This window comes from Parasulfuritortus cantonensis, assembly GCF_004337445.1.
Lineage (GTDB): Bacteria > Pseudomonadota > Gammaproteobacteria > Burkholderiales > Thiobacillaceae > Parasulfuritortus > Parasulfuritortus cantonensis.
The window spans coordinates 1-55,809 of sequence record NZ_SJZB01000051.1 but is presented as its reverse complement, the minus strand read 5'-3'; the positions used below and the strand labels follow the sequence as shown (position 1 = coordinate 55,809).

Below are 55,809 nucleotides of genomic sequence, written 5' to 3'. Positions count from 1 at the left end.
CTTCAGCCGTTCGACCGGGGTACCGCCGAGCAGGTGCTCGTCGAAGATCGCCGCGACGTCGTCCTTGGTGACGTTGCCGTACATGATCCCTTCCGGGTAGACCAGCACGTTGGTGCCGGTGCTGCACGGCCCCAGGCAGCCGGTCGCGGTGATGGCGACGGTGTCGAAGCACTGGCGCTGCTGGAACTGGAAGTAGAACTCGTCGAGCACGTCGCGGCAGCCCTTTTCCGCGCAGGAGCCGCGCGGGTGGCCGGGCGGGCGCGTTTGCGAGCAGACGAACACGTGTTTCTGCGGTCTCGGCATGGCCTATCTCCTCAGGCACCCACCGGCATGGCCGAGTGGGTGTAGCAGTTCTTCGGGCAGACCCGGCCGCAGGCGCCGCAGCCGATGCAGTCCATGGCGTTCTTGATGGTCATGACGCTCATCTGGTCCTCGTCCATGTCCTCGTCCATGTCCTCCTCGTCGCGGTCCTCCAGGGACAGCACGTCGCGCGGGCAGACCTTGTAGCAGCGGCCGCAGCCGATGCAGGTCTTCTGGTTGAGGGAAACCACGAATTCGGGGGTCCAGGGCGAGCCGCCCCGGGTCAGTGCGGTGTAGGCGTCCATGTCTCGATTAACCTTTCTGCGCGGCCGCCAGGCGGGCGTTGGCGTCGGCCCAGGCCTTGCAGGCGTCGTAAGTGGATTGGGCGATGCCCGGGATTTCCTGGTAGCCGGCCGGCAGCCGGTCCTCGACCAGGTCGTGCAGCTGCGAGGCCCATTCGCTGGCCTGGCGCTTGAGTTTCTTGACCTCCTTGTCGAGGTCCTTGAGTTCGTCCTCGGTCATGTCGCGCCTCCTTACAGCCCGGCCACTTCGGAATACTTGCCGATGATCTCGACCGCGACCGAAAGCAGCTTGTCGGCCTCGTCCTTCATCTTCGACAGGCTGTCGAAGCTGAAGCGGTGCACGTCGCGCACGGTGCGGTCCATCACCACCAGCTTGCCGACCGTGATCAGGGCGCGCCCGAAGCCCTCGTGGGTGATGTTGACCAGGGGCACCGCCATGTGGCCGCATTCCTTCTCGATCATCACGGCGATGGCGTTGTAGAAGCACTTCACGCGCGACAGGGTCTCCTCGTCCGGGTCGCCGATGACCGGGATCTGGCGGCGCTGTTCCTTGGTCATGATGAACGGGGCCAGGACCTTGTCGTCGGTCCAGCCGTCGTAGGTGCCGTAGCTGTCGATGGCGCGCATCTGCTTGGCCATCTCCTTGATGAAATCGGTGGTCAGGATCGGGTCGAGTTCGACGGTTTCCGTCATGGTTGTTCTCCGGAGGTAATGGAAATCTTCGGGGTGCCGGCAAAGCGGCGGGCAAGGAGCAGGCCGGCGGCGAGGCCGAGGCCGGCACCGGCGGCAGCGCCGGCGTCGCCCAGGCCGGCCGCCGCGGCGGCCGCGGTGACCGCCAGGGTCACCGGCAGCAGGTAGGCCCAGAGCCCGACCTTGAGCAGGTCGGCCTCGGCCACCGCGACGGTGACCTCCTGGCCGGGCCGCAGGTCGCCGCAGGCGAGCGGCACGGGCTGATGGCGACGGCTGAAGAAGCGGCCCAGGCCGGAGATGCCGCAGCTCTCCTGGCTGGCGCAGGCACCGCAGCCGTTGTGTTCGGTGGCCTCGACGAAGCTGACGCCGTCGGCCTGGCGGAGGACGCGGACGCGGGTCTCGATCACGGCCGCAACCCGTCGAGGCGGAAGCCGGTAGCCCGGAGCAGGCGCAGGGCGAACCGGGGCAGCGCGATCCCGGCCTCGTCGGGCGCCCGGCCCCGGACATCGGCGGCCCAGTGCCGGCGGCGCAATTCGCGCGCGGCCAGGCTCATCATTCCGACCATCCTTCGGCGTCCATGGCCTCGAAGCGGTCGGCGGCGGCGGTCTTCAGACGCTTGGCCATCCAGACCGGCGGATCGCTCAGCATGGCCTGGTTGAGGCCGCACAGCAACTCGTCGACCGGCGTGCCCTCGGGCACCTTCATGGGTTGCACGCCGGCGGCCAGGAGCTGCTTGATGGCGGAGCCGCCGACGGCGTTGCAGTAGACCGCGGCGCAGTCGCCCAGGAGGGCGATCTTGGCCGCCAGCTTGCCTTCGTGGCCGTCCATGGCGACGTCGCTGTCGTGGAACTGCACCGCCTCGATCAGGCGGGCGTCGTTTTCGGACAGCTCGTAGATCACGAAGGCCTCGGCGGCGCCGAAGTGCTGGTCGACCGTCTTGCGGTCGGCGCTGGCGAAGGCGATCTTCACGCTCATGGCCGGTGCCGCCTCAGTGGAGTGGACGAGTTTCAGGTGCCGCATGGCCTTCCTCCGCCGGTTCGGCGTAGATGGAACGGTAGGGCTCGATCTCGTGGTGGCCGTGCTCGACCAGGGTGTTGGCGAGGTCGAACAGGGTCTGCCGGGTGCCCCGGTAGCCGACCCACTGCTTCTGGTAGCCGCCCATCAGGTCGTACTGCGGGAAGCCGGCCCGGATCAGGGGCAGGCCGAGGCGCTGCGCGGTTTCGGCGGCGTGGGAGTTGCACAGGATGAGGTCGGCGCCGTGTTCCTTGATCGACTTCTCCAGGTCCTGGAGGTCGCCCAGCTTGACCTCGGCGGTCGGCACCGCCTCGAGGATCGCCGACTTGGACGGCGCCACCGCGGCGGTCACCTCGCAGCCCATGCCGGCGACCAGGTCGGCCAAGCCGTACAGCAGGTCCGGGTCGGCGGCGATGGCGACGCGGGCGAAGCCGAGCATGAAATGGGTATCCACCATGGCGTCCTGCAGTTGGGCGCGCTGGCGTTCGATCTTCTCCGGCACCGGCTGGCCGCTGATCTCGGCCAGGGCGGCGACGAAGGCGTCGACGTTGTCCAGGCCCATCAGGCTGGCGAAGCGCCAGTCCGGCACGCCGGTGCGTTCCTTGAGCAGGTCGGCGGCGGGGCAGAGGGCGTGGCCGAGCACCAGGGTGGCGACCGATTCGCCCATCGCCTCGATGTCGCTCACGGTGGTGCCGCCCACGGTCAGCGGGCTGAAATCGGCGTCGGTGAGGTGGCCGTCCAGGGAACCGGACACGTCCGGCAGCAGCACCGCGCGCAGGCCGAAGGCCTCGACCAGGTCGAGGACGTGCTCCAGATCGCCCGGGGTCAGGTGCGCGCCGGCCAGGACGTTGACCTGCTTCTTGCGCTTGCCGACCCGGCTGGTGTCGGCGGGAACGACGTATTCGACGATGGCCTTGACCGCCAGGGCGAAGCCGGACTCCAGGCAGCCCGTGAAATCGGGGGTGTTCACCGGCACCACCGGGATGCCGTCGTATTCGGGGTACTGGCTGCGGAATTCCTTCACCAGGCGCTGGATGTCGGTGCCCTCGGTCTCCGACAGGCCGGTGGTGGGCAGGCCGATCAGGGCCGGCGCGTTCTTCTCGGCGATGGTCTTGAGGCCGACGATGACGTTCTCGTCCGCGCCCATGACGGTCGAGCCCTGGTCCATGGCGGTGGTCTGGAGCGGGATCGGCTCCCGGAAGTGGCGCACGAAGAACACCTTGGCGAAGGCCGTGCAGCCCTGCGAGCCGTGCATCATGGGGATGGCCCGGTGGATGCCCAGGAAGGCCAGCGAGGCGCCGACCGGCTGGCTCACCTTGAGCGGGTTGACCGCGAGTGCTTTGCTGCGCTTGATGATCTCGGCCATGGCGGGGTCCATAACGGGATGACGATGATGTGGGAACCATCGCAAACGCCATGCCACGGCAAATAGCCTTGTATTTCAGTCCATTGAGGCGGTACCGGGTTGTAGCAAAACCGACAACGGCGGCCGACGGGGCGACAACCCGACGGCGGCCAGGGTCACTTGACGGAGCCGGATATTTAACTAACGTTAAGTAAACGCACCGAACCGACTACCATGAGCCTAGCCAATCCGCGCAAAGCCACCCGCGACGAGATACTCAGGGTTTCCATGCCGATGTTCGCCCAACGCGGCTACGACGGCGTCACCATGCGCGAGATCGCCGCCGCCGTGGGCATCCAGGCGGCCGCCCTCTACTACCATTTCCCGGACAAGCAGAGCCTGTACATGGCCGTGATGGAACACGCCTTCAGCGACCGGCTGAAGCGTTTTCTCGCCAGCGTGGTCGAAGACCTGACCCGCGACCCGGAACTGCTCCTGCTCCTGCAGCGCGAGCGCATCGACGGCGATGCGGCCCGCCGCAAGCTGCTCGTCGAGCAACTGTTCGCCCCGCCCATGCAGGCCCTGACCCGCCTCCTGCGGGACCTGGCACCGGACCGGGACGCCAACCTGCTGGCCCTGTCGCTCACCGGGATGGCGATGTTCCACCTCGAGACCCAGGTGATGGCCCGTTTCCTGCCCGGCTGGAAGCCGGAACACGCGGAGCCGGAGCACATCGCCCGGCATCTCGACGAACTGCTGGAGACGATGTTCGGAGCCGAATCATGACCACGCCCTGCGCCCACTCCGTTCCGGTCCGGCACCTGCGCGCGGCCGCCCTGCTCCTCGCCGCCCTGGCCGGCTGCTCGCTGGCCCCGCCCTACCAGCGCCCGGCCGCGCCGGTGGCGGAGACTTTCGACAGCCGCGGCTCGGCGGCGACGCCGGCCGCCCTGGCCGCCGGCCAACTGGAATGGCCGCGCTTCTTCGCCGACCCGGGCCTGCAGCGCCTGCTCCACCTGGCCATGGCCAACAACCGCGACCTGCGCGCCGCCATGCAGCGCATCGAGGAGGCGCGTGCCCTGTACGGCATCCGCCGGGCCGACCAGTTGCCCAACATCGGCGCCGGCCTGTCCGCGGCGCGCGCGCACCTGCCCGGCGAGATGTCCCTCACCGGCGCCGACATGAACGTCACCTCGTATACCGCCGGCCTCACGCTGAGCACCTGGGAACTGGACTTCTGGGGCCGCGTGCGCGACCTCAAGGCGGCCGCCCTGGAGTCCTACCTGGCCAGCGTCGAGGCCCGGCGCGCGGTACGCACCAGCCTGGTGGCGCAGATCGCCAACACCTACCTGCTGGCGCGCGACCTCGACGAGCGCCTGGTCGACGGCCACCGCACCCTGGCCACGCGCGAGGAGTCCTGGCGCATCATGAAGCGGCGCTACGAGGTCGGCTCGACCTCCCGGCTCGACGCCAGCCAGGCCGAGATACTGCGCGACCAGGCGCGTGCCGAACTGGCCACCCTGGAACAACAGAAGGAGCGCGCCGACAACGCCCTGGTCCTCCTGGTCGGCGCCCCGCTGGCCAAGGAATCGGTGCCCCTGGCGGCGGTCGAGCCCGGCTTCGTGCCCGACATCGTGCCCGGCCTGCCTTCCGAGGTGCTGCTCGACCGCCCCGACGTGCTCGCCGCCGAACACCGGCTCAAGGCCGCCAACGCCAACATCGGCGCCGCCCGGGCCGCCTTCTTCCCGCGCATCGCCCTGCTCGGCGGCCTGGGCAGCGCGAGCAGCGAACTGGACGGCCTGTTCGGCGCCGACACCCGGGCCTGGCTGTTCGTGCCCAGCCTGTCCCTGCCCCTGTTCGACGGCGGCCGCCTGCGCGCCAACCTGAGCCTGGCCGAGGCGCGCGAGAACCTGGCGGTGGCCGACTACGAGCGCACCGTCCAGGGCGCCTTCCGGGAGGTCGCCGACGCCCTCGCCGACCGCCGCTGGCTGGCGCGCCAGGTCGACGTGCAGCGCGCCATCGTCGCCACCCAGGGCGAACGCCTGCGCCTGGCCCGCCTGCGCTACGACGCCGGCGCCACCTCGTTCCTGGAGGTGCTCGACGCCGAACGCGCCCAGTTCGCCGCCGAACAGGCCCTGGTCCAGGCCCGGCGCGCCCTCCTGGCCAGCACCGTGAATCTGTACGCCGCCCTCGGCGGCGGCCCCGACGACACCGGCGCGCCGGTCACCCAACCCGTCTCCGACAAGGACGCAAGATCATGAACAACACGGTCAAGACCTGGCTCGTGCGCGGCCTCCTGGTCGCGCTGCTCGGCGCCCTCGCCGGCTTCGCCTGGCTGAAGTACCGCGGCAACGGCGCCGACGCCGGCCTGGCCAGCGGCAACGGCCGCATCGAGGCGACCGAGATCGACATCGCCAGCAAGTTCCCCGGCCGGGTCAAGGAGATACGGGTCGGCGAAGGCGACTTCGTCAAGGCCGGCGAAGTGGTGGCGGCCATGGACACGGAGTCGCTCGACGCCCAGTTGAACCAGGCCGAGGCCCAGCTCCGCCAGGCCGAGAGCAGCGTCGCCATCGCCCAGAGCCAGCTCGGCCAGCGCCGGGCCGAGAAGGCCGCCATGCTGGCCGTGCTGGCCCAGCGCCAGGCCGAGCTGGAGGTGGCGCACAAGCGCCAGGCGCGCTCGTCCACCCTGGCCAAGGAAGGCGCCAGCTCGCAGCAGGAGGCCGACGACGACAACGCCCGGGTCGAGAGCGCGACCGCGGCGGTGAGCGCCGCGCGCGCCCAGGTGGCCGCCACCGAGGCGGCCATCACCACGGCAGAGGCGCAGGTGACCGGGGCCGGCTCGACGGTGGCCGCCGCACGCGCCAGCGTCGCCCGCATCCGCGCCGACCTCGACGACGCCACGCTGAAGGCGCCGCGCGACGGCCGCGTCCAGTACCGGGTCGTCCAGCCCGGCGAGGTGATCGGTGCCGGCGGCCGGGTCCTCAACATGGTCGACCTGTCCGACGTCTACATGACCTTCTTCCTGCCCACCGCCGCGGCCGGCAAGCTGGCCCTGGGCGACGAGGTGCACCTGGTGCTCGACGCCGCGCCGCAGTACGTCGTCCCGGCCCGGGTGTCCTACGTCGCCGACGTCGCCCAGTTCACGCCCAAGACGGTGGAGACCGCCGTGGAGCGGGAAAAGCTGATGTTCCGGGTCAAGGCCCGGATCGACCCGGCGCTCCTCAAGCAGCACATCATGCGGGTCAAGACCGGCCTGCCCGGCATGGCCTACGTGCGCGTCGACAAGACCGTGCCCTGGCCTGACCGCCTGGCGCTGAAGCCCTTGCCGCAATGACCTCGCCCGAGCCCGCCACCGCGTCGGCAGTCCGCCTGCAGGGGGTCGGCCTGCGCTACGGCAGGACCCGGGCCCTGGACGCCATCGACCTGGACCTGCCGGCCGGCCGCATGGTCGGCCTGATCGGTCCGGACGGGGTCGGCAAGTCGAGCCTGTTCTCGCTGGTGGCCGGGGCCCGGGCCATCCAGGCGGGCCGCATCGAGGTGCTCGGCGGCGACATGGCCGACGCCCGCCACCGGCGCGCGGTCTGCCCGCGCGTGGCCTACATGCCGCAGGGCCTGGGCAAGAACCTGTACCCCACCCTGTCGGTATTCGAGAACGTCGAGTTCTTCGCCCGCCTGTTCGGCCAGGACCGGGCCGAACGCCGGCGCCGCATCGACGACCTGCTGCGCGCCACCGGCCTGGCCCCCTTCGCCGGGCGCCCGGCCGGCAAGCTGTCGGGCGGCATGAAGCAGAAGCTGGGGCTGTGCTGCGCCCTGATCCACGACCCCGACCTGCTCATCCTGGACGAGCCCACGACCGGGGTCGACCCGCTCTCCCGGCGCCAGTTCTGGGAGCTGATCGACCGTATCCGGGCGCGCCGGCCGGGCATGAGCGTGCTGGTCGCCACCGCCTACATGGAGGAGGCGGCCCGCTTCGACTGGCTGGTGGCCATGAACAGCGGCCACGTCCTGGCCACCGGCACGCCGGACGAGCTGCTGGCCCGGACCGGGACCGGCAGCCTGGAAGCCGCCTTCATCTCGCTCCTGCCGGAGGCGGAACGGGCCGGCTACCGGCCGGTCGAGATCCTCCCGCGCGGCAAGGACGGCGACGGCGAGGCGGCCATCGAGGCGCGCGCCCTGACCATGCGCTTCGGCGATTTCGTCGCCGTCGACCGGGTCAGCTTCCGCATCGGCCGGGGCGAGATATTCGGCTTCCTCGGCTCCAACGGCTGCGGCAAGACCACCACCATGAAGATGCTCACCGGCCTGCTCGCGGCCAGCGAGGGCGAAGCCTGGCTGTTCGGCAAGCCGGTCGACGCCCGGGACATCGAGACCCGGCGCCGGGTCGGCTACATGAGCCAGTCGTTCTCCCTCTACAGCGAGCTCAGCGTGCGCCAGAACCTCGAGTTGCACGCCCGCCTGTTCCGCCTGGAGCCGGCCCGCATCCCGGCCCGGGTGGCCGAGATGGCGCAGAAATTCGACCTCGACCACGTCATGGACGAACTGCCCGACGCCCTGCCCCTGGGCGTACGCCAGCGCCTGTCCCTGGCGGTGGCGATGATCCACGGCCCGGAGATGCTGATCCTGGACGAGCCGACCTCCGGGGTCGACCCGGTCGCGCGCGATGCCTTCTGGCGCATCCTGATCGGCCTGTCGCGCCAGGACAAGGTCACCATCTTCATCTCCACCCACTTCATGAACGAGGCCGAACGCTGCGACCGCATCTCGCTCATGCACGCCGGCCGGGTGCTGGTCAGCGACACTCCGGCCGCCATCGTCGCCGGGCGCGCCGCCGACTCGCTGGAGGCGGCCTTCATCAGCCACCTGGAGGAAGTCGCCGGCGCCGACGCCGCGCCCGCCGAGGACGCGGCCCTGCCCGAGGAAACGGCGGCCGGCGCCACGAGCGCGCCGCACGGCGGCTTCAGCCTGCGCCGCATGTTCAGCTACATGCACCGCGAGGCGCTGGAACTCAGCCGCGACCCGATCCGCCTGGCGCTGTCCCTGGTGGGCAGCGTGATCCTGATGATCGTGATGGGCTACGGCATCAACCTGGACGTCGAGAACCTGAGCTTCGCGGTGCTCGACCGCGACCAGACCACCCTGAGCCGGGACTACGTGCTCAACCTGGAAGGTTCGCGCTATTTCGTCGAGCGGCCGGCCATCCGCGACTACGCCGACCTGGACCGGCGCATGCGCGCGGGCGAGATCAGCCTGGCGGTCGAGATCCCGCCCGGCTTCGCGCGCGACGTCGCGCGCGGCGACCAGGTCTCGGTCGGCGCCTGGGTCGACGGCGCCATGCCGACCCGGGCCGAGACCCTGCGCGGCTACGTCCAGGGCATCCACAACCAGTGGCTGCAGACGCGCGGGCGCGAACTGTACGGTGCCGCCGCCCTGGCCGGCCTGGTCAACATCGACGTGCGCTACCGCTACAACCCGGACGTCAAGAGCCTGCCGGCCATGGTGCCGGCCGTGATCCCCCTGCTCCTGATGCTGATCCCGGCCATGCTCACCGCCCTGGCGGTGGTGCGCGAGAAGGAGCTCGGCTCCATCGTCAACCTGTACGTCACGCCGGTGACCCGGACCGAATTCCTGATCGGCAAGCAGCTGCCCTACATCGGCATGGCCATGGTCAACTTCCTGCTCCTGGTCGCCCTCGCCCTGTGGGTGTTCCGGGTCCCGATCACCGGCAGCTTCCTCACCCTGACCGTATCGGCCCTCCTCTACGTCAGCAGCGCGACCGCCATCGGCCTGCTGGTGTCGGCCTTCACGCGCAGCCAGGTGGCCGCCATGTTCGCCGCCGCCGTGCTCACCATCCTGCCGGCGGTGCAGTTCTCCGGGCTGCTCAACCCGGTGTCCTCGCTGGAAGGCGTCGGCCGCTGGATTGGCGAGATCTACCCGACCACCTACTTCACGGTCATCTCCCGCGGCGCCTTCTCCAAGGCGCTCGGCTTCGCCGACCTGCAGTCCGCCATCGTCCCGCTCGCCATCGCCGCGCCCGTCCTCATCGCCCTCGGCGTGGCGCTGCTCCGCAAGCAGGAGCGCTGACATGCGCCTGGCCAACATTGGCAATCTGGGCATCAAGGAGCTGCGCAGCCTGGTACGCGACCCGATCATGCTGGTGCTGATCGGCTACTCCTTCACGGTCGCCATCTACACGGCCGCCACGGTCATGCCGGAGACCCTGCAGAAGGCGCCCATCGCCATCGTCGACGAGGACCGCTCGCCGCTCTCGGAACGTCTCGTCGACGGCTTCGCCCTGCCCTACTTCCAGCCCCCGCACCTGATCGACCAGGCCGAGATGGACGCGCGCATGGATTCGGGCCTGGACACCTTCGCGCTCGACATCCCGCCCGACTTCCAGCGCGACGTCCTGGCGCACCGGCAGCCCACCGTCCAGCTCAACGTCGACGCCACGCGCATGTCCCAGGCCTTCGCCGGCGCCGGCGACATCCAGGCCATCATCCTCACCGAGGTCGGCAAGTTCGCCGGCGGCCATCAGCTGCAGACGCCGACTTCGCCGGTGAATCTCGACCTGCGCTCGCGCTTCAACCCCGAGTTGAACCGGGTCTGGTTCGGCTCGGTGATGGAGGTGATCAACCAGGTCACCCTGCTGTCCATCATCCTGGCCGGCGCCGCGCTGATCCGGGAACGCGAGCACGGCACGGTCGAACACCTGCTGGTGATGCCGGTGACGCCGTTCGAGATCATGATGGCCAAGGTCTGGTCCATGGGCCTGGTGGTGCTGGCCGCCTCGGCGTTCGCCCTGGTGGTGGTGGTCGAGGGCATCCTGCGGGTACCGGTGCAGGGCTCGGTGCTGCTGTTCCTGGCGGGCACCGCGATGCAGCTGTTCGCCACCACGGCGTTGGGCATCTACCTCGGCACGGTGGCCCGCTCCATGCCCCAGTTCGGCCTGCTGCTGATGCTGATCCTGCTGCCCCTGCAGGTGCTCTCGGGCAGCTTCACGCCGCGCGAGAGCATGCCGGCCGGCGTCCAGGACATCATGCTGGCGGCGCCCAACACCCACTACGTCATGCTCGCCCAGGCCATCCTGTACCGCGGCGCCGGATTCGCCGTGGTGTGGCCGCAGTTCGCCGCCCTGGCCGTCATCGGCAGCGTCCTGTTCGGCCTGTCCCTGGCCCGGTTCCGGAAAACCCTGGCGACCATGGCATGAAGGCGAACCCGCTCGCGCGCCTCCGGCCCGCCGGCCTGGCGGCCCTCGCGCTCCTGCTCCTGGCCGGCTGCGCCACCTACGGCGACATCGCCAACCGGCCCGGCGCCGTCGCCGGGGCGGCGCGCTACACCCTGGGCAGCCATCCGACCGGCGGCCGCTCGGACGACGTCACCCTGCTGCTCGCCTTCTCGGGCGGCGGCACCCGCGCCGCCGCGCTCGCCTACGGGGTATTGGAGGAGTTGCGCGACACCGTGGTGCGCATCGACGGCCGGCCGCACCGCCTGCTCGACGAGGTCGACGTCATCAGCGCGGTCTCCGGCGGCAGCTTCACGGCCGCCTACTACGGCCTGCGCGGCGATGCCATGTTCGCCGACTTCGAACCGGCCTTCCTGCGCCGCGACATCGGCGGCGAGCTGGTGCACAGCGTCTTCAACCCGGCGACCTGGTTCTCCAAGCGGGCGCGCACGGAGACGGCGGTCGAGTTCTACGAGGACAGCGTGTTCAAGGGCGCCACCTTCGGCGACCTGCAGCGCCAGCCCGGGCCGCTGATCGTCATCAACGCCTCCGACCTCGGCGGCGGCGTGCGCTTCTCCTTCCTGCAGGAGTATTTCGACCTCCTCTGTTCCGACCTGTCCGCCTTCCCGGTCGCCCGGGCGGTGACCGCCTCGTCCGCCGTACCGGTACTGTTCAATCCGGTGGTGCTGGAGAACTACCCGGGCTGCCGGCCGTCCGGCGAAGGCTGGCTGGACGCCGCCGAGCAGGCCGCGCAACGGTCGCCCCAGATGGCCCAGGTGGTGGACGGCCTGAAGAGCTACCAGGACAAGGACCGGCGCCGCTACATCCACCTGGTCGACGGCGGCATCACCGACAACCTCGGCCTGCGCGCCCTGTACGACTTCACCGAGATCGCCGGCGGCGCCCAGGCGCTGCTGTTCAGGCTCGGCCGCCAGCCGGCGGCCCGGGTGGTGGTGATCTCGGTCAACGCCGCCACCGACACCGCCTCCGCCCTGGAGCAGAGCAACCAAACGCCGAGCATCGAGCAGACCGTCGCGGCGGTCACCGACGTCCAGCTGCACCTCTACAACGCCGCCACCCTGGAACTGGTCCAGGACGGTCTCCGGCGCTGGTCGGCGGCGCTCTCGACGCCGCAACGCCCGGTCAGCGCCTACCTGGTCGACGTCGGCTTCGACAGCATCGCCACACCGGCCCGGCGGCAGTTCTTCAACGACATCCCGACCAGCTTCACCCTGACCGCGGAGCAGGTCGATGCCCTCATCGCGGCCGGGCGCGAACTGCTGCGCGGCAACGCCGAATACCGGCGCTTCCTGGCCGACCTGGACGGCCCCCGGCCACCGCCCTGACCGGCAAGGAATGGCGACCGTGACGCGCGCACCCGGACTCCTGGCCCTGCTGCTCCTGGCCACCGCCGCGCCTTTGGCCGCCGCCGCCGAAGCGGAGCCGGCCGGCACCCTCAGCGTGGTGCTGGAAAACGATCTCTTCTACGACGTCGACCGCCACTACACCAACGGCGTCGGCTTCGTCTGGGTCCCCGACCGGCGCGTGGCGACCCCGGATTGGGCGGTCCGCCTGGCGCACCTGCTGCCCTGGTTCCCGGAACAGGGCACGGTGCGGCACGGCTACGCCTTCGGCCAGAGCATGTTCACTCCGGGCGACATCACGGTCGCCGACCCGAGCCGGCGCGACCGCCCCTACGCCGGCTGGCTGTACGGCACCTTCGGCCTGGGCACGGCGAACCGCGGCCGCCTCGACCTGTGCGCGCTGAGCGTCGGCATGGTCGGCCCGGCCTCGCTCGCCGAGCAGAGCCAGACCCTGGTGCACAAGCTGATCGGCGCCGACGAACCGCAGGGCTGGGACACCCAGATCGGCAACGAGCCGGGCTTCGTCCTCACCTACCTGCGCAGCCAGCGCGCCCTGGCGGCCACCCCGGCGGCCGGTCTGCACCTGGACCTGACGCCGCAATTCGGGGCCGCGCTGGGCAACGTGTTCACCTACGCCGACGCCGGCCTGACCGTGCGCTTGGGCAAGCGCCTGCCGGACGACTTCGGGCCGCCGCGCATCCAGCCCGGCCTGCTCGGCTCGGGCGAATTCGTGCCGGCGCCGGGCTTCAGCTGGTACCTGTTCGCCGGCCTCGAGGGCCGGGCGGTGGCGCGCAACATCTTCCTCGACGGCAACAGCTTCCGGCACAGCCGGCGCGTCGACCGCAAGACCCTGGTCGGCGACCTGCAATACGGCATCGTCCTGGATTGGGACGCTGTCCGCCTCACCTACACCCACGTCCACCGGACGCGGGAATTCCGCAGCCAGGATGGCCATGACCAATTCGGTGCCTTCAGCCTCTCGGTCAAGCTCTGAGGGGATCTTCGCCGCCCGCCCGCACGTGCTCGAGCCGGCCCGCTCGATACGGCGCGCCCTCATCCGCCGGCTCGCCCTGGCCGCGGTGGTCCTGGCCACGGTGCTGGGCGCCGGGGCGTTCGTCAACGAAAGCCGGCAACTCGACAGCCGCTTCGCCGAGACGCTGCGCTTCGGCGCCGAACTGCTGCGCCTGGAGGTCGACCGCCAGGTCGGGGCCGGGGTCGGCAGCGCCGCCGCGCCACCGGTGCAGGCCGCCATCGACGCCCTCCTGCACGACCCGCCGCGCAGCGACATGGGCCGCTTCGTGTTCGCCGCCTTTTTCGACGCCAGCCGGCGCGAAGTCGCCCGCGGCATCGACCGCAGCCAGCCGGACGCCGTGGCCCTGGCCGCCGCCTATGCCCGCCAGGGTTTCCGCTTTCCCGGCCATGGCCTGGTCCTGGGCGGCACGCTCGGGCTCGGCCAGCGCCCCGCCCTGCCCTTCGCCATGGCCGTCGCCGACGGGCAGGGCCGCACCGTCGGCTACATCAACGGCATCTTCGTCCTGTCGCCGGCGGCCGAGGCGGAGCTGTTCCGCTCGGCCCGCCGCGCCGCGCTCGTGGCCGTGGTGCTGGTGCTGGTCACCGCGCTCTTCATCTACCCGATCCTCCGCGGCCTGGTCGGGCGCCTGGGCGAACTGTCGCTCGGCCTGCTGGCCGCCAACGTCGACACCGTCAAGGTGCTCGGCAGCGCCATCGCCAAGCGCGACAGCGACACCGAGGCGCACAACTACCGGGTCACCCTGTACGCCGTGCTCCTGGCCGAGGCGGCGGGCCTGGACGACCGCGCCATCCGCGGCCTGATCAAGGGCGCCTTCCTGCACGACGTCGGCAAGATCGGCATCCGCGACGCCATCCTGCTCAAGCCGGGCCCGCTCGACCCGGGCGAGTTCGCCGCCATGCAGGAGCACGTCCACCATGGCCTCGACATCCTGCGCGGCGCGCCCTGGCTGGCCGACGCCGCCGTGGTGGTCGGCGGCCACCACGAGCGCTACGACGGCAGCGGCTACCCCCTCGGCCTCAAGGGCGACGCCATCCCGCTCGTGGCCCGGGTGTTCAGCGTCGCCGACGTCTTCGACGCCCTCACCTCGGTGCGCCCGTACAAGCCCGCCTACGACCTCGACAGCGCGCTGGCCACGCTGCGGCACGGCGCCGGCCGGGCCTTCGAGCCCGCCCTGGTGACCCTGTTCGCGCACCTGGTGCCGCCGCTGTACGCGGTCATCGGCCACGACGAGGCGGCCAGCCGGGAACTCCTGGAAAAGGTCGCGCGGCGCTACTACCGCGCCAACCTGCGCGAGATCGTCGCCGAGGTGGCCGCCGCGACGGCGCGCGCTCAGGCGGAGGCAGCGACCATGTCGAGCGCCACCGCCTCGGCCAACTCGATGCCATCCACCGCGGCCGACAGGATGCCGCCGGCGTAGCCGGCCCCCTCGCCGCCCGGGTACAGGCCGCGGGTGTTCAGGCTCTGCAGGCTCTGGCGCTCGCGGGTGACCCGCACCGGCGACGAGGTGCGCGTCTCCACGCCGGTGAGCAGGGCATCGGCCATGTCGAAGCCCCTGATCTGTTTGCCGAAGGCGACCAGGGCCTCGCGGATGGCGGCGACCGCGTAGTCGGGCAGACAGGTGGCCAGGTCGGTCGGGTGCACGCCCGGGGTGTAGGACGGCGTCACGCTGCCCAGGTCGGTGGACGGCCGGCCGGCCAGGAAGTCGCCGACCTTCTGGGCCGGGGCCGCGTAGGTGCCGCCGCCGGCCTTGAAGGCAGCCTCCTCCAGGCGGCGCTGGAACTCGATGCCGGCGAGCGGATGGCCCGGGTAGTCGTCGGGCGTGATGCCCACCACCAGGGCGGCATTCGCATTGCGCTCGTTGCGCGAGTACTGGCTCATGCCGTTGGTGACGACGCGGCCTTCCTCGGAGGTGGCGGCCACCACGGTGCCGCCCGGGCACATGCAGAACGAGTAGACGGCGCGGCCGTTGCCGCAATGGTGGACCAGCTTGTAGTCGGCCGCGCCCAGGGCCGGGTGGCCGGCGAACTTGCCGAACCGGGCCTGGTCGATGAGCGACTGCGGATGCTCGACCCGGAAGCCGATGGAGAACGGCTTGGCCTCCATATGGACGCCGCGCTCGTACAGCTTGTAGAAGGTGTCGCGCGCGCTGTGGCCGACCGCGAGGACGACGTGGCGGGTCGCGATGCGTTCGGCCGGACGGTCGTCATGGGCCGCCAGCCGCACGCCGGTGACCTGGCCGTTGCCCTCCGCGTCGCGCGCGATCTCGAAGTCGTCGACCCGGGCCTGGAAGCGTACCTCGCCGCCCAGGGCGATGATCTTGGCGCGCATACGTTCGACCATGCCGACCAGCTTGAAGGTGCCGATGTGCGGCTTGCTGACCCAAACGATCTCGCCCGGCGCGCCGGCCTCGACGAACTCGGTGAGGACCTTGCGGCCGCGGTAGCCGGGGTCCTTGATCTGGCTGTGCAGCTTGCCGTCCGAGAAGGTGCCGGCACCGCCCTCGCCGAACTGGACGTTGGACTCGGGGTTCAGCTTGCCCTTGCGCCACAGGCCCCAGGTATCCTGGGTCCGCTCGCGCACCGCCTTGCCGCGTTCAAGGATGATGGGGCGGAAACCCATCTGGGCCAGGATCAGGCCGGCGAACAGGCCGCACGGGCCCATGCCGATGACCACCGGGCGTTCCGCCAGCCCGTCCGGCGCCCGGGCGACGTAGCGGTAGCGCATGTCCGGCGTCACCGAGACGTGACGGTCGTCGCGCAGGCGCTGCAAGACCGCCTTCTCGTCCTTCAACTCGCAATCGACGGTGTAGACGAAATGGATGTCGGCCTTCTTGCGCGCGTCGTAGCCGCGCCGGAACACCGTGTAGGCGAGCAGGTCGGCATCGCGCAGGGCCAGCTTCTTCAGGATCGCCGCCTTCAGGTCGGCGTCCGGGTGGTCCAGGGGGAGCTTGATTTCGGTGAGACGCAGCATGGCGCGCATTCTATCGCGGCACCCCGGCCGGGCGCAGGGCTATGTGTCCGCCGCGCCGGGAGCCGACGCCGGCAGGCGCCCGCGGCGCTCCCGGCGCGTCATAGCATCAGGCTATCGGAGCGATAGAAATGTTTTCGATGAAAACGCGTGTTTTCAAGTAGTTGTACTTCTTGTCCGACTATTTTTGTCGGGTTATCCTGGGGCCGTGATCAAAGGCATACCCGCGGCGACGCGGTGACGCAAAGCTTCCGGTCTGGTACGCCAGATAGCGGGGTTGCCACCCAGCCTGAGATCTCGGCCATCCGCCGGGACTCGCGCGCCCACCGGGCGCCACTCCAGCGTGACGGTCTTTCCAATACCTCGTTAGCAAAGGAAAGATCATGCGTTACATCCAGCCCCTCATCCTGAGCCTCTCGCTCGGCTTCCTCACCCTTGAATTCGTGCCCTGGTACGGCGAGGTGCTGGCCGGCCTCTACGCGCCGCTCACCGAGGCGCTGACCCGGGCCTGACGGCGGCCCGCGCCGCCGCTACTTGGCCGCGCCGTCGCCGGCCGCCGCCGGCTCGCCGCCGCGCCGGGTCCAGCCCTGGCGGGCCAGGCATTCGTTGGTCAGGCCCTCGACCTTGGCGTTCCAGGCCGGATCGGGGCTGGCGTTCTGGTTCGGGTAGATGGGCGCCTGCTGCTGCCAGCACTGCTGGACGTTGCCGTACATGTAGCACTGCGAATAGACGGCGTTGGCGAGCGGGGCCTCCGCCGGCGGGGTGGTCTGGAGGACCATCATCCGGCAGGAATAGAAGTCGTAGTCGAAGGCACTCAGGGGTTTGTCCGGGTTGTACCAGCCGGGACCGGGCACGCTTTGGCAGGCGGCCAGAACGACGGGCAACAGGAATACCGGGCTGAACCTAGACATGCTGAACGCTCCCTTGGTGGATTGCGACGACGGGTTGGATTTTATAACCCCTGCCTGCGCTACAGGCAATCCGCTTTCCTACTCAGCCCGGCCCGGCGGCTCAGGTGCGCAGCCGCGGCGAACCCCGCAACAGGGCCGCGAAGGCGTCCCCGTCGAGCGGCCGGCTGTGCAGATAGCCCTGCGAATAGTCGCAGCCGCGCGCCATCAGGAAGGCGAGCTGGTCGCCCGTCTCCACCCCCTCGGCGAGTACCTTCAGGTTCAGGTTGCGCGCCATGGCGATGATGGTGGCGGCGATCTCGCTGGCGCCGACGTCGTTCGGGATGTCGCGCATGAAGCTCTGGTCGATCTTCAGGACGTTGATCGGGAAGCGGCGCAGGTAGGCCAGGGAGGAGTAGCCGGTACCGAAGTCGTCGATGGCCAGTTTGATGCCGAGCGACTTCAACGCCAACAGGGTGCTGCGCGCCGCCTCCGGCTGCTCCATGACCGCCCCTTCGGTGATCTCCAGCTCCAGTTGCCGGGGCGGCATGCCGGTCTCCTCCAGGATGGCGCGGACCAGCTGGACCAGGCCCTTGTTGCGGAACTGGCGCGGCGACAGGTTGACCGCCAGGGTGAAGGGCGACAGGCTGGGGTCGTTCCGCCAGGCCTGGAATTGCGCGCAGGCGGTCCGCAAGACCCACTCGCCGAGCGGCACGATGAGGCCGGTCTCCTCGGCCAGGGGAATGAAGCGCGCCGGCGAGATGAGCCCGCCGACGCGGTGGCGCCAGCGCACCAGCGCCTCGACCCCGACGATGGCGCCGTCGGCGACCGCGACCTGCGGCTGGTAGTGGAGCTCGAACTCGCCGCGCTCGATGGCCTGGCGCAGCTCGCCCTCCAGGGTGAGGCGCTCGCGCGCCGAGCGGGTCAACTCGGCGCTGTAGTAGCGGAAGGTGTTCCGGCCCTCGGCCTTGGAGTGGTACATCGCCGTGTCGGCGTTGCGCAGCAGGGTGGCGGCGTCGCCGCCGTCCTCCGGGTAGGCGCTGATGCCGATGCTGGCGCCGACCACGAGGTCGTGGCCATCCAGGCGATGCGGCTTGATCAGGGCGGCGAGTATCTTGCGCGCCACGTCGCTGGCGTAGTCGACGTCGGCGATGCCTTCCAGCAGGACCACGAACTCGTCCCCGCCCAGGCGGGCGACGCTGTCCTCGGCGCGGACGCTGGCGCTCAGCACCTGCGCCACCAGGCAGAGCAGCTTGTCGCCGATCGGGTGGCCCAGGCTGTCGTTGACGTGCTTGAACTGGTCCAGGTCGATGAACAGCAGGGCGAGCCGTGCGCTCTCCCGCTTGGCGCGCTGGATGGCATGCTCGAGGCGGTCGTTGAACAGCATCCGGTTGGGCAGCTCGGTGAGCGGGTCGTGGTGGGCCAGGAAGTTGAGCTTGGCCTCGGTCTGCTTCACCGCGCTGATGTCCGAGAACACGCCGACGTAGTTGATCGGCCGCCCGGCCTGGTCGCGCACCGTGTTGATGGTCAGCCACTCCGGGTAGATCTCGCCGCTCTTGCGCCGGTTCCAGATCTCGCCCTGCCAGAGCCCCTTGTCCCGGATCTCCTGCCACATGGTGCGGTAGAAGTCCGCCTCGTGGCGGCTCGACTTGAGCTGGCGCGGGTTGCCGCCCAGGACCTCGGCTTCGCTGTAGCCGGTGATGTCGGTGAAGGCCTGGTTGACCGCGATGACCTTGCCGTCGAGCGCCGTGATCATCACCCCCTCGGTGGTGCTCTCGAACACCTTGGCGGCCTGGCGCAGCTTTTCCTCGGCACGGATGCGCTCGGTCACGTCCCGGAAGATGCCGACCACGCCGATCACCTGGCCGCGCGGGTCGCGCAACGGCTCCTTGCTGGTCTCCAGCCAGCGCGTCTCGCCCTCGAGGTCGATCGGTTCGATGATGTTCAGCTTGGCCGTCTCGCTGGCCATCACCTGGGCGTCGTCGGCCTGGTACAGCGCGGCATAGGCGCGCCAGTGGAACTGGTAGTCGTCGCAGCCGACCAGTTCGGCGGGGTCGTCCAGGCCGGCGAGCCGGGCGAACGCCCGGTTGGCGCCCAGGAAACGGGATTGCCGGTCCTTCCAGAAAACGTAATGGGGGACCGTGTCGATCACCACCTTGAGCATCTGGGTCGCCTCGAACAGGCGCGCTTCGCCCTGGCGGCGCTCGCTGATGTCCAGGAAGGTCACCACGGAGCCGATCACCTGGCCGTCCTGGCGCAGCGGATAGGACCAGTATTCGACCGGAAAGGCGCTGCCGTCGCGGCGCCAGAACACCTCGTCGTCGATGTGCACGCCCGCGTCGTGCCGGTAGGCCTGGTAGACGCGGCAGGCCTCGGGCGGATACGGGCGGCCGTCGGCATGGTGATGATGGATGAGCTGGTGGATGGGGTGGCCGACGACCTGGCCGGGGTCGTCGTAGCCGAGCATGGCCAGGCCGGCCTTGTTGACGAAGGTGCAGACGCCGGCCTGGTCGACCCCGTACATGCCCTCGGCCATGGAGTCCAGGAGCAGGCGGATCCGCTCGCGCTCGTTCTCGAGGGCACGCTGGGTGCGCCGGCTGTCGGTGACGTTGTCGAAGACGATCACGACATGCTCGGGCTGCGGACAATAGACGGAAACGCTGAACCAGCGGTCGAGCCCGGGCACGTAGGTCTCGAACTTCTCCGGTTGGCCGCTCTGGGCGACCCGGTCGTAGGCCGCGAACAGCTCCGGGTTGCTGTCCAGGAAGCCCGGAATCACCTGGCTCACCTTGTGGCCGACCACGTCGCGCAGGCCGGTCAGGTTTTCGAAAGCCGGATTGACGACCAGGAAGCGATAGTCAACCGCGCGACCGTTGTCGTAGAGCAGGCGGCAATAGGCATAACCGTGCAGCATGTTCTCGAACAGGTTGCGGTAGTTCGCCTCGCTCGCCAGCAGGGCCTCCTGCGCCAGGCGCTGATCGGTCACGTCGCGGGCGCAGACGATGGCGCCGGCAACCGGACCGGCGTCCTGCCGATAGGGGGTGTAGATGACGTTCATGTAGCGCCGCCCGAGGACCGGGAAGGCGAACCAGTCCGCGTAGTGCACTTCCGCACCCGCGAAGCAGCGGTCCAGGCGCGGCTTGATGACCGCCTCGAACACCCCCGGCTCGAACAGGTCGGTGACGTGGTGGCCCTCGATGGCCGCGCGCGCGCGGCCGTGGGCGGCCAGATAGGCGTCGTTGACCCACAGGTAGACGTAATCGCAGCCGACCACGGCGATGTGGTCGGGGATACCGGCGACCAGGCGCCGATGGAGGTCAGCCGGCTGCATGCCCCGGACTCGGGCCGCAGCCGATCCCCCGGCACTGCCGGTGCGGCTGCGCCACGGCGTGGTGGCGGATGGACTGCACGGCCAAACGATACGGATGCATGGGCGGCCCCCGGGGACGAATCGACGCAGCCGGCCCGGAAGGCCGGCTGCGTCAGGCACTGCCCCGGATATCGGACGCCGGGCGGCAAACTTGAGCGCGCCGCCGGCGCCGGGGGCTCAGGGCGCCGACATCGCCTGGCCGGGCGCCTCGCTGGTCCGCCAGGGCGCCGGCTTGCGCACGGCCGCCCAGACCGGGCTTTCCATGGTCAGGGCGAGCTGGCGTGCCAGTTCGGCCATGCCTTGGTAGCCGGCGTAGGCGAATTCGCGCTCCTGGTTGATGTCGAGGAAGGGGATGCGCGCCTTGAGCGCAGTGTACATGTTGCGGCCGCCGGCGATCAGGATGTCGGCACCGTATTCCCGCACGATGCCGATCAGGGCCTTGGGGCTGCCGTCGGTGATCATCTTGGTCTTCTCGCCCATGATCTCGCGGATGCGCTCCTTGTCCTCCTCGGTGGACTTGTTGGTCCCCGTGGCCACCACTTCCATGCCCAGGTCCTGCAGGGCGGAGACGATGGACCAGGACTTCACGCCGCCGGTGTAGAGGAGCACGCGCTTGCCCTTGAGGCGGGCGCGCCAGGGTTCCAGGGCGGCATGCGCCTTGGCCTCCTCGCGGGCGATCATGGCCTCGGTGCGGGCCGCGAGGTCGGGGTCGCCGATCAGGCGGGCCAGTTCGCGGAAGGCGTTGGAGGTGTCGGTGACGCCGTAGAAGCTGCCCTCGAAGTAGGGCACGCCGTAGTTGGTCTGCAGCTTGCGGGCGACGTTGAGCAGGGCCTTGGCGCACACCACCATGTTGGCCTCGGCCCGGTGCATGGTCTGGATGTCGCGGAAGCGGGCGTCGCCCGACAGGTTGCCCAGGATGCGCAGGCCCAGTTCGTCGAACAGCGGCGCGACGTGCCAGAACTCGCCGGCGATGTTGTACTCGCCGACCAGGCAGACGTCGTGGGTCTTGATGCCGGCCGGGTGGGGCGGCGCCGGGTCCGGCTCCCGGGTACCGATGACGTACTTGAACATGGCCTCGCCGGCCAGCCGGTTGCCCAGGTTCTTGGTGCCGTAGAAACCGGCCGCGTCGACCGGCACCACCGGCACCCCGACCCGCTCGGCGGCCGCCTTGCAGACCGCCTCGACGTCGTCGCCGGTGAGGGCGGGGACGCAGGTGTTGTAGACGAACACGGCGGCCGGCGCATATTCCTCGGCGGCCTGCTTGATGGCGTGGAAGAGGCGCTTTTCGCCCCGGCCCATGATCACGTCCTGCTCGGTCAGGTCGGTGGTCATGCCGATCTTGTACAGGGTCTGGCCCGAGGACCGGGTGCCGCGGTTGTCCCAGGAGGAACCGGCACAGGCGATCGGCCCGTGCACCACGTGGGCGACGTCGGCGATCGGCAGCAGGGCGATCTGGGCGCCGTCGAACGCGCAGCCCCCGGCGGTGGCGCCGGGCTTGGTCTTGGCGCAGCCGGACTTCTCCTTGGCGTTGTGGCTGCAGGCAGGTTCGTTGAGCAGTTCGGCGATCTGTTTGGTGGTTTGCATGGTGGTCACCCGGTGATTACGCCCATGACACTCTGCAAGCCCCGTGCCAACTGCTATGCCATTGTTTTGACTGGATTTCGCTCCGCCATTGTTTTGTCGCTTTCGCGACAAGGGCTCAAACGGTATAGGGCGCCATGACCCAGCCGCGCAGCAGGCCGGCGTCCTTCTCGGCCAGGTAGCCGTAGCCGGAATCGATGTCCTCGACCGCGGCATAGGCCACCGCCGTCGGCGTCAGCGCGCCGGCGACCAGGTGGAAATACCAGGCCGACGGATAGCCGGCCCGGTCGAAGGCGTGGATCTGGTCGCCCAGCTCGACGCCGCGCCGGTCCGGGTGCCAGTGGAAGCTCTTCAGCTTGCGGGCGTGCCGGGACACCGGCACGGCGCTGGTCAGCCTGTTGTGGTAGCGGTCCTGATGCTCGCGCACGGCCAGGATCCAGTGGTCGCAGAAATGGCCCTTCTCGGCGGCCCGGCTCTGTTCCCACTCGATCAGGAAGCGCGCCAGCGGGGTCGGCCCGAGGCCGGGCAGCGCCGGCCCGGCGAGCACGCGGCGCATGTCGGTGAGGCGGCGGAACCGGTAATAGGGCCGGTGCACGGCGTGGGCATCGACGGCCACGGGTTCGATGGGGTCGGTCAGCTCGTCGAGATCGGTGGGCGGATGCTCGGGGTCGATCAGGCGGCGGTCGAGCACCTCCTGCAGTTCCTCGACCTCCAACTGCATGAAGTCGGCCGGCCCGGGCCCGTACGGGGCGACGAAATAGTGGGTCCGGCCGGCGTGGCGCGTCGCCACCAGGTCCTCGGCGGCATGGCGGTCGATCAGTTCCGCGAGATCCCCGTCGCAGGCATCGAGCTCCTCGTCCGCCCAGCGTTCCAGGTCGTCCGTCACCCGGGTGCCGTCGGTGCGGATCAGACCGCCCGGCCGGTACCAGCTGCCCTGGGTGAGGGCGAAGCGGAAGGCGCACTCGGGCGACAGGCTCTCCGCGAAGGCCAGCAGGCCGCTGTGGTGCGGTTTCGGCGGCGACGCTTCCAGCTCGACGATGAATCGTTGCAGGACGGTGTCGTCCGGGGTACAGGCTCTCATCACGCTTCCTCTCGATCTGCGGTTCCGTTCAGGCGTGCCAGGACCAGTGCCCGGACGTCGGATTCGGGGTCGTCGACCAGGGCCGACAGGGTTTCCGGGGGCGCCTGCCGGGCGGCCGCCAGACGCACCGTCCAGTCGGCGTCGCCGAGCATGGCGGCGGCCTGGTCGGGCAGCATACGCCCGGCGGCAATGGCACGCACCTCGACGTCCTCGTCGCCGGCCAGGCGGGCCAGGGCGAACGGCGGCAGGCGGCGCGCCACCTCCTTGCGCACCTCGCGGTCGGGGTCCTGGGCCATGCGCGGCAGGGAGCCGTGCGGCAGCCGGTGGGCGACCTGCAGGCGGACCATGTAGTCGGGGTCGTGCATCATGCGCGCCAGGGACGCGGCCGGCAGGCGCGCGGCCACGGTGATGCGCACCTCGCGGTCTTCGTCCTTCATCAGGGCGGTCAATTCGTCGGCCGGCAGGCGCGTCGCCACCGCCCGGCGCACCACCTCGTCGGGGTCGCGCGCCAGGGCGCGTATCGCGGCCACGGGCGCGTAGCGCACGGCGATGGCGCGGCGTTCCCAGAACGGATCGTCCAGGCAGGCCTCGGCGTACTCCGGATTGCGGCGCAGGAAGCGCTCGATCTGGCGTCCGCTGTGCGCGATCAGACAACTGTCGCCGGGCGCGCAGCGGCCCTCGCGCAGCGTGGTCTCGCGATGCGGGCAGGTGGCGCAATCGGCCGTCGGCGTTTCGTTAAGCAGGGTCAGTCCGGGCATGGCTCGGGCATGGCGCATAGAGGCTCCAAATTCGTTCTGCCCAGATGAGCAACAGCCGTGCCAAACGCCCGGAAGTGGGCTGCCACGGGCCTGGCGGCCGGCCGGAGGGGAAACCGGCAGGCACCGTTGCCGACATCGCGACGCGCCTTTGTCGGATTTCGGACATCGACCTCCGTGGCCATTGCTATGCTGACACATCCGTCCGCCAGGATGTAGCCACGATGGCGTCGCTCCGTTCCGCCCTGCTCTTCCTCCTGGTCGTCGCCTGGCAGACCGGGCTGGCCGCCTGCCTGGACGGCCAGAAGTTGCGCATCCTGCATTTCAACGACTTCCACGGCCAGCTCGCCGCCTACGACGAAACCGGCGACGGGCGCCCGGTGGCCGGCATCGCCCGCCTGGCGGCGGCGGTCCGGGCGGCGCGCGACGCCGACCCGGCGCGGCCGACGCTGCTCCTGTTCGCCGGCGACCTGCTCCAGGGCACGGTCACCTCGAGCGGCTTCCTGGGCCTCCCGGACGTCGCCCTGTTCGACCGTCTCGGCGTCGACGCCGCGGCGCTCGGCAACCACGACCTCGACTACGGCCAGGACGTGCTGCGCGGCCTCGCCGGGCGGGCCGGCTTCCCCATCCTGAGCGCCAACGTCGGCGGCGGCCGGCTGCCGCTCGCCGCGGCGACCGTGCTGGCCCGGCCCGGCATGGCCCGGGTGGCGGTGATCGGCCTGACCACCGGCGAACTGGCGACCGCCACCCATCCGCGCAACGCGGTCGGCCTCGCCGTCGAGGATCCGCTCGCGGCCGCGGCCCGGCAGCTGCCGGCGCTGCGCGAACGCGCCGACCTCGTGGTGGCGCTCAGCCACCTGGGCGCCGCCGACGACCGCCGCCTGGCACGCGCCCTGCCCGACCTCGACCTGATCGTGGGCGGGCACAGCCATGACGTCTTCCGGCAGCCGGAACGCGAATCCGGCGTCGCCATCGTCCAGGCCGGCGCCCGTGGGCGCTGGCTCGGCGAGCTCGACCTGGACTGCCGGGCCGGGCGCTTCGTGGCCACCGCCTACCGGCTGCTCGACCTCGGCGCCGACGCGCCGGAGGACCCGGCCGTGGCGGCCCAGGCCGGCGCGATCGTGGCCGAGGCGGAACGGGGCCTGGACGAGGTCATCGGCACCAATCCGGTGCCCCTCTCGGCCGACCGCGCCGTGCTGCGCCGGGGCGAGGGCGTATTCGGCGATTTCGTCGCCGACCTTGCGCGCGAGCTGACCGGCGCCGACGTCGCCCTGGTCAACGGCGGCGGCTTCCGGGCCGACATCGGCCGCGGACCGGTGACCCTGAAGCAGGTCTACCAGAGTTTCCCGTTCGGCAACGAACTGCTGCTCGGCCGCGTCACCGGCGCGCAACTGCTGGCTGCCCTGGCACGCAGCGCCAGCCTCGACCCGGCGACCGCGCCGGGCGGCTTCCTGCAGGTCTCCGGCCTGCGCTACCGGATCGAGGCGGGACGCCTGGCGGCGGCCCGGGTGGCCGGCCGGCCGATCGACCCGGGTGCCGTCTACACGGTCGTGCTGCCCGACTTCCTGGCCGCCGGCGGCGACGGCTATGCCATGCTCGCCGGCCTGGCCGACGTGGTGCCGACCGGGCGCCGCCTCGCCGACCTGGTGATCGAGGCGTTCCGCGCCGGCCACGCCGTACCGGCCGCACCCGACGGCCGCATCGAACGGGATTGACGGCCGGCGGGACGGCACCGCCCTGGAGTACCATGGCCACCAATGAAACCAGGTGCGCGGCGGGAATCACAGCCGCCACCGCGCGACGCCGGGTACGCCGCGTGCTTTGGTCCACCGGCCGGAAGCGGTACAGCGCCAGACCGGCCCAACCTGCCCACCCTATAGGCATGACCATCATGATGAATGCAATAGAACGCCAGGCGGTCGCCGATTTCGCCCGCACCAGCCTGGGCTGCCAGTGCGAACCCGAGGTATTCCGCTCCATCAGCCTGGAAGCCGGCGGCACGGCCGGCCTGCCCTGCGTGCGCGTGGTCGTGGGCGAGCGCCTGCTGATCTGGCTGGTGGCCGGATCGAGCGCCGAACAGCGGGTCGCCGAGCTGGCCCGGGCCGGCCTGCGCGAACGCGACGCGCGCGGCTACAACCGCTTCCGCCTGGTCCTCGCCGAGGCAGGGCCGGACAGCGAGGCGCGCTTCCAGAGCGCCGTCGGCATGGATGGCAAGGCGCACCTGCACGGCATCCCGGAAGCCGACTGGCCGGCGCCGGTGCGCGCCCAGCTCTGAGTCAGAGGCGCCGGCGCAACACCCGCATGGCCGACGGCTCGAAGCCGAGCCGGTCGTAGAAGGCCAGGGCCGGCGCGTTGTCCTTGTCCGCCAGCAGGGTGACCCGGGGCATGCCCTGGCCGCGCGCCCACGCCAGCACGTGTTCGACCAGGCGCCGGCCGAGCCCGCCGCCGCGCTGGCGCGCACTCACGATGACGTCCTCCAGAAGCAGCACCGGGCCGCCCTCGACCGTGCTCACCGTGATCAGGGCGTTGGCCATGCCGGCGACGACGCCGTCGACGCGCAGGACGAACAGCCGGCCCAGGGCCGGGTTGTCCAGGATCAGGCGCAGGCCGGCCAGCTGCTTGGCACGCTCGGGCGTAAAGTCGCTCTCCAGGGTGAACAGTTCGGCCAGCAGGTCGGCCAGGGCGGGCAGGTCGTCGGTCCCGGCGAAGTCGATGCGGATGTCCATGTGCTTATCCCTCGGGTGCATGAATGGGTGTCGTATCCGGGTCGCCCAGGAAGACCCGCAGGAACTGCCGGGCGGCGACCTCCGGGCTGTAGGCCGCCCAGGCGGCCGGCTGGGCGCGCCGGAGATAGGCCAGCCGGGCGGCGGGACGGCGCAGGCCGGCGACGGCCCGGCGCAACCCGGCCGGGTCGCCGAAGACCGCCTCGGCCACTCCCAGCCGGGCCGCGCTGCGGGCGTACTCCGGGGTATCGGAGACCACGGCCGGAACGCCATAGTGGATGGCGGTGACCATGCGGTTGTTGCCCTTGCGGCGGTCGTCGGCATCGCCGTCGTGGGCCAGCACGGCCAGGTCGCAGGTCTGCAGGAGCGGCACGAAACCGGCCAATGTCCAGGCGTGGAACTCCACCGCCGGGTGGGCCTTGCGCAGCTTGCCCAGTTCGCGGCCGGCGACCACGGCAACCGGCTGGACGCCGGCCATGCCGAGCAGGGTGGCGAGGTGCGGCACCATGAGGCGGAAATTGCCGTCGTTGCCGAACCAGACCACCCGGAGCGGGTCCCCGGCCCGGGGCGCCGGCAGGACCGGCGGTCCGGGCGCGTAGTCGATGCTGTTGGCGATCGCGCTCCAATGCCGGATGCCGTAGGCGTGCGCCAGCCACTCGCCCTGTTCCGCGCTCGCCGTGGTGACGTGGTCGGCACGCGCCAGCATGGCCTCGAACAGGGCCTCCGGCGCCCAGTAGCGAAGCGCGCCGCCGAGGTCGTCGACGTCGTAGACGATGCGGGTGCCGGCCGCCCGGGCGGCCGCCACGGCGGCCAGCCGGTCGGCGTTCAGGCGCTTCTGGACGAACAGCACGTCGGCCGGGCCGTCCAGGCCGTCCAGGCCGATCCGGCTGGCGATGCCGAGGCGGAGCAGGGCCTCGTGCAGCTGGTAGACCCGGATGCGGGAACTGGCCGTGTTGCGGTCGCCGGCGGGGAGCAGGAGGAGGCGCGTTCCGGTCATGGCGACGCCCCGCTGCAGACCCGGCCGAGCAGGGCCCGGGCGGCGGTCTTCAGGGCCAGGCGGCGCGCTCCGGACGGGCGCGCCAGATGGGCGGGGTCCTGGTCCGGCCCGAGCCAAGCCAGGAAGCGCGCCTCCGGCCAGTAGCGCGCCTCGGCGCCGAGCAGGCGGGCGGCATGCTCGGCGAGGAAGCTGCCTCGCGGCGGCAGCCGGTCCTTGGGCAGCGCGAAGCGGCGGAACACCTCGTTCCACCAGTGCACGCAGTAGGCGCCGGCCACGGCCGCCGCGCACTCCTCCGCCCGGGCCGGCATCGCGAGGTCGAGCGCCCGGCGCCAGGGCACCGGATAGAAGGCGGCCTCGGGCAGGACGGCCACGCCGGGCTCGCCGGCCAGCACCCGGGTGATGAGGCGAGGCCCGGCCCGGCCCCAGCGGACCCCGCTGCCCAACTCCCGGGCCGCCTCGTAGAGCCGCCCGCACACCGCGCTGCCGGGCGGGAAGCGCATGACGGCGCCGTTCACCGTGTCGGCGTCCTGGCGCCCGACGAAGGCCTCGGGCAGGTCGCTGAAGGGGCGCAGGCAGAGCAGGTCGCTGTCGGCCCAGATGCCGCCCAGTTCGTAGAGCAGCTTGTAGCGGAACAGGTTGGAGAAGGCGGCGTAGCTGCCCACCCCGGGGCCCCCGGCATAGGCGAACACCCGGGCGGCCGGCAGGATTTCCGCCGCGTCGCGCCATACGGCACCGGCCGGCAGGCGGGGGCGGGCGTAGGCGAACACCTCGACCTGGAAGCCCTGCTGCAGGAAGGACCGGATCGACAGCCGCTCGTACGGGCTGAGCGCCCGGCCGTGCCAGAACATCCGTACCGTGTTCACCGGCCGGGCATCCCGGACGGCCAGGCCGCGCGGCCTTGGCGGCCTTGGCGGCCTTGGCCGGCTGGGGCTGGAGAGGCATGGTGCGGGACGCGGGGCATGCGGCCAGTATACCCGCCTGCCCCACCCTCCCCGCCTAGCGCTACAGGCTGGCCAGGAAGGCCAGCAGGGCGGACCGCTCCGGCGCTGGCAGGGTGCTGAAGCGGGCCTGCGCGGGGGCCGCCTCGCCGCCGTGCCAGAGGACCGCTTCGAGCAGGCTGCGGGCGCGGCCGTCGTGCAGGTAGCCGACCCGCTCGCCGATCAGCTCGGCCAGGCCGATGCCCCAGAGCGGCGCGGTGCGCCACTCGCGACCGTTGGCCAGGTAGTCCGGCCGCCGGTCGGCCAGGCCCTCGCCCATGTCGTGCAGGAGCAGGTCGCTGTACGGGGCGATGGCCCGGTGCGCCAGGCGCGGGAACTTCGGATGCTCGCCGGTCACCACCAGGGGCCGGTGGCAGGCCGTACAGCCGATCGCGGCGAACAGGCGCTCGCCCTGGCGTACCCGAGGATCGTCGACCCGGCGCCGTTCGGGCGCGGCCAGGTGGGCCAGGTAGAACTCCATGTCGTCCAACTGGGCGCCGGTGAGTTCCGGGTGGCCGCCGTCCGGCGCCTGGCGGCAGGCCGCCTGGGCCGGCGTGCAGTTCTGGGCGCCGAACAACGGCGAGGTGATGCCGAGGTCGCCGAGCATGGCGCCGGCGATCTGCTGGCGCAGGTTGGGCATGTTGGCCTTGTAGCCCAGCCGGCCGGCCATGGCGCGGCCGGCGGCGGCGTCCCAGACCCGGTTGACCCGGCCGCCGACGCCGTCCGGCTTGGCCTCGGCGGCCATGCGTTCGAGTTCCTCGGCGCTGACCGCGTCCAGGAGTCCCATGCCGAACACCGGCTGGCCGATGCGGGCCGAGACGAGGACCGGCTCGATGGGGCCATAGGCCAGCTCCGAGAAGGTGAACGCGGGCTGGCGCAGCATCACCGTCTCGCCGCCGGGCAGGACCACCTCGGTCTCCGTCCAGGCGGTCTCGGCGCGGCCCTCGCCGGGCACGCCCGGGATGCCCTCCTCGTTGAACTGGTCGCCGTAGGCGGGGTGCGGCAGCGGCCCGCCATGCGCGCCGATGCCCGGTACCGACAGGCGCAGCAGCATGGTCTGCATGCGCTCGCCCGGCCGGTCCGGGGCGAAGCCGCGGCCGTTGCGGGCGTGGCAGGAGATGCAGGCCAGGCGGTTGTAGAGGGGGCCGAGCCCGTCCACCTCGGTGTCCTTGGCCGGCGACACCACCCAACTCTGGCGGAACAGGGAGCGGCCGCGGAAGAAGTGGTCGCGCTCCGCCTCGGTGAGGCCGGGGAAGGGTTGGCTGTAGGCATCGCGGCCGGCGTCGGCAACGCTGACCTCGGTGTCGGCGGCGGCGCCGGAGAACAGGCCGCAGGCGGCCAGGGCGAGGCCGAGGCGGCGCAGTCGGGGGCTCATGCCGCCACCTCCTTCAGGGCGGCATCCGCCTCGGCACGCAGGGCGGCCGCACGCGCGCGCCAGGCCTGCTCGACCTTGCCGGCCGGCTCGGCGGCGCTGCCTTCGAGACGGCCCTGGAACAGGCCGCGCAGGGCCGGGTCGGCGGCCGCCGCCTCGTCCAGGGGCACGGTCGCGAGCGCCCGGCGTGCCGCCGCGACCGCCTTGCCGGCCGCCTCGGCGGCGTGCACGCGCTGCCAGAGCGCGGCGTGGGCGGCATGGTCGGCGACGAACGTCTGCTCGAACAGGGCGGCGCTCAGGGCCAGGCGGGTACGCGCGCTGTCGCCGTCGTAGTCGAAGGCGCCCAGGCCGGCGGCGGCGAACGGGTTGTAGTAGCCGGCCGGCAGCTCGGCGTACACGGCCGGCCGTACCGGCAGCTTGCGGATGTCGGGATGGCCGAGCAGGCGCTGGCCGGCGTCGGACAGGACGAAGGCGGCGAAGGCGCGCCCGCCCGCCGGGTCGGGGGCCGCGGCCGGGATCGCGACCTGGGCGGGGTTGATGCCGCCGTGGCGCGGGTAGGCGAAGCGCACCGGGACGCCGTTGGCGATCGCCGAGGCGACGAAGAAGTCGATCGACAGGCCGACCAGCAGGCGGCCGCTGGCCACCTCGTCGGTGACGAAGGTGGAGTTGCGGTCGAGCAGCACCGCGTTGCCGGCGATCTCGCTCCACAGGGCCCAGCCGGCCTGCCAGCCCCAGGCCTGGAGGACGATCTCGACCATGGGCGGGGCGAAGCCGACCCGGGCCGGGATGGGCAGGGCGATGCGCCCGGCGTAGCGCGGGTCGGCCAGGTCGGACCAGTCGGCCGGCGCGGCCAGGCCGAGGCCGGCCAGGGCATCCGGGTTGACCACGAAGCCGTAGCCGGCCATCTCGGTGCAGCGGTAGTAGCCGTCGGGGTCGGCCAGCGGGGCGTTGCCCAGGCGGTCGGGCAGGCCGGTGGTGTCGAGGCCCAGCTTCTGCAGGCGGCCGGCCCGGGCCAGGGCCGAGAACACCCGAGGCGAGGCGGCCCAGTAGACGTCGACGCCGTTCTGGCCGGGCGCCTCCAGGTAGGGCTGGGCGTCGTGCGGCATGCGCCAGACGAACTGCAGGCGGTATTCCGGGTGGGCGGCCTCGAAGGCCGACTCGAAGCGCGCCACCACGGCGTCCGGGTAGGAGGTCAGGACCCGTACCGTGCGGCGGGTCTCGGCCGCGAGCAGGCCGGGCGCCACCAGGCTGGCGGCGAGCCCGGCGAGCAGGCGGCGGCGGATGGGGTCGATGCGTGTGGTCATCGCCGATGCCTCCTCAGAAACGGTAGCTGGCGTTGGCGAACAACATGCGCCCGGGCATGGGGTAGCCGTCGGACAGCTCGTAGTTCTCGTCGGTCAGGTTGCTCACCCCGACCTCCACCTCGGCATCCTTGACCGGCCGCCAGATGCCCTTGACGCCGAGCACGGTGTAGCTGCTCAGGGTGCGATAGGTACCGGTGCTGCCGTAGGCGACCTTGCGGCCCTCCTCCCACTCGGCGGTGGCCTGCAACGCCCAGGCCGCGGTGATGTCCCAGTCGACGTGGCCGAACACGCGCTGGCGCGGCGTGTCGGTGAGCGGCACCGTCGAACTGCTCTCGTTGCGCCTGTCCAGCCAGGTGTAGTTGAGGCCCAGGCGCCAGGCCTCGGCCAGGCGCTGCTCGATGGCCAGCTCGAAGCCCTGGTGACGCGCCTCGGCGATGTTCTGCATCTGGTTGCAGGTGCTGCCGCCGCACTCGGTCGAGGTCACCACCACGGTCTGCATGAGGTCCTCGATGCGGCTGCGGAACACCGCGGCCTCGGCGCGCGCGCCGGACCACGGCGTGGTCTTGATGCCGATTTCCAGGTTGAGGGCGGTCTCCGGGCGCAGGTCCGGGTTGGGGATGGCGGTACCCAGGCGGTAGGAATAGCGGTCCTTGATGGTCGGGAAGCGCGACTTGCGCGCCAGGCTGCCGTACACCTCGGTGGCGCCGGCCAGGTCATGCGACAACGCGGCCAGCCAGTTGCTGGCGCCGACGTCCGACTGCTCGTAGGTGTAGGCCTTGTCGGTCTCGCGCTGGTCGCGGCTGGCCCCCAGGCGCAGGCGCCAGCCCGGTGCCAGGGCGATGGCGTCCTCGACCGCCAGGGACACGGTGTCGTCGCGGAAGTCCTTGGTCGGCGAGTTGGGGTTGGTCTCCTCGTGCATGTCCTGCTTGTAGTGGCCGGCGACGCGCAGTTCGTGGCCCTCGAACAGGTAGCTGGCCAGTTCCAGGGAGACACCGCGCGTGGTGTCGTTGTAGGCGCTCGGGAAGCTGGTGTTGTTGAGCTGGGTGGTATAGGTGCCGTTGGTGAAGCCGATCAGGCTGTTGCGGTAGTGGTCGTTGTACACCCGCGCCTTCAGGATGTGCTTGTCGCCCAGCGCCGTGTTGCTGACGAAATAGACGCTTTCCTTGTCCCAATACGGCCACTGCCAGTAGCGGATGCTGCCCGGCGCCGTGCCGGCGTAGGGCGGGTTGCCCTTCTCGCCGTCCTGGCGCACGTAGCCGAAGGCGTATTCGTCGCTCGCGTTCGGGGTCAGGCCGACCTTGAACGACAGCTTGGTGTCTTTGCGGTAGGCGTTCTCCCGGTCGCCGCCGTCCTCCACCGCGGTCGCCTTGAAGTCGCCCGAGAGCGGGAAGGTGTCGGCCTCCAGGTGGGAGGCACCCAGTTGCAGGTACCAGCTGCCCTGGTTGCTGCCCAGGTTGACGGCGGCGCGGCGGCCCTCGCCGGAGAACACCCCGGCCCGGACATCGCCTTCCAGCGCCTTGCTCGGCTTGCGGGTCACCAGGTTGATGGCGCCGCCCAAGGTGTTGGGGCCGTACAGCAGGGAAGCGGCCCCCTTGGCGACGCGCACCTCGGCGAGGTCGAAGGTGGTGAAGCGGCCGAAGTCGACGTAGCCGTCATAGGGTACGTAGACCGGCACGCCGTCCACGAACAGCGGCACCTCGCGGACGTCGAAGCCGCGCAGGTAGACGATGTCCTCGTTGCGGCTGTTGTGCGCCAGGCTCATGCCCGGCACCAGGGCGACCGCGGAACCGACGGTGTCGCGGTTGTATTCGGCCAGGGCGGCGGCGTCCACCACGGTCTCGTCGCTGGACTCCTCGCCGGCCTGGCTGCCGACCACCTCGACGGTACCGAGCTGGAATACGTTGTCCGCGGCCCCGGCGGTTGCGGGCAGGAGGAACGCCAGCAGGCTGGCGATGACTTTGCGTTGCATGGTTGGGGGTTCCTTATGCGGCGATGACTCAGAAATCCAGGGAGACCTTGGCCACCAGGGTGCGCGGCGCGCCCGGGTAGTAGATGGCGCTGCCGCCGGAGAGGAGCTGGTAGTAGTCGGCGCGGACGACGCCGATGTACTTGCGGTCGAACAGGTTGACCACGGCGAGCGAGGCGCCCAGCTTGCCGAACGACACCTTGGTCTGGTAGTCGAGCGAGACGTCCACGGTGGTGTAGCCGGGGATGCGCTGGGTGTGCTCGGTGTCGCCCCAGCGCGAGCCGGTGTAGCGCGCCACCGGGGTCACGCTGAAGTCGCCCTGGCGCCAGGTCAGCCCCATGTTGGCCTGCCAGACCGGCACGTCGGGGATCTGTTCGCCCTTCACCTCCAGGTCGCTGCTGCCCTCGACCGGCAGGTTCTCGGTGAACTCGTTGCGGTTCCAGGACAGGCCGCCGAACACGCTCAGGTTGCTCATCGGCAGCCAGCCGCCGGCCAACTGGACGCCCCAGGCCTGGGTCTCGCCGATGTTCTGCGAATAGGCCGGCAAGGTGCCGGTGCCGTCCGGGTCGTAGGACACCTTCTTGTCGTGGAAGCGGGCCAGGTAGACGGTCGGCTCGAACCAGGCCCGGCCGCGGTTGACCCGCAGGCCGAGGTCGAGGTCCACGGAGGTCTCCGGCTTGAGGTCCTGCCAGAGGTCCTCGGCGGTGATGCCCTTGGCCAGGAACTTGGCCGAGTTGGCCTGGTAGACCGGCCAGACGTCGAAGCTGGGCGCACCGTAGTTGCGGCCCAGGCTGGCCTTCAGCTCGACTGCCGGGGTCAGCGCATAGCCGAGGCCCAGGTAGGGCAGCCAGGCATGCACGGCGCGGCTGTCGACGCTGTTGTTGGCGACCACCCCGCTCGACTGGTCGAGGGCCTCGTCGTAGGAGACGTCGCCGATGTTGGTGCCGGAACCGGTCTTGGTACTGTAGGCGTCGATGGCCGGCAGGGTCTCCTTCATGTAGCGCAGGCCGCCCTGGACCTTGAGCTTGCCGAGCTGGCGGTCGGCCATGGCGTACACGCTGTCGTAGCGGTGGCGCTCGGTGACCTTGGACAGGATCGCCCAGCTGGCGAAGCTGGACAGGTCGCCGGAGGCCGTCGTGTTGTACATCTTCCAGGCGGTGGGCGGGCCGGGCGGCTCGGTCGACTCGCCCCAGTAGCCGAGCTTGAGGCCGGTCTCGCCGATCTTGGTCTGGTATTCCGAGGTGAGGCCGTACCAGGCGTGGTCGATCAGCCATTCGCGCACCTTGTTGTTGCTGCTCTGGCCTTCCAGGTAGTAGCCCTTCTCCTCCAGGTAGAACGGCTTCAGGACCAGCTTGGAATCGGGCGAGATCTTCCAGGTGATCTCGGACAGCACGGTCCAGTCGCGGAATTTCTGCCGGTTGTAGCCGTAGTAGTTGATGCCGGCGCTCGGGTCGGCGCTGAAGTCGTAGTCCCGGTAGGTGCCCAGGTCCATGGCCTGGTCGTAGGTCAGGGCCCGGTAATGGTCCTGGTCCATCTCGTTGTAGGCGGCCATCAGCTTGACCTCGACGGCTTGGCCGATCGGCTGCACCAGAGCCAGGGCGGCGGTGTCGCGGCCGCCCGGGGCGCTGCCGGGACCGCGCCACTTCTCGGCTTCCGTATGCGAGGCCGAGATGAAGGCGGCGCCGCCACCGGTCAGCACGCCGGAATCCCAGCGCGCGAAGGTGCGCGAGAAGCTATCCGAGCCGAACGCCTGCGAGATGTGGGCGCCGGCGCTGCCGGTCGGCCAGCGCAGCCGGGTGTCGAGGGCGCCCGAGGTGTTGAACACGTTGGTCTGGTCCGGCGCCACGGCCCCCTGATAGAGAGCCACCGAGGCGATGTTCTCGTTGTCGAACAGCCATTGGTAGCCCGGGCCGGGATTGACCGTGCCGAACGGGATGCCGTCCACCGAGCCGACCGCGCCGTGGGTGGACACCTCGCCGCGCACCCGCATGCCCTTGGTGCCGCCGGGCAGGTTGGTGAGGCCGTAGGCGTCGGCCGATTGCGAGTTCACCGACGGCATGCCGCTGACCGCGCGGTAGGGGTTGGTGCCGCCCGGGCCGCCCCAGGTGGCGAGGCCGTCCTCGTTCACCTGGTAGACGGTGGCGGTGTCGCTGGCACCGGCGACGGCGGCATCGGCGGCGCTGTCGGCGGTCACCTCGACGGTGTCCAGGCTGACCGCCTCGTCGGCGGCGTGGCCGCTCCCGGCGGCCAGGAAGGCCGGCAGCACCAGGACGGCGAGCGGGCTTGGGCGTAGGTTGGGCATGGTGGTTCTCCGTTTATTGGTGAGCGGGTTTCAGGGGGAATCGGAGTGCGGTTCGCTGACGAAGCCGATGCGGTCGAGGCCGGCCCGGGCCGCCGCCGCCATGACCTCGGCGACGCGGCCGTAGGGCACCTGGCGGTCGGCCCGGATGTGCAGTTCGGGCACCGGGCTGGCGGCCGCCGCCGCGGCCATGCGGGCGGGCAGCTCGGCCGCGGCGATGGGCAGGTCGTTCCAGTACAGGGCGCCGTCGGCCCGGATCGCCAGGTTGAGGTCGTCGGGATGCTGGACCTCGGGGTGGCTGGCCGCTTCCGGCAGGTCGACGCGCACGGCGTGGGTGAGCAGCGGTGCGGTGACCATGAAGACGACCAGCAGCACCAGCATCACGTCGATGAGCGGGATCATGTTGATGTCGGCCATGGGCCGGGTGCCGACCGCGAAGTCGGCGCCGTCGTTTTCGGCGAAGGCCATCAGCGCGCCTCCCCGGCCGGGCTGCCGCCGGCCAGATGGTCGTAGAGGTCGTGGGCGAAGCCGTCGAGCTCGGCCTGCAGGACCCGGTTGCCGCGCTGGAAGGCGTTGTAGGCGAGCACGGCGGGAATCGCCACCGAGAGGCCGATGGCGGTCATCACCAGGGCCTCGCCGACCGGCCCGGCGACCTGCTCGAGGCCGGCCCGGCCGGTGACGCCAATCGCCAGCAGCGCGTGGTAGATGCCCCAGACGGTGCCGAACAGCCCGACGAAGGGGGCCGAGGCGGCCACCGAAGCGAGTACCGCGAGGCCGCTCTCGAGGCGCGCCGCCTCGTCGAGCAGACCCCGGCGCAGGGCCCGGGCCAGCCATTCGCCGGCCTGGCCGCCGCCGGCGTGGCGGCCCCAGGCCCGGAAGGCGGCGGCGGCCAGGCGGCCGTACGGCTCCTCGGCCGGGCCGGCGGCCGGCGCGGCCCGGAAGCCGGCCAGGAAGGCGCGGCTCCGGCGGCCGCGCCGCCAGCCGCGCAGCAGGCGGACCAGGATGACGTACCAGGACGCCACCGACATGACCAGGAGGACCAGGAGGACGAACTGGGCCATGGCGTCGGCCTGGCTCAGGAAGTGGGCGAAGCCGGGTTGCGGCAGGCTATCGGTCAAGGTCATCTCCGCAGGGAAAAGGAAATCGGCACCACCACCCAGCCGGCCACCGGGCGGTCGCCCAGCCGGGCCGGCAGGAAACGCCAGCCGGCCACGGCGGCGCGCGCGGCGTCGTCGAGGCGGGCGAAGCCGCTGCCGGCGTCGAGGCGGATCTCGCGGGCCAGGCCGTCCGGGCCGACCAGCACGCGCAGGCGCACGCTGCCTTCCTCGTGCAGGCGGCGCGACAGGGCCGGGTAGGCCGGGGCCGGGTTGGCCAGGTAGTCGGCGTGGTACGACGGCGGCTGCAATACCGGCGCCGGGGGCACCGGCGCGGGGGCGCGCGGCGGCGCCGGTGCGACGGCGGCCGGTTCGGCGACCGCGACGGGCGCCGGCGGTGCCGGGGGCGCGACCGGCGTCGGCACCGGCGCGACCGCCGGGATGGCCGGCGCCGGCTCGGGCGGCGCGGACCGGGCGAGGACCGGCTCCGGTCGCGGTGCCGGTGCCGGTTCCGGACGCGTCTGCGGGCGCGGCCGGGGGCGCGGCACGGACGGCGGCACGACCGCCGCCGGGGCGGCCGGCTCCACCCAGGCCACCCTGAGGATGCGCGGCGGCTGCCGGTCCGGGCCGGTCGCCAGGCTGGCCTGGGCCACCCAGACGGCGGCGGCGTGGCCGGCCAGGACCCAGGCCAGGAGACCGTAGCTGAGGCCGGCGCCGGCGCGGCCGTCCGGGTGGCCGGCTTCAGGCATGGCTGGCCCCTTGCGGCACCAGGACCACGTTGCCGTCGGCCAGGCGGTGCCGGGTCACGCCCAGGCCATAGAGGCGACGCACGTGTTCCGGGGTGACCACGTCGAGCGGCGCGCCGTCCTCGACGACCCGGCCGCCGTACAGCATGACCACGCGGCTGGCGCCGCCCAGGGCATGCTCCGGGTGGTGCGTGGTCTGCACGAAGGCGCGCCCCTCGGCGGCCAGTTCGCGGACCAGGGCGAGCAGGCGCCACTGGTTGCCGTAGTCGAGGCCGGTGGCCGGCTCGTCCATGACGATCACGGGCGCCTCCTGGGCCAGGGCGCGGGCGATCAGGCAGAGCTGGCGCTGGCCGCCGGAGAGTTCGGTGTAGGGCCGCTCGGCCAGGTCGGCGATGGCCAGGCGCGCCAGGGCGGCGTCGACCACCGCGTGGTCGGTGCGGTTGAGGCGGTCGAACAGGCCACGCCGGGCGATGCGGCCGAGGGCGACCAGGTCGCGTACCTTGTAGGGGAACGGCATGGCCTGGGTCTGCGGGATGTAGGCGACCCGGCGGGCGACGTCGCGCCGGGACCAGGCCCGGAGCGGCCGTCCGTCCAGGCGCACGGTACCGCGGCTCGGTTCGAGCAGGCCCAGGAGGAGCTTGAGCAGGGTGCTCTTGCCACCGCCGTTGGCGCCCAGCAGGGCCACCACCTCGCCGGCCCGCACGGCCAGGCTGACCCCGGCCAGGACCGGGCGGTCGGCGTGGTAGGCGTAGTGCAGGTCTTCGGCGGCGAGCAGGACCCCGCTCATGTCGCCCACCCCCGGCGCACGTTGCGCAGCACCAGCAGGAAGACCGGCAGGCCGACCAGCTCGGTGACCACGCCGATCGGCAGTTCGGTGTCCGCCAGGCTGCGTGCCACCAGGTCGGCGGCGAGCAGGAAGAGACCACCCAGGATGGCGCTGGCCGGAATCAGGTAGCGGTTGAGCGGCCCCACCAGGAGGCGCGCGATGTGCGGCGCCAGGAGACCGATCCAGCCGATCATGCCGGCCAGGGCGACGGTCAGCGCGGAGGCGACGGTGGCGCACACGATGACCCCGGCGCGCACCGCGCGCACCGGCACGCCCAGGCTGGCGGCCTCGTCGTTGCCGGCCGCCAGGGCGTCCAGGGCGCGGCCCAGGAGGGCAAGGCCCAGCACCGCGGCCAGGATGAAGGGGGCGTAGCGGGCCAGGTCGCCGAGGCCGGCCTGGCCGAGCGAGCCCATCAGCCAGTAGACGATCGCGGGCAGCTGCTGGTAGGGGTCGGCCAGGTATTTGACCAGGGCCAGGAGGCCGGAGAACAGGGCCCCCGAGAAGATGCCGCCGAGCACCAGCATGACCACCGCGCGGCTGCCGAACAGGCGCCCGATGCCGACCCCGATGGCGACCGCCGCGAGTCCGCCGGCGACGGCGCCGAACTGGACCAGGGTCCAGCTGGTCGCCAGGACCATGGCCAGGGCGGCGCCGAACGAGGCGCCGGAGAGGACGCCCAGGATGCCGGGCGAGACGAGTGGGTTGGCGAACACGGCCTGGTAGGCCGCCCCGAGGCGGCCAGGGCGGCGCCGATCAGGACCGCGGCCAGGACGCGCGGCAGGCGGATTTCCCAGACCAGGCTCTTGATCAGGTCGAACTGGTCGGCCGGCATGCTGCCCCAGCCGAGCGCGCTGGCCAGGAACTCGGCCAGGTCGCGGGCGCCGACCGGATAGCGGCCGTACAGGAGGGCGACGAACATGGCGAACGGCAGCAACAACGCGAGCCCCCCCAGCCAGCCGGCCGCGAGCGTCCCCGACCCGGAGCGAGAGGCCGGTTCGGCGCACGACAGGCTGGCGGGGGGTGCGTTGCCCATCACGCGTCCCCGACCGCCGTGGTGGCTTGTGCCAGCGACGCCGCGGCCCCCGCGTAGGGGTGGCGGCGGGGCTGTTCCCGGGTGGTGCGCCGGGTGATCATGCGGATGGAGAAGGGCTCCATCCAGTTCCAGTATTCCTCGCGCACCGGCTCCGGAAAGCCGACGTCGTCGAAGCTGGCCAGCAGTTCGCGCAGCCAGACTTCGCGGGCGTGCTCGTCGATGCTGACCGGGAAGTGGCGGATGCGCATGCGCATGGGGCCGTGCACCGGCGTGAACAGCTCGGGCCCGCCGCAGGCCTCGACGACGAAGTCGGCGGCCTTTTCCACGGCCATGGCGAACATGCGCGGGTCGTCCGGGAACAGGGCGCCGACCACGGTCGCCTTCAGGCGGTCGTGGTGCCGGCGCACCAGGCCGCGCAGGGCGTCGGTGCCGGTGGCGGCGAAGACGTGCTTGGATGGGAACGGCACGGCCGGGAAGATGAGGTCCGGGTGCGACTCCATCCAGCGCACCTCGTCGACCGCCTGCAGGGAGCCGCCGGCGCTGCACATGCATTCGAAACGCAGGGCACCGTCCGGGATCGCCTCGACCTCGGCGTCGTGGTGGTGGTGGGGTTGGCAACTTTCCATGGCGTTATCTCCGATCGGATTGGGGTTCAGCGGCGCCCGCCGCCGAGCAGTTCGTCGAGGTCGGCGTCGCTGAGCTCGGCGCCGAAGAAAAGGCGGTAGAAGGTGCGCGTCTCGGCACGCATGTCGATCCGGTAACGGTCCGGGTAGAAGGCGTTGGCCAGCCACTGGATGCCCAGGGCGCGCATGAACGAGGGCGGCCGGTCGAGCCAGTTCATCGGCTTGCGCGGCACGTCGAGGACGCGGCCCGACTTGAGGGCGGCGATGCGCTGCCAGCGCGGGTCGCCGGCGGCGGTGCGGATGAACATCGGGTCCTGGGCGACGATCACCTGCGGGTTCCAGAGCAGGATGCGCTCCATGTCCACCCGCTCCTGGCCGTACATGGTGCGCTGCTCGCAGCGGTAGACGTTGGCGCCGCCGGCCAGGGCGATCGGCTCGGAGTGGAAGGAGGTGTCGCAGTCGGTGGCCAGGCCGTCCGGGGTCTCCGCGTAATAGACGGACACCCGCTTGCCGGCGGGCACCCGGGCCACCGCCTGGTCGACCCGCGCCATGGCCCGGCGGATGTAGTCGGCGAGCTGCTTGCCGCGCGCCTCGCGGCCGACCAGGCGGCCGACGTATTCGAAGGCCGGCGGCCAGTCGGCCAGGGTCTCCAGCCGGACGTAGACGAGCGGCACGCCGACCTTGCGGAAGGGCGCCTCGATGCCGGCCGGCGGCAGGTCGGACTTGTCGTTCAGCCAGCCCAGCGCGAGGTCCGGCTTGAGCGCCAGCAGGGCCTCGGGGTTGACCTGCTTGCCGTGGCCCATGGCGCTGCCGAGGACCGGCAGGTCCATGGTGCCGGGCCGCAGCATGTGCTCGCTGCCGGGCGTGAAGGCCATGTTGAGCGAGTGCACCAGGCTCGGGTCGAGGGCGTAGAGCAAGGCGGTGAGCGGCGGCGCGGCGCCGAACGGGCGCTCGACCACGTCCGGCACGCTGACCGTGCGGCCGGCCATGTCGACCACCTCGCGCGCCGACGCCGGGGGCGTGGCGAGGCTGGACGACAACACGAGGAGGCAGGCGGCCAGCTGCCGCTGCAAGGCGAAACGAACTCCGCGAACCGGACCGGACGACATGGCGAACACCTGAATATATGTAGTAACGGAACATATATTGCAGATGCCATGCCTGGCCCGGCATGGACGTTAAACCTTTGTTATATAAGCGGACCGCTATGTCGTTATGTAGCGATTCTTAGCATAAAGATGACACGGACTTTGCGTTATGTAGGTGACCTTACAAACGGGTGGCCGGCCGGATCGCCGCGCCGGCGTGAACGGGGCCGGGCCACGTCTGCGTCCCGGCTCTTTGCGTGGAATCAGTCGTCCCGGGGCGGCGGCGGCGGATGGCCGTGCTCGCCCGGCCCGCCGCGCGGCGGCGCAAAGCCCTTCGCCTGCATGCAGGCGTCCATGGCCTTGCGCTCCGGGCGGCCCTGGGCGTCCCTGGCCACCGAGGCGGCGCAAGCGTCGATGGCCGCCTTCATTTCGGGGTTGCCGGGCGGTCCGTGCGGGGGCCGGTCCGGCGTGTCGTCACCCGACACCACGGGGGCCCACGCCATCAGACAGGCGATCATCGGGACCGAAATCAACGACATCACCGCCTTGCCGCGCTTCATGACCTGCCTCCAGAGTCGGGAACCGGGTCCACTGTACGGCCGGCAGGTGTGACAGGCCGTTAAGCGGGGCAAATTCCGGTTAAGCCCCCCGGCGTGCCGAGGTCGAGGCCGCGGAACACCGCGCAGCGCCGGAATACCGCCTGGCTCGGCGCCACCTGCTTCTGGTGGCAGTACTTGGCCACCAGCTTGGCCAGGCCCTTGATGTCGCGTCCGGAAGCGGCCGGGAAGAGTTCGACCAATTCGTCCACCAGGGCGGCGTCGAGCCGGAGCCCGAACTGCTCGGCCATCACCCGCCAGATGCGGCGCCGGGCCTCCGCCTCGGGCGGGTGGTATTTGATCAGGGCGATGCAGCGCGAGACGATGGCCTCGTCGATGTCGTCGACCCGGTTGGTGGTCAGGAACAGCAGGCCGTTGAAATACTCCAGCACGCGCAGGAACACGCCCACCACGGCGTTGGTGGCGATGTTGTCGTCGCGCCGGCGGATGTAGACGTCGGCCTCGTCGATCAGCATCACCGCGCCCCAGCGCTGGGCGCGCGTCAGCACTTCCTTGAGCGCCGTCTCCATGGCCGCGACGTTGAGGCCCAGCTGGCCGGAATGGACCCGGTACAGGGGGCGCCGGATGATCTCGGCGTAGACCTCGGCGGTCAGGGTCTTGCCGACCCCGGCCGGGCCGGCGCACAGCACCGTGGTGCCACCCGACTTGCCGGCGATGATGTCGTCCATGAGGACGTCCATCTCGGCGGTCAGGATGTCGATCAGGTCGGTCTGCTCCTCGGGCAGGACCAGCTTGTCCTTCAGCTCCGGCTGGTAGGCGTAGGGCGCCAGGTCGTGCACGTGGACCCAGACGTAGTGGTGCAGGTCGAGGTGGAACATGAGGATGTGGAAGTGCACCGGCAACTGGCTGAACAGGTCCTTGGCCAGGCCGTCGCGTACCGCCTCCGCCTCGTCGTCGGCCTTGTAGCGCAGGCTCTTGCCGGCCCAGCGCAGGTAGCTGGCGAGGATGTCGCCGTTGCTGTCCAGGGCCAGGACGCGGTCGCTCAGGATGCCCTCGTCGTTGACCAGGCGGGCGCCGCCGCCGCTCGAGGACAGCACCACCACGTCCTTGCGCGACCAGTCGGTGTCGCGGTGCGAGGCGGTCGGGTTCTCGGCGTAGTAGCCGGTGCCGCGGCCGCTGAACTGGGCGCCGTAGCGGGCGCGCCAGTCGAAATAGCGCTCGGCGTCCTCGTCGTAGGCGCGGATCAGGTCCTCGGTCTCCTTCAGGTAGCCCTTGGCGGCGAATATCTGGGCCAGGGTACGGCCGCCCAGGTCGCGCGCCCGGATGACCAGGGTGGCGCTGGCCAGCTTGCCGCGCGCATTGGCCTTCAGCTCGATCAGGAGGCGGCCGCTCTCCTCGGTCGACGCCGGCGTGTAGTCGAGCCGGGTCACCACCCAGGCCGCGGGGCGGCCGTCCACGGCGGCGGTGAACAGCCAGCCGCGGATGGCGCCCTCGGCCAGGTAGCGGGCGATGGCCGGGACCAGGGGTTCCAGGTCGTCGCCGTCGTAGCGTGGCCCGGGGGCGCGCATGACCGTCTGCAGGGTGTGGAGCTGGGCGGCCCGGGCGCGCTGGTCGGCGTCGCCGGCCGCATAGAGGGTGCGCAGCAGGTCGATCTCGGGGTCGCCGAGCTGGTCGAGCGCGACCTCGGCGGCGTTGGCCAGGCGCAGTTGCTCGGTCAGGCCGGCCAGGTGCGGAAAGGCCTGGACCAACGCCTCCACGTGGGGGCGGGCGATGCGTAGCTTCATGTCGGGTCTCCGTCTCGGGCGCAGGATGCGAACCCGTTACGGACTGCAAGATGCGGGCCAGGGCGGCCGCACCCGCCGGAGGGCCGCGCCGGGCGGCATTCGGCCGTGCCGCCGGCCCCGGGGCGGGCGCCGAAAACCGACACCGAGCGGGCGGCTGTCGGCGAGCCGACGCCCGCGCCCGGGTGGCTAGGCGAGCACCGCGGGGACCTGGCCGGCGAGCTGGCGGCGCTGGCCGCAGGCGTCGCCGGCGAGGGCGAAGCCGAGCAAGGCACCGGCCGCGTCGCGGAAGTGGTAGCTCGCCCCAGCCGCGTCGTCGCGCTCCGCCTGCCAGGCACCCTGCCCCGCCGCCGGCGGCGGGCAAACCACGAGCGGGCAGGCCGGCGTCTTGACCGCCACCGGCATGGCGGCGAGCTGCAGGTCGGTGGCGGCGCCGGCCAGGTTGGCCGCCAGGGTGCGGGCCTGCTGCATCAGGGGCAGGACGTAGAGCAGCACGTGGCCGGCGACCTCGACGCAGTCGCCGAGGGCGAAGATGTCCGGGTCGCAGGTGGCCAGGCGGCGGTCGGCGACGATGCCGCGTCCGACCGCAAGGCCGGCCGCCCGCGCCAGGTCCGTCTCCGGCTCCAGGCCGGTGGCGGCGAGCACCAGGTCCGCCTGCACCGACGTGCCGTCGGTGAGGAAGACACCGTAGCCGGCGCCGACCGCCTCGATGGCCACCGCCGCCGCGCCGCAGCGCCAGTCGACCCCGGCCGCGGCCAGGCCCTGGCGCAGGCGGTCGGACAACGGCGCCGGCAGCATGCGAGCGAGCGGCACCACGTCGGGTTCGACGAGGGTGACGCGGTGCCCGGAGGCGGCCAGGTCGTTGGCGAACTCGCAACCGACCAGGCCGGCGCCCAGGATGCAGACGTGGGCCGCCGGCGCGAGGCGTTCCCGGAAGCGGGCGTAGTCGTCCAGGTGGTTGACGCTCAGGGCCCGCTCGCCGCCCGGGATGGCCAGGCCGCGCGGGCGTGCCCCGAGGGCGAGGACCAGGCGGCCGTAGGGGATGGGCCCGGCCTCGGTGTCGAGGACCTTCTCGGCACGCCGGATGGCCTGGACACGGCATTGGCCGCGCACCTCGATGGCCAGCTTGGCGGCCTGGTCGGCCGGCGTGCCCTGCACCAGGGCCGCGGGGGCGTGGCCCTGGGCGAGGGCGTTGGACAGCATGGGCTTGGAATAGAGGGCGCCGCTGTCGGCCGTCACCAGGGTGATGGGCAGATCGGGGGCCAGTTTGCGCAGCTCCCTGGCCAGGGTGTAGCCGGCCAGGCCGGCACCGACGATGACGACCGGGGCATCGCTCATTGGGTCATTCCACGTAGGGTTCGAAATCGGCCTTGGTGACGCCGCAGTCGGGACAGGCCCAGGTGTCCGGGATGGCGTCGAACGGGGTGCCCGGGGCGATGCCCTCCTCGGGAATGCCCTTGGCCTCGTCGTAGATGTAGTCGCAGACCAGGCAGATCCACTTCTGGGTGGCAGTGAAGTTTTGCACTTCGGCGAGCATGTTCATTCAATTCTCCTCGGGGGACAGGGTGGCCAGGATGGCTTCGAAGATCGGATCGACGTCGGCGGCGATCGCGTCCAGCTCCGGATTGGCGTAGGGCGCGAACACCTCCTTGGCGGTGCGGTAGGCGACCTGGGTCGCACCGTCCGCCTCGTACAGGTAGATGCGCAGGGGGATCTCGATGCCGGCCGGCTTGTGGGCCTTCCAGACCCGGATCGCGAAATCGGGCCGGAACACCTCCAGGATCTGGTCGGCCGGCACGGTGATGCCGCGCTTGGCGGCGTTGGCCTGGCCGTTGACGTGGGCGACCAGGCCCATCGGGACCGCCGCAACGGCCTCGATCAGTTTCGCGGCGACGCTGTCGGTCGCCATGTTGACGCGCAAGGTGATCATGTCGGCTCCTCAGGCGGTGCAGCAGGCCGGGGACTGCTCCATCTCGTGCAGTTCCTTGCGCAGGTGCTTGGTGGCGGGGGTGACGATGGCGATGAAGTAGGCCTCGCGCAGGCGGCGCTGGGCCGCGTTGTTCTGCAGGTAGCCCTTGGCGCCCAGGTGCAGCATGGCGGCGTTGGCCGCCTTCAGGGAGAGTTCGCCGCCGGCCAGGCGCAGTTGCAGGGTCTCGCGCACGTAGGGTTCGCTGCCGTCGCGGTCGATCTGCTCGGCCAGGGCGTAGGTGGCGGCGCGCGCCTCGACCAGGACCGCCTCGATGTCCTCGACCTGGTCGTCGAGGAAGCGGTTGACGTGGCCGTGGGTGCGGTTGGAGCGCTTCATCATGGCGACGCAGGCGTCGATCAGGCCCAGGCCCATGCCCATCTGGAGCAGGATGAAGGCCGACTTGGTCCGCGCGGCGAACTCGGCAAACGGCTTGCCGGGCAGGCAGACGACCTGGTCGTCGGGCAGGAAGGCGTCGCGGAACTGGCAGGCGAAGGTGTTGGTGCCGTCCATGCCGGTGAAGTGGGGGCTGGGAACCAGGGTCAGGCCGGGGTGGTCGCCCTTGACCAGGCCGATCAGCAGGCCGGTCTCGCCTTCGACGGTGGCGCCCATGTGGAAGTAGTGGTCGACCGCGATGTTGGACACCCAGGGCAGGGTGCCGTTGATCTTCCAGCCGCCTTCGACCTTGGTCGCCTTCAGGCGCGCCTCCTCGATGCCGCAGCAGGACTTCATGGAATTGGACTGGCCGGTGCCGCCCAGTTCGGCGCCGGTGGCGACGACGGGCAGGATGCGGCCCTTCAGGGCCTCGTTGGCGCTGTTCACCAGGTACCACTGCAGGGCGTATTGGGCCCAGACCAGGAAGCCCGTGGACACGCATTCCTTGGACACCTCCTCGATGACCTGGATGGCGTGCTTGAGGCCGCGGCCGCTGCCGCCGTAACTGGCCGGGGTCATGCTCGAGAAGCCGCCCAAGGCGCCGAGCTTCTTCATGAAGTCCTTGGGATACTGGGCATGGATGTCGATGTCGACGACCTTGGGCGCCAGTTCGGCGGCGATGAGTCCGGTCAGTCCGGGCAGCACTTCCTGCGCCCCGGCGGCCGGGAATTTCATGACTTGGGGGGTGTCCCGAACTTCGGTATTCATCTTTCGCTCCGTGTTGGTTTCCGGGCGTCCCGGGGCCGTGGCCGGCCGCCGGGACGCGGTTCGGCAGTCAGGCTCAGGCCAGGTCGACGCTCAGGTTGACGGGGTTGCGCAGGGTGTTGGCGACCGGCGACCAGGCGTTGGCGTGGGCGACCAGGTTCTTCAGTTCCTCTTCGCTGGCATCGCCTTCGAGGTGCACCTTGACGCGCACGTCGGTGAAGCCGAGACGCTTGGCCGGGTCGAGGTCGCCGACGCCCCAGACGGCGGTCACGTTGATGTCGCCTTCCAGTTCCAGTTCGATCTTGCTCAGCTTGATGCCCAGGGCCACGGCATTGGCGTGCAGGCCCACGGACAGGCAGGACCCCAGGGTGGCGAGCACGGCCTCGGAGGGATTGGGGGCGGTGTCGTCGCCGAGCAGGTAGGGCGGTTCGTCGATGACGTGGGCTTCGAGGTTGCGCACGTAGGTCAGGTTGCGGAAGCGCTTCTCGCAAACCGTCTTGGCCTTCAGGGTGACCACGTTGGTCGGGTTGGCCTTGCCCTTGGCGGACAGGGCGGCCAGGCCTTCGGCGTCGATGGGATCGAGGACGGCCTTGGCTTGCAGGACGGTGACTTCGGACATTTGATGCTCCTCTCGGTACAGGTTGGTCATAAGCCCCGGTGCGGGGGTGACCATGTAGGAGCAACGGCCGTGCCAGATTGTCAAAAAAATTGTAAGCGTATGTTTATTATACGTATATTCTGACAATCAGAGTATGGTTAAGCAAATTGTCTAATTGTTTATCCGGTATAGTTAACAATGTATGTTAACAATATTGAACAATCAAAACCGGCCTCAGCGCGGTACCTCGATGCCCAGTATCTTCAGGCGGTAATTGAACTGGCGCAGGGTCATGCCCATCATCTGCGCCGCCCGGGACTTGTTGCCGTTGCATTCCCGCAGGGCGGACTCGATGGCGTCCCGATCGCTCTCGCGCACCGGCTGGTAGGCGCGCACGTGGTGGGCGGCGGGGGCCGGCGCATGCACCGCGGCCATGGCCCGGTGCTCGGGGTTCTGGGCCGCCTCCGACTGTAGCACCATGGCCACCTCGGTGTCGGTGATGATATTGCCCTCGGCGAGCAGGGCCAGGCGTTCGAGCACGTTGCGCAGCTGCCGGATGTTGCCCGGCCACGGATGCTGCTGCAGTTGCTCCATGGCGGCGTGGGCGATGTTGACGTTGCGCTGGTAGCTCTGGTTGAGCTGGTTGAGGTAGTAGCGCACCAGGTGGCGGATGTCCTCCGGACGTTCGCGCAGGGCCGGCAGGCGCACCGGGATGACGTTCAGGCGGTAGAACAGGTCGAGGCGGAACTGGCCCTGGCTGACCAGGGCCTGAAGGTCCTGGTTGGTCGCCGCGACGATGCGGACGTTCACCGGCACCTCCTTGCGCGAGCCGATGCGCTGGATCGAGTGTTCCTGGAGGACGCGCAGCAGCTTCACCTGCATCGCCAGGGGCAGGTCGCCGACCTCGTCGAGGAACAGCGTGCCGCCCTCGGCCTGCTCGAAGTAGCCCGGCCGGCTGCCGGTGGCGCCCGTGAAGGCGCCCTTCTCGTAGCCGAACAGCTCGGACTCGAACAGGTTCTCCGGGATGGCGCCGCAGTTCACCTTCACGAACGGGTTGTCGCGGCGCGGGCTGGACATGTGCAGCGCGCGCGCGAACAACTCCTTGCCGGTACCCGACTCGCCCAGCAGCAGGACGGTCGCCTCGGTCTGCGCCACCTGCTCGATCTGCTTCAGGGCCCGGCGCAGCTGCAGGGACTCGCCGACGATGCCGAACGAACCGAAGGTCGAGACGTCCTTGTTGAGCGCCCACTTCAGTTCCCGGTTCTCCGACTCGAGCCGGGCGGTGCGTTCCTGGACGAACTGGGTGATGAGCAGGACGTGGGCGATCAGGGTGGCGGCGATCTTGAGCATCTGCTGGTCGCGGGCCAGCGGCCGGGTGCGGTCGCGCAGGCGGTGCACGCCGAGCACCCCGATGGCATGGCCACCCTGCTGGATCGGCAGGGCGATGAAGGAGACGGTCTCGCCGGGCAGGCGGTCGCGGTCGACGGCGCGGAAGAGGAATTCGGGTTCCGAGTCGATGTCCTGGATGATCACCATCTCGCCGCTTTCCATGACCCGCCCGCTGATGCCCTCGCCGGGGCGGTAGCGGCCACGCTTGATCTCCTGCTGGGTGAGGCCGTAGGCATAGGCGATGTGCAACTCGTCGCCGGCCGGGTCGGGCAGGATGACCCGACCGCGGTTGAGGCCGAGGAATTCGGACAGCAGGTGCAGGATCTCCCGCACCACGTAGCCCTCGTCCATGCTCTTGCCGAGCAGGGCGATCGCTTCCCGGATGACGAGGAACTCCTCGTCGACAAGACTTTCCTGAGGCACGCGCGGTATGTCGTTCATGCTGGCCGGTCCCTATGGGCTGGTTAACAAACAATAACAAATTGTGCACAGTATGTAAGCAAGACACATGCCCTCTCGGCCCTCCTCCGACAATATCTGACTAAATTACAAGGGTTTGCCGATCTGGCATGCCGGCTGCAATGGCTGGCTACCTTTCACACGATGGAGTCCCCCATGCAAGTCCTCATCTCCCCCGCCGACCTGGAAACCCTGATGGCCAGCGAGCCCGTGGTGGTCATCGACACCCGCGACCCCGGGGCCTATGCGGCCGGCCACATTCCCGGCGCCGTCAACCTGCGCGACATCTTCACCTACCTGGCCACCTCCGACCACGACGGCCTGCTTGCCTTGCAGCACACCTTCGCCGAGGAGTTCGGCAGCGTCGGCCTGTCGGGCGCCGAGACCGCGGTGATCTACGAGGAGGCGATGAACAACGGCTTCGGGCAATCCTGCCGGGGCTATTTCCTGCTCAAATTCCTCGGCTACCCGAAGATCAAGGTGTTGCACGGCGGCTTCCAGGCCTGGCGCACCGAAGGCAAGGCGGTCACCACCGAGGTGCCGACCCCCGTCCCGGCCACCTTCCCGCTCGCCCCGGACCCGGCCGGCGTGATGGTGGACAAGGCCGCCATGCTGCAGGCCCTGGACGACCAGGACATCATCAAGCTCGACGTCCGGGACGTCGACGAATGGATCGGCAGCAGCTCCTCGCCGTACGGGGTCGACTTCTGCCCGCGCAAGGGCCGCATCCCCGGCGCGGTCTGGATCGAGTGGTACCGGATGATGAAGCCGGGCGGCGAGGGGGCCATGTTCAAGGCCCGCGACGAAGTCCTCGCCGAGCTGCACACAGTCGGTATCAAGCCGGACTCCAAGGTCTACATCTATTGCTTCAAGGGCGCCCGGGCGTCGAACACCTACCTGGCCCTCAAGGAAGCCGGCGTCCAGGACGTGAAGGTCTACTTCGGGTCCTGGAACGAATGGTCCCGCGAGGCCGACCTGCCCATCGAAAGCGGTTTCCCCTCCTGACCGTGCCGGCCGGGCGCCGGCGGCGCCCGGCCCGGCCGACGCACAGGCCCGGCCGGCCGGGCCTGCCCCACCCTCTCCGCCTGCCCGGCTACCGGGTAACCCAGCGCCGCGGAGCCTGGCCGCATCGCCCCGGATGACCGGGGTTCAGCCACAAAACTCCTGACAATCTGGACTTACATTTTCCAGTTTGTAAACACTTTGTAAGTCAATTCGATACCGGAAAACAGGATACAGAGGTCCGCACTGGTCCGGTGCGCGCGCATGGGCGTTGGTGCAAACCCCTGATGGATTCAGGACTTTCCCCGGCCCGGACGGTATACCCAGGGGGTCGAACGGCGGCTCGACTTACATTTATTAACAAATTTGTACTAATCGGCCAAGCTGGCACGATTAGTGCTGATTGTCAGCCAGCAACATGAGAGGAGTTTAACAATGTCAGGCTTTGATAACCCGTTCGACCATAAGATCAAGCTGTCCCGAGGCTGCACCTGCGGCCAGCACCACAGCCAGGAGGAGCATGACCGCGCGGCGGCCCTGCATGGCGAAGACGCCCACTTCGAGCGCGCCGTGGAGTCCGCCGTCGTGCGTGCCCTGTTCCCCGAGGACAACACCCGGCGTGCCTTCCTCAAGGCCGTCGGCGCCGGGACCGCGCTGGCCGCCATCTCGACCTTCTTCCCGCTCGACGCCATGAAGGCCATGGCGGCCGAGGGCGGCCAGCTCGAGAAGAAGAACCTCAAGATCGGCTTCCTTCCCATCACCTGTGCAACCCCCATCGTGGCCGCCGACCCGCTCGGCTTCTACGCCAAGCAGGGGCTCGACGTCTCCCTGATCAAGACGGCCGGCTGGGCGGTGGTGCGCGACAAGACCCTGGCCGGCGAGTACGACGCCTCCCACATGCTCTCGCCCATGCCCCTGGCGATCTCCATGGGCCTGGGCGCCCAGGCCACGCCGATGGTCATCCCGGCGATCGAGAACGTGAACGGCAATGCCATCACCCTGCACGTCAAGCACAAGGACAAGCGCGACCCGAAGCAGTGGAAGGGCATGACCTTCGCCATCCCGTTCGACTACTCCATGCACAACTTCCTGCTCCGCCACTACCTGGCCGAGAACGGCCTCGACCCGGACAAGGACGTCCAACTGCGCGTGCTGCCGCCGCCCGACATGGTGGCCAACCTGCGCGCCGGCAGCATCGACGGCTTCATCGTCGCCGAGCCGTTCAACCAGCGGGCGGTGTTCGACGGCGTCGGCTTCATCCACATGCTCACGAGCGAGATCTGGGACAACCACCCGTGCTGTTCCTTCGCCGCCACCGGCGACTTCGTGAAGAAGAACCCGAACACCTTCGCCGCCCTGTTCCGCGCCATCGTCAACTCCACCATGCACTGCTCCGCCCAGGACAACCGCAAGTCGGTCGCCGAGGCGATCTACGGCCCGAAGTACCTGAACCAGCCGCAGACCGTGTTGGAACAAGTCCTCACCGGGCGCTATGCGGACGGCCTCGGCAAGGTGCGCAACGACCCCAACCGGATCGACTTCGATCCCTTCCCCTGGCAGTCCATGGCGGTCTGGATGCTCACCCAGATGCAGCGCTGGGGCTACGTCAAGGGCAACGTCAACTACACCAAGATCGCCGAACAGGTGTTCCTGGCCACCGACGCCCGCAAGCGCATGGCCGAGCTGGGCTACGGCGCGCCCAAGGCGAACTATGAAAAGCACACCATCCTGGGCAAGACCTTCGATCCCGCCAAGGCCAAGGCCTATCTGAAGTCGCTGCCCATGAGCAAGGCGTGAAAGACATAACCACACTGATGCAACGAGAGCAGGAGTAACGACATGTCGATGTTCAAGAACCCTTTCAACGACAAGGTGCGACTGGGCGGCTGCAGCTGCGGTAAGCACCACTCCCAGGCCGACCACGACGCCGCCCAGGAGCGCCTGGACGATGAGGCCGCCCTGAACCGGGCGGTGGAATCGGCCGTCGTGCGGGCGTTGTTCCCGGTCGACGCCGACCGCCGCAATTTCATCCGCGCCGTGGGCGCCGGCACCGCCCTGGCGGCCATCGGCACCCTCTTCCCGCTCGACGCCGTGAAGGCCATCGCCGCCGAGAAGGGCCCGCTGGAGAAGAAGGATCTGAAGATCGGCTTCGTGCCCATCACCTGTTCCACGCCGCTGATCATGGCCCACCCCATGGGCTTCTATTCCCGCGAGGGCCTGAACGCCCAGGTCATCAAGACGGCCGGCTGGGCCCTGGTGCGCGACAAGGTGCTGAACAAGGAATACGACGCCTCGCACATGCTCTCGCCCATGCCCATCGCGTCCAGCCTGGGCCTCGGCTCCCGGCCGGACCCGACCTACGTGGCGACGATCCAGAACATCAACGGCCAGGCCATCACCCTGCACGTCAAGCACAAGGACAAGCGCCACGATCCGAGCCTGTGGAAAGGCATGAAGTTCGCCGTGCCGTTCGACTATTCCATGCACAACCTGCTGCTGCGCTACTACCTGGCCGAGCACGGCGTCGACCCCGACAAGGACGTGCAGATCTCCGTGGTGCCGCCGCCCGAGATGGTGGCCAACCTGCGCGCCGGCAACCTGGACGGCTACCTCGGCCCGGAACCGTTCAACCAGCGCGCCGTCTACGAGGGCGTCGGCTTCATCCACGTCCTCTCCAAGGACCTCTGGGAGGGCCATCCGTGCTGCGCCTTCGGGGTCACCGGCAAGTTCGTGCAGGAGAACCCGAACACCTTCGCCGCCCTGTTCCGCGCCATCGCCAGCGCCACCGCCTACGCCCACAAGCCGGAAAACCGCAAGGAGATCGTCAAGGCGATCGCCCCGGCGGCCTACCTGAACCAGCCCGAGATCGTCCTCGAACAGGTCATGACCGGCCGCTACGCGGACGGCCTGGGCAACATCGTGAACGCGCCCGAGCGGGCCGACTTCGACCCCTTCCCGTGGAACTCCATGGCGGTCTGGATCCTGACCCAGATGAAGCGCTGGGGCTACATCAAGGGCGACGTCAACTACAAGCAGGTGGCCGAGCAGATCTTCCTGGCCACCGACGCCCGCAAGCGCCTGACCGAGATGGGCCTGCCGGCGCCGAAGACGAACTACACGAAGCACACCGTCATGGGCAAGGTGTTCGACCCGGACAAGCCGGACGCCTACCTGAAATCGTTCAAGATCCGGAGGACCTGATCATGATCAAGTCGCTGAGAATACGTTCCGTCCTGGTTTCCCTGCTGCTCCTGGGCAGCTTCCTCCTGGTCTGGCAGCTGGCCACGCTGCCCAAGGCGGGCGGCCTGCAGGGGGTCGACGCCGAATACGCCGCCCTCATGGGCGGGGCCGTGCAGCAGTCCAACGTCCCGGGACCGGTCGAGGTGGGCAAGACGGTCTGGGAAAAGCTGTCCAACCCGTTCTACGACAACGGCCCCAACGACAAGGGCATCGGCATCCAGCTCGCCTACTCCCTGGCCCGCGTGCTGCTCGGCTTCGGCCTGGCGATCGCGGTGGCGGTGCCGCTCGGCTTCGTGATCGGGATGTCGCCGGTGATGCGGGGCGCGCTCGACCCCTTCATCCAGGTCCTCAAGCCCATCTCGCCCCTGGCCTGGATGCCGCTCGCCCTCTACACCATCAAGGACTCCGGCATCTCCTCCATCTTCGTGATCTTCATCTGCTCGATCTGGCCGATGCTGATCAACACCGCGCACGGCGTGGCGACCGTGAAGAAGGACTGGCTGAACGTGGCCAAGACCCTGGAGGTGAACCACATCCGCACCGCCCTGCAGGTCATCCTGCCGGCCGCCGCGCCGACCATCCTGACCGGTGCCCGCATCTCCATGGGCATCGCCTGGCTGGTCATCGTCGCCGCCGAGATGCTGGTCGGCGGCACCGGCATCGGCTACTTCGTCTGGAACGAATGGAACAACCTGTCCCTGGCCAACGTGATCTTCGCCATCCTCATGATCGGCCTGGTCGGCATGGCCCTGGACCTGGTCTTCGGCGGCCTGCTCAAGCTGGTCACCTATCGCGAATAAGGACGCACACATCATGCACGAGCAAGAATTCCTCAAGATCGAAGGCCTGGCCAAGGTCTACCCGGCCACCTCCGGCAACAAGCCCCTCACCGTCTTCGAGGACATCCACTTCAGCATCAACAAGGGCGAGTTCGTCTGCATCATCGGCCACTCCGGCTGCGGCAAGTCGACCATCCTGAACGCCCTGGCGGGCCTCGAGGAGTCCTCCGCCGGCGTGGTCATCATGGACGGCCGCGAGGTGTCGGGTCCGAGCCTGGACCGCGGCGTGGTGTTCCAGAGCCATGCCCTGATGCCCTGGATGTCGGTGCTGAAGAACATCGAGTTCGCCGTGAAGTCGCGCTGGCCGAAGTGGGACAAGGCCAAGGTGCGCGCGCAGTGCCAGAAGTACATCGACCTGGTGCACCTGACCGGCAACGAGGACAAGAAGCCGGCCGAACTGTCCGGCGGCATGAAGCAGCGCGTCGGCATCGCCCGCGCCTTCTCCATCGAGCCCAAGATGCTGCTCATGGACGAGCCCTTCGGCGCCCTCGATGCGTTGACCCGCGGCGTCATCCAGGACGAGCTGCTGAACATCTGCGCCGAGACCCACCAGACCGTGTTCATGATCACCCACGACATCGACGAAGCCATCCTGCTGGCCGACAAGATCGTCCTCATGACCAACGGCCCGGAGGCCAAGATCGGCGAGATCGTGGTCAACACCCTGCCGCGCGACCGCACCCGCAACGACATGCACAAGCACCCCCACTACTACCGCATCCGCAACCACCTGGTCGACTTCCTGGTCAGCCGGTCCAAGCTGCTGCGCGACGAGACCCCGGCCGGCTACGACGCCAAGCGCCCGCCCATGGTGCGCCCGGGCCTGGAAGGCGACCCCGAACCCCAGCCGGAGCGCGAGCGGGTGCGCCCGCTCCTGCACGCCGTGTCCTGAACCAACCCACGCTATCCCGTCATTACCGTTAGGAGAAACACCATGAACCGTCTCGAAGTCACCGAACTCATCATCTCCCAGAAGCTCGCCAAGGGCGTCAAGTGGGAGGACGTCGCCAAGGCCGTCGGCCAGAGCAAGGAATGGGTCACCGCCGGCTGCCTGGGCCAGATGACCTTCACCGCCGAGCAGGCCAAGGCCATCGGCGAAGTGCTCGACCTCCCCGCCGAGGCCGTCACCCAGCTGCAGGTGGTGCCCTACAAGGGCTCCCTGCCCACCGCCGTGCCGACCGACCCGCTGATCTACCGCTTCTACGAACTGATCATGGTCTACGGCACCACCATCAAGGAACTGATCCACGAGGAATTCGGCGACGGCATCATGAGCGCCATCGACTTCTCCATGGACATCTCGCGCCTGCCCGACCCCAAGGGCGACCGGGTCAAGATCATCCTGAACGGCAAGTTCCTGCCCTACAAGATGTACTGATCCCGGAGACGGCCCGCTTGCCGGGCCGTCCCGAAAGACCGGCGCCGGCATCCGCCCGCGCCGGTTTCGTTTTCAGCGCGCGGCGAAGCGCACCTTCACGTCCCTGGGCGGGGCATGGTACGGCGCCGAACTGACCAGCAGGCCGGCGCCCGCCTGGGCATAGGCGACCGCGTTGCCGACGTTGACGCCGCCGGCAATGGCCAGGATCGGCGCCAGGCCGCGCGCCGCCAGGTCGGCGGCCAGGGCGTGCACCTGCTCCGGCGTGAAGCGCTCGAGCTGGATCACCGGCGCGCCGGCCTCGGCCCAGGCCAGGGCCTCGGCGGCGGCACCGACCTCGACCACCAGGGCGCGTTCCGGCAGCGCCCGGCGCAGGCGCGCCACGGTCGCCGCCGGAACCTCGTCGAGGAACAGGCGGTGTTCGTCGAACACCATGAGGGTTTCCGAGAGGCCGAGACGGTGCATGCAGGCACCGCCGCTGTGCACCGCCTTGACCGCCAGCGCCTT

The 55,809-nt window shown here is 70.2% G+C and carries 53 protein-coding genes, 1 pseudogene and 1 riboswitch (1 of these 55 only partly in view); of the genes and pseudogenes, 17 read left to right on the top strand and 37 right to left on the bottom strand.

The features are described 5' to 3' along the window. The 8 genes in view from EZJ19_RS14790 to nifN are tightly spaced (at most 11 nt apart) and all read right to left on the bottom strand, a layout consistent with a single transcriptional unit that may run on beyond the window. Positions 1-303, bottom strand: partial view of a (2Fe-2S) ferredoxin domain-containing protein gene (locus tag EZJ19_RS14790; RefSeq protein WP_131448936.1) — the 5' portion only. The gene continues 21 nt to the left of window position 1, outside the view; only the first 303 of its 324 coding nucleotides appear in the window; it begins with the start codon at positions 301-303; the stop codon falls past the left edge of the window. A gap of 11 nt (positions 304-314) precedes the next feature. Then, complete coding sequence (fdxB, locus tag EZJ19_RS14785; protein ID WP_131448934.1) at positions 315-605, bottom strand: ferredoxin III, nif-specific; 291 nt, start codon at positions 603-605, stop codon at positions 315-317. A 7-nt stretch (positions 606-612) separates the two neighbouring features. Then, the gene (locus EZJ19_RS14780) at positions 613-822 is read right to left on the bottom strand and encodes a CCE_0567 family metalloprotein (RefSeq protein ID WP_131448932.1); all 210 of its coding nucleotides are present in this window, start codon (positions 820-822) and stop codon (positions 613-615) included. A gap of 11 nt (positions 823-833) precedes the next feature. Next, complete coding sequence (locus EZJ19_RS14775) at positions 834-1,295, bottom strand: NifX-associated nitrogen fixation protein (protein WP_131448930.1); 462 nt, start codon at positions 1,293-1,295, stop codon at positions 834-836. Beyond that, complete coding sequence (locus EZJ19_RS14770; RefSeq protein ID WP_165873594.1) at positions 1,292-1,699, bottom strand: SoxR reducing system RseC family protein; 408 nt, start codon at positions 1,697-1,699, stop codon at positions 1,292-1,294. The genes EZJ19_RS14775 and EZJ19_RS14770 overlap by 4 nt, the downstream gene beginning before the upstream one ends. Next, positions 1,696-1,848, bottom strand: coding sequence for a hypothetical protein (locus EZJ19_RS15950; RefSeq protein ID WP_165873593.1), 153 nt, complete (start codon positions 1,846-1,848; stop codon positions 1,696-1,698). Before EZJ19_RS15950 ends, EZJ19_RS14770 begins: the two co-directional genes overlap by 4 nt. Continuing rightward, on the bottom strand, positions 1,845-2,312 hold the full coding sequence (locus EZJ19_RS14765) for a NifB/NifX family molybdenum-iron cluster-binding protein (protein WP_240754796.1): 468 nt from the start codon (positions 2,310-2,312) through the stop codon (positions 1,845-1,847). The genes EZJ19_RS15950 and EZJ19_RS14765 overlap by 4 nt, the downstream gene beginning before the upstream one ends. Beyond that, complete coding sequence (gene nifN / locus EZJ19_RS14760) at positions 2,281-3,672, bottom strand: nitrogenase iron-molybdenum cofactor biosynthesis protein NifN (RefSeq protein ID WP_131448926.1); 1,392 nt, start codon at positions 3,670-3,672, stop codon at positions 2,281-2,283. The genes EZJ19_RS14765 and nifN overlap by 32 nt, the downstream gene beginning before the upstream one ends. Before the next feature lie 213 nt (positions 3,673-3,885). Here nifN and EZJ19_RS14755 point away from each other — a divergent pair, with 213 nt between their 5' ends. The 8 genes from EZJ19_RS14755 to EZJ19_RS14720 are packed head-to-tail and all read left to right on the top strand — an operon-like array spanning position 3,886 to position 14,684. Then, the gene (locus tag EZJ19_RS14755; RefSeq protein WP_131448924.1) at positions 3,886-4,437 is read left to right on the top strand and encodes a TetR/AcrR family transcriptional regulator; all 552 of its coding nucleotides are present in this window, start codon (positions 3,886-3,888) and stop codon (positions 4,435-4,437) included. Then, positions 4,434-5,909, top strand: coding sequence for an efflux transporter outer membrane subunit (locus EZJ19_RS14750; RefSeq protein WP_131448922.1), 1,476 nt, complete (start codon positions 4,434-4,436; stop codon positions 5,907-5,909). Before EZJ19_RS14755 ends, EZJ19_RS14750 begins: the two co-directional genes overlap by 4 nt. Further along, entirely contained in the window at positions 5,906-6,982 is a 1,077-nt protein-coding gene (locus EZJ19_RS14745) for an HlyD family secretion protein (protein ID WP_131448920.1), read from the top strand. Before EZJ19_RS14750 ends, EZJ19_RS14745 begins: the two co-directional genes overlap by 4 nt. After that, complete coding sequence (rbbA, locus tag EZJ19_RS14740; protein ID WP_131448918.1) at positions 6,979-9,729, top strand: ribosome-associated ATPase/putative transporter RbbA; 2,751 nt, start codon at positions 6,979-6,981, stop codon at positions 9,727-9,729. The genes EZJ19_RS14745 and rbbA overlap by 4 nt, the downstream gene beginning before the upstream one ends. 1 nt (position 9,730) lies before the next feature. Beyond that, positions 9,731-10,855 carry an ABC transporter permease gene (locus tag EZJ19_RS14735; RefSeq protein ID WP_131448916.1) on the top strand — a complete coding sequence of 375 codons (1,125 nt, stop codon included), beginning with the start codon at positions 9,731-9,733 and terminating at the stop codon, positions 10,853-10,855. Beyond that, positions 10,852-12,216, top strand: a complete 1,365-nt coding sequence (locus EZJ19_RS14730) for a patatin-like phospholipase family protein (protein WP_131448914.1) — start codon at positions 10,852-10,854, stop codon at positions 12,214-12,216. Before EZJ19_RS14735 ends, EZJ19_RS14730 begins: the two co-directional genes overlap by 4 nt. Before the next feature lie 19 nt (positions 12,217-12,235). Further along, positions 12,236-13,228, top strand: a complete 993-nt coding sequence (locus EZJ19_RS14725) for a lipid A deacylase LpxR family protein (RefSeq protein WP_240754795.1) — start codon at positions 12,236-12,238, stop codon at positions 13,226-13,228. Beyond that, positions 13,188-14,684 (top strand): HD-GYP domain-containing protein, encoded by a 1,497-nt coding sequence (locus EZJ19_RS14720; protein WP_165873592.1) that lies wholly within the window; start codon positions 13,188-13,190, stop codon positions 14,682-14,684. The genes EZJ19_RS14725 and EZJ19_RS14720 overlap by 41 nt, the downstream gene beginning before the upstream one ends. Here EZJ19_RS14720 and EZJ19_RS14715 read toward each other — a convergent pair. Then, positions 14,597-16,237, bottom strand: a complete 1,641-nt coding sequence (locus EZJ19_RS14715; protein ID WP_131448908.1) for an NAD(P)/FAD-dependent oxidoreductase — start codon at positions 16,235-16,237, stop codon at positions 14,597-14,599. The two genes, EZJ19_RS14720 and EZJ19_RS14715, sit on opposite strands and share 88 nt — an antisense overlap. Before the next feature lie 204 nt (positions 16,238-16,441). After that, a riboswitch (cyclic di-GMP riboswitch) is annotated at positions 16,442-16,519 on the top strand. A 98-nt stretch (positions 16,520-16,617) separates the two neighbouring features. On the opposite strand from EZJ19_RS14715, the gene EZJ19_RS16660 reads away from it, so the two are divergent. Next, complete coding sequence (locus tag EZJ19_RS16660; RefSeq protein WP_276320119.1) at positions 16,618-16,746, top strand: hypothetical protein; 129 nt, start codon at positions 16,618-16,620, stop codon at positions 16,744-16,746. Positions 16,747-16,764: 18 nt separating this feature from the next. Here the strand turns inward: EZJ19_RS16660 and EZJ19_RS14710 are convergent, their stop codons facing one another. The 5 genes from EZJ19_RS14710 to EZJ19_RS14690 all read right to left on the bottom strand — a co-directional run bounded on the left by EZJ19_RS14710 (position 16,765) and on the right by EZJ19_RS14690 (position 23,929). Continuing rightward, on the bottom strand, positions 16,765-17,145 hold the full coding sequence (locus EZJ19_RS14710) for a hypothetical protein (protein WP_131448906.1): 381 nt from the start codon (positions 17,143-17,145) through the stop codon (positions 16,765-16,767). Between the two features lie 100 nt (positions 17,146-17,245). Next, positions 17,246-20,452 (bottom strand): sensor domain-containing protein, encoded by a 3,207-nt coding sequence (locus EZJ19_RS14705; protein WP_131448904.1) that lies wholly within the window; start codon positions 20,450-20,452, stop codon positions 17,246-17,248. A gap of 216 nt (positions 20,453-20,668) precedes the next feature. After that, on the bottom strand, positions 20,669-22,075 hold the full coding sequence (gene nifE, locus EZJ19_RS14700; protein WP_131448902.1) for a nitrogenase iron-molybdenum cofactor biosynthesis protein NifE: 1,407 nt from the start codon (positions 22,073-22,075) through the stop codon (positions 20,669-20,671). A gap of 115 nt (positions 22,076-22,190) precedes the next feature. Next, on the bottom strand, positions 22,191-23,153 hold the full coding sequence (locus EZJ19_RS14695; RefSeq protein WP_131448900.1) for a hypothetical protein: 963 nt from the start codon (positions 23,151-23,153) through the stop codon (positions 22,191-22,193). Further along, positions 23,153-23,929, bottom strand: a complete 777-nt coding sequence (locus tag EZJ19_RS14690) for a 4Fe4S-binding leucine-rich repeat protein (protein WP_240754794.1) — start codon at positions 23,927-23,929, stop codon at positions 23,153-23,155. Before EZJ19_RS14690 ends, EZJ19_RS14695 begins: the two co-directional genes overlap by 1 nt. Positions 23,930-24,132: 203 nt before the next feature. Here EZJ19_RS14690 and EZJ19_RS14685 point away from each other — a divergent pair, with 203 nt between their 5' ends. Together EZJ19_RS14685 and EZJ19_RS14680 are read left to right on the top strand one after the other, a co-directional pair. After that, a complete protein-coding gene (locus EZJ19_RS14685; protein WP_131448898.1) occupies positions 24,133-25,623 on the top strand; it encodes a bifunctional metallophosphatase/5'-nucleotidase in 1,491 nt (496 codons plus the stop codon). Positions 25,624-25,799: 176 nt separating this feature from the next. After that, positions 25,800-26,183: a hypothetical protein gene (locus EZJ19_RS14680; protein ID WP_131448896.1), complete on the top strand. Its 384-nt coding sequence runs from the start codon at positions 25,800-25,802 to the stop codon at positions 26,181-26,183. A 1-nt stretch (position 26,184) separates the two neighbouring features. Here EZJ19_RS14680 and EZJ19_RS14675 read toward each other — a convergent pair whose 3' ends face one another. From EZJ19_RS14675 to EZJ19_RS14570, 22 genes and pseudogenes are all read right to left on the bottom strand, one after another. Further along, entirely contained in the window at positions 26,185-26,634 is a 450-nt protein-coding gene (locus EZJ19_RS14675) for a GNAT family N-acetyltransferase (RefSeq protein WP_131448894.1), read from the bottom strand. Between the two features lie 4 nt (positions 26,635-26,638). Continuing rightward, positions 26,639-27,628 carry a glycosyltransferase family protein gene (locus tag EZJ19_RS14670; RefSeq protein ID WP_131448892.1) on the bottom strand — a complete coding sequence of 330 codons (990 nt, stop codon included), beginning with the start codon at positions 27,626-27,628 and terminating at the stop codon, positions 26,639-26,641. Continuing rightward, entirely contained in the window at positions 27,625-28,491 is an 867-nt protein-coding gene (locus tag EZJ19_RS14665) for a glycosyltransferase (protein WP_131448890.1), read from the bottom strand. Before EZJ19_RS14665 ends, EZJ19_RS14670 begins: the two co-directional genes overlap by 4 nt. Positions 28,492-28,630: 139 nt before the next feature. Beyond that, complete coding sequence (locus tag EZJ19_RS14660) at positions 28,631-29,980, bottom strand: di-heme oxidoreductase family protein (protein WP_131448888.1); 1,350 nt, start codon at positions 29,978-29,980, stop codon at positions 28,631-28,633. Continuing rightward, the gene (locus EZJ19_RS14655; protein WP_131448886.1) at positions 29,977-31,281 is read right to left on the bottom strand and encodes an ABC transporter substrate-binding protein; all 1,305 of its coding nucleotides are present in this window, start codon (positions 31,279-31,281) and stop codon (positions 29,977-29,979) included. The genes EZJ19_RS14660 and EZJ19_RS14655 overlap by 4 nt, the downstream gene beginning before the upstream one ends. 13 nt (positions 31,282-31,294) lie before the next feature. Next, positions 31,295-33,250 (bottom strand): TonB-dependent receptor plug domain-containing protein, encoded by a 1,956-nt coding sequence (locus EZJ19_RS14650; protein ID WP_131448884.1) that lies wholly within the window; start codon positions 33,248-33,250, stop codon positions 31,295-31,297. Positions 33,251-33,278: 28 nt separating this feature from the next. Next, on the bottom strand, positions 33,279-35,549 hold the full coding sequence (locus EZJ19_RS14645) for a TonB-dependent receptor (protein ID WP_131448882.1): 2,271 nt from the start codon (positions 35,547-35,549) through the stop codon (positions 33,279-33,281). Between the two features lie 30 nt (positions 35,550-35,579). Next, positions 35,580-36,014, bottom strand: a complete 435-nt coding sequence (locus EZJ19_RS14640; RefSeq protein WP_131448880.1) for an ExbD/TolR family protein — start codon at positions 36,012-36,014, stop codon at positions 35,580-35,582. After that, positions 36,014-36,664, bottom strand: a complete 651-nt coding sequence (locus EZJ19_RS14635; protein ID WP_276320118.1) for a MotA/TolQ/ExbB proton channel family protein — start codon at positions 36,662-36,664, stop codon at positions 36,014-36,016. Before EZJ19_RS14635 ends, EZJ19_RS14640 begins: the two co-directional genes overlap by 1 nt. 2 nt (positions 36,665-36,666) lie before the next feature. After that, on the bottom strand, positions 36,667-37,389 hold the full coding sequence (locus EZJ19_RS14630) for an energy transducer TonB (RefSeq protein ID WP_131448876.1): 723 nt from the start codon (positions 37,387-37,389) through the stop codon (positions 36,667-36,669). After that, entirely contained in the window at positions 37,382-38,173 is a 792-nt protein-coding gene (locus EZJ19_RS14625; protein ID WP_131448874.1) for an ABC transporter ATP-binding protein, read from the bottom strand. The genes EZJ19_RS14630 and EZJ19_RS14625 overlap by 8 nt, the downstream gene beginning before the upstream one ends. After that, positions 38,170-39,131 (bottom strand): annotated as a pseudogene (locus EZJ19_RS16510) (FecCD family ABC transporter permease). The gene EZJ19_RS14625 and the pseudogene EZJ19_RS16510 overlap by 4 nt, the downstream one beginning before the upstream one ends. Positions 39,132-39,244: 113 nt before the next feature. Beyond that, entirely contained in the window at positions 39,245-39,871 is a 627-nt protein-coding gene (locus EZJ19_RS14615) for a globin domain-containing protein (protein ID WP_131448872.1), read from the bottom strand. Positions 39,872-39,897: 26 nt separating this feature from the next. Further along, a complete protein-coding gene (locus tag EZJ19_RS14610) occupies positions 39,898-40,941 on the bottom strand; it encodes an ABC transporter substrate-binding protein (protein ID WP_165873591.1) in 1,044 nt (347 codons plus the stop codon). 278 nt (positions 40,942-41,219) lie between these two features. After that, positions 41,220-41,516, bottom strand: coding sequence for a hypothetical protein (locus tag EZJ19_RS14605; RefSeq protein WP_131448868.1), 297 nt, complete (start codon positions 41,514-41,516; stop codon positions 41,220-41,222). 59 nt (positions 41,517-41,575) lie between these two features. Beyond that, positions 41,576-43,297, bottom strand: a complete 1,722-nt coding sequence (locus EZJ19_RS14600; RefSeq protein ID WP_131448866.1) for an AAA family ATPase — start codon at positions 43,295-43,297, stop codon at positions 41,576-41,578. A gap of 186 nt (positions 43,298-43,483) precedes the next feature. Then, positions 43,484-44,632 carry an NAD(P)/FAD-dependent oxidoreductase gene (locus tag EZJ19_RS14595; protein ID WP_131448864.1) on the bottom strand — a complete coding sequence of 383 codons (1,149 nt, stop codon included), beginning with the start codon at positions 44,630-44,632 and terminating at the stop codon, positions 43,484-43,486. 4 nt (positions 44,633-44,636) lie between these two features. Then, positions 44,637-44,837, bottom strand: a complete 201-nt coding sequence (locus EZJ19_RS14590; protein WP_420813141.1) for a rubredoxin — start codon at positions 44,835-44,837, stop codon at positions 44,637-44,639. Beyond that, entirely contained in the window at positions 44,838-45,224 is a 387-nt protein-coding gene (locus EZJ19_RS14585) for a DUF302 domain-containing protein (protein ID WP_131448862.1), read from the bottom strand. 9 nt (positions 45,225-45,233) lie between these two features. Beyond that, entirely contained in the window at positions 45,234-46,403 is a 1,170-nt protein-coding gene (locus tag EZJ19_RS14580) for an acyl-CoA dehydrogenase family protein (protein ID WP_206199442.1), read from the bottom strand. Between the two features lie 73 nt (positions 46,404-46,476). Further along, positions 46,477-47,019: an OsmC family protein gene (locus tag EZJ19_RS14575; protein ID WP_131448860.1), complete on the bottom strand. Its 543-nt coding sequence runs from the start codon at positions 47,017-47,019 to the stop codon at positions 46,477-46,479. Positions 47,020-47,232: 213 nt separating this feature from the next. Then, positions 47,233-48,828 (bottom strand): sigma-54-dependent Fis family transcriptional regulator, encoded by a 1,596-nt coding sequence (locus EZJ19_RS14570; protein ID WP_131448858.1) that lies wholly within the window; start codon positions 48,826-48,828, stop codon positions 47,233-47,235. A gap of 174 nt (positions 48,829-49,002) precedes the next feature. Between EZJ19_RS14570 and EZJ19_RS14565 the strand changes: the two genes are divergently transcribed. The 6 genes from EZJ19_RS14565 to cynS all read left to right on the top strand — a co-directional run bounded on the left by EZJ19_RS14565 (position 49,003) and on the right by cynS (position 55,305). Further along, positions 49,003-49,851: a sulfurtransferase gene (locus EZJ19_RS14565; protein ID WP_131448856.1), complete on the top strand. Its 849-nt coding sequence runs from the start codon at positions 49,003-49,005 to the stop codon at positions 49,849-49,851. 432 nt (positions 49,852-50,283) lie between these two features. Then, positions 50,284-51,645, top strand: a complete 1,362-nt coding sequence (locus EZJ19_RS14560; RefSeq protein ID WP_131448854.1) for an ABC transporter substrate-binding protein — start codon at positions 50,284-50,286, stop codon at positions 51,643-51,645. 48 nt (positions 51,646-51,693) lie between these two features. Further along, positions 51,694-53,049, top strand: a complete 1,356-nt coding sequence (locus EZJ19_RS14555; protein ID WP_240754793.1) for an ABC transporter substrate-binding protein — start codon at positions 51,694-51,696, stop codon at positions 53,047-53,049. A gap of 2 nt (positions 53,050-53,051) precedes the next feature. Beyond that, positions 53,052-53,888: a nitrate ABC transporter permease gene (gene ntrB, locus EZJ19_RS14550; protein ID WP_131448850.1), complete on the top strand. Its 837-nt coding sequence runs from the start codon at positions 53,052-53,054 to the stop codon at positions 53,886-53,888. Positions 53,889-53,901: 13 nt separating this feature from the next. Continuing rightward, entirely contained in the window at positions 53,902-54,819 is a 918-nt protein-coding gene (locus EZJ19_RS14545; RefSeq protein WP_131448848.1) for an ABC transporter ATP-binding protein, read from the top strand. A gap of 42 nt (positions 54,820-54,861) precedes the next feature. Beyond that, complete coding sequence (gene cynS, locus EZJ19_RS14540; protein WP_131448846.1) at positions 54,862-55,305, top strand: cyanase; 444 nt, start codon at positions 54,862-54,864, stop codon at positions 55,303-55,305. Positions 55,306-55,377: 72 nt separating this feature from the next. Here cynS and EZJ19_RS14535 read toward each other — a convergent pair. Beyond that, the coding region (locus tag EZJ19_RS14535; protein WP_206199441.1) for a beta/alpha barrel domain-containing protein at positions 55,378-55,809 on the bottom strand (432 nt) is incomplete at its 5' end.

Coding starts and splice junctions, on each gene's coding strand:
- fdxB (WP_131448934.1), bottom strand. CDS start 605: ATGGACGCCTACACCGCACTGACCCGGGGCGGCTCGCCCTGGACCCCC.
- EZJ19_RS14780 (WP_131448932.1), bottom strand. CDS start 822: ATGACCGAGGACGAACTCAAGGACCTCGACAAGGAGGTCAAGAAACTC.
- EZJ19_RS14775 (WP_131448930.1), bottom strand. CDS start 1,295: ATGACGGAAACCGTCGAACTCGACCCGATCCTGACCACCGATTTCATC.
- EZJ19_RS15950 (WP_165873593.1), bottom strand. CDS start 1,848: ATGATGAGCCTGGCCGCGCGCGAATTGCGCCGCCGGCACTGGGCCGCC.
- EZJ19_RS14765 (WP_240754796.1), bottom strand. CDS start 2,312: ATGCGGCACCTGAAACTCGTCCACTCCACTGAGGCGGCACCGGCCATG.
- nifN (WP_131448926.1), bottom strand. CDS start 3,672: ATGGCCGAGATCATCAAGCGCAGCAAAGCACTCGCGGTCAACCCGCTC.
- EZJ19_RS14755 (WP_131448924.1), top strand. CDS start 3,886: ATGAGCCTAGCCAATCCGCGCAAAGCCACCCGCGACGAGATACTCAGG.
- EZJ19_RS14750 (WP_131448922.1), top strand. CDS start 4,434: ATGACCACGCCCTGCGCCCACTCCGTTCCGGTCCGGCACCTGCGCGCG.
- EZJ19_RS14745 (WP_131448920.1), top strand. CDS start 5,906: ATGAACAACACGGTCAAGACCTGGCTCGTGCGCGGCCTCCTGGTCGCG.
- rbbA (WP_131448918.1), top strand. CDS start 6,979: ATGACCTCGCCCGAGCCCGCCACCGCGTCGGCAGTCCGCCTGCAGGGG.
- EZJ19_RS14735 (WP_131448916.1), top strand. CDS start 9,731: ATGCGCCTGGCCAACATTGGCAATCTGGGCATCAAGGAGCTGCGCAGC.
- EZJ19_RS14730 (WP_131448914.1), top strand. CDS start 10,852: ATGAAGGCGAACCCGCTCGCGCGCCTCCGGCCCGCCGGCCTGGCGGCC.
- EZJ19_RS14720 (WP_165873592.1), top strand. CDS start 13,188: ATGACCAATTCGGTGCCTTCAGCCTCTCGGTCAAGCTCTGAGGGGATC.
- EZJ19_RS14715 (WP_131448908.1), bottom strand. CDS start 16,237: ATGCTGCGTCTCACCGAAATCAAGCTCCCCCTGGACCACCCGGACGCC.
- EZJ19_RS16660 (WP_276320119.1), top strand. CDS start 16,618: ATGCGTTACATCCAGCCCCTCATCCTGAGCCTCTCGCTCGGCTTCCTC.
- EZJ19_RS14710 (WP_131448906.1), bottom strand. CDS start 17,145: ATGTCTAGGTTCAGCCCGGTATTCCTGTTGCCCGTCGTTCTGGCCGCC.
- EZJ19_RS14705 (WP_131448904.1), bottom strand. CDS start 20,452: ATGCAGCCGGCTGACCTCCATCGGCGCCTGGTCGCCGGTATCCCCGAC.
- nifE (WP_131448902.1), bottom strand. CDS start 22,075: ATGCAAACCACCAAACAGATCGCCGAACTGCTCAACGAACCTGCCTGC.
- EZJ19_RS14695 (WP_131448900.1), bottom strand. CDS start 23,153: ATGAGAGCCTGTACCCCGGACGACACCGTCCTGCAACGATTCATCGTC.
- EZJ19_RS14690 (WP_240754794.1), bottom strand. CDS start 23,929: ATGCGCCATGCCCGAGCCATGCCCGGACTGACCCTGCTTAACGAAACG.
- EZJ19_RS14685 (WP_131448898.1), top strand. CDS start 24,133: ATGGCGTCGCTCCGTTCCGCCCTGCTCTTCCTCCTGGTCGTCGCCTGG.
- EZJ19_RS14680 (WP_131448896.1), top strand. CDS start 25,800: ATGATGAATGCAATAGAACGCCAGGCGGTCGCCGATTTCGCCCGCACC.
- EZJ19_RS14675 (WP_131448894.1), bottom strand. CDS start 26,634: ATGGACATCCGCATCGACTTCGCCGGGACCGACGACCTGCCCGCCCTG.
- EZJ19_RS14670 (WP_131448892.1), bottom strand. CDS start 27,628: ATGACCGGAACGCGCCTCCTCCTGCTCCCCGCCGGCGACCGCAACACG.
- EZJ19_RS14660 (WP_131448888.1), bottom strand. CDS start 29,980: ATGAGCCCCCGACTGCGCCGCCTCGGCCTCGCCCTGGCCGCCTGCGGC.
- EZJ19_RS14655 (WP_131448886.1), bottom strand. CDS start 31,281: ATGACCACACGCATCGACCCCATCCGCCGCCGCCTGCTCGCCGGGCTC.
- EZJ19_RS14650 (WP_131448884.1), bottom strand. CDS start 33,250: ATGCAACGCAAAGTCATCGCCAGCCTGCTGGCGTTCCTCCTGCCCGCA.
- EZJ19_RS14645 (WP_131448882.1), bottom strand. CDS start 35,549: ATGCCCAACCTACGCCCAAGCCCGCTCGCCGTCCTGGTGCTGCCGGCC.
- EZJ19_RS14640 (WP_131448880.1), bottom strand. CDS start 36,014: ATGGCCTTCGCCGAAAACGACGGCGCCGACTTCGCGGTCGGCACCCGG.
- EZJ19_RS14630 (WP_131448876.1), bottom strand. CDS start 37,389: ATGCCTGAAGCCGGCCACCCGGACGGCCGCGCCGGCGCCGGCCTCAGC.
- EZJ19_RS14625 (WP_131448874.1), bottom strand. CDS start 38,173: ATGAGCGGGGTCCTGCTCGCCGCCGAAGACCTGCACTACGCCTACCAC.
- EZJ19_RS14615 (WP_131448872.1), bottom strand. CDS start 39,871: ATGGAAAGTTGCCAACCCCACCACCACCACGACGCCGAGGTCGAGGCG.
- EZJ19_RS14605 (WP_131448868.1), bottom strand. CDS start 41,516: ATGAAGCGCGGCAAGGCGGTGATGTCGTTGATTTCGGTCCCGATGATC.
- EZJ19_RS14600 (WP_131448866.1), bottom strand. CDS start 43,297: ATGAAGCTACGCATCGCCCGCCCCCACGTGGAGGCGTTGGTCCAGGCC.
- EZJ19_RS14595 (WP_131448864.1), bottom strand. CDS start 44,632: ATGAGCGATGCCCCGGTCGTCATCGTCGGTGCCGGCCTGGCCGGCTAC.
- EZJ19_RS14590 (WP_420813141.1), bottom strand. CDS start 44,837: ATGAACATGCTCGCCGAAGTGCAAAACTTCACTGCCACCCAGAAGTGG.
- EZJ19_RS14585 (WP_131448862.1), bottom strand. CDS start 45,224: ATGATCACCTTGCGCGTCAACATGGCGACCGACAGCGTCGCCGCGAAA.
- EZJ19_RS14580 (WP_206199442.1), bottom strand. CDS start 46,403: ATGAATACCGAAGTTCGGGACACCCCCCAAGTCATGAAATTCCCGGCC.
- EZJ19_RS14575 (WP_131448860.1), bottom strand. CDS start 47,019: ATGTCCGAAGTCACCGTCCTGCAAGCCAAGGCCGTCCTCGATCCCATC.
- EZJ19_RS14570 (WP_131448858.1), bottom strand. CDS start 48,828: ATGAACGACATACCGCGCGTGCCTCAGGAAAGTCTTGTCGACGAGGAG.
- EZJ19_RS14565 (WP_131448856.1), top strand. CDS start 49,003: ATGCAAGTCCTCATCTCCCCCGCCGACCTGGAAACCCTGATGGCCAGC.
- EZJ19_RS14560 (WP_131448854.1), top strand. CDS start 50,284: ATGTCAGGCTTTGATAACCCGTTCGACCATAAGATCAAGCTGTCCCGA.
- EZJ19_RS14555 (WP_240754793.1), top strand. CDS start 51,694: ATGTTCAAGAACCCTTTCAACGACAAGGTGCGACTGGGCGGCTGCAGC.
- ntrB (WP_131448850.1), top strand. CDS start 53,052: ATGATCAAGTCGCTGAGAATACGTTCCGTCCTGGTTTCCCTGCTGCTC.
- EZJ19_RS14545 (WP_131448848.1), top strand. CDS start 53,902: ATGCACGAGCAAGAATTCCTCAAGATCGAAGGCCTGGCCAAGGTCTAC.
- cynS (WP_131448846.1), top strand. CDS start 54,862: ATGAACCGTCTCGAAGTCACCGAACTCATCATCTCCCAGAAGCTCGCC.